Here is a 57,671-nt window from a genome sequence, read left to right as displayed (position 1 = left end):
TTCAGAGAAAGATTGTATTTTTTGCAAAATTATTAAGGGAGACATTCCAAGTGCAAAAGTGTATGAGGATGAACATGTGCTCGCTTTTTTAGATATTAGTCAGGTTACAAAAGGGCACACGCTCGTCATTCCGAAAGTACATAAACAAGATGTTTTTGCGTTAACATCAGACATTTCTGAAAACGTATTCAAAGCTGTACCAAAAATTGCAAATGCTCTTAAAGCACAATACGAACCGGTTGGTTTAAATGTGCTTAACAATAACGGTGAAAAAGCTGGCCAAAGTGTGTTTCACTTCCATATTCATTTAATTCCAAGATATGAAAACGACAATAGCTTTGGTCTTACTTGGAAAACGCATTATGAAACCTACACACCTGAAAAACTGAAAAATATGGCAGATTCCATCGCAAGTCATCTTTAAAGTCACGTTGTTATAGTATGTATATATAAGGAGGTAGAATCATGTCAAATTATAAAGCATTTCTAACTGGGCTTCTTTGCGGGGGAGCTGTTGCTGCTGTTACTGTTTTGCTTGCAGCACCATCATCAGGAAAAGACTTGCGTTATTCCATAAAGCGGAAAAGCGATGACTTAATAAATTCTCTAGATGAAATTAAATCTGACTCTATTCAGCTTAAAGATCAAATTATTCAAACAGCCGAAGAAAGTAAAGATGTTTTTATTGAACTTAAAAATGATATTCAAAAAACATTTTCTTCTTGGAAGCAGGAAACAGAACCAAATAAAGAGAATATTCAGAAAGAAATACTAGAAATTCAACAATCGCTTGATTCCTTGCAAAAAAATATCATACAAAAAAATTAAGTACATGAATAACGGGCCAGAACTGGAAAGTTCTGGCTTATACAAAATTTTTTTACAATTCTTACAAAAGTACTTTATTAATTTTTATTTTACTGGCATAATAGATGCTATAGTAGATAAACAAAAAAGTAGGTGAGTCAATGAGTAATGGGGAAAAAAACTATTCCGTTAAAGAAGCTCTTATATTCAGCCAACGTATTGCTCAGCTTTCCAAAGCATTATGGAAAAGTGTAGAAAAAGATTGGCAGCAATGGATTAAGCCATATGATCTAAATATAAATGAACATCATATCCTTTCGATTGCGTATCATTTAAAGGGAGCTTCTATTTCTGAAATTGCAAAGTTTGGTGTAATGCATGTGTCTACTGCATTCAACTTTTCAAAAAAGCTAGAAGAACGAGGACTTCTTGTGTTTTCTAAGAAGGAAGACGACAAACGCAATACGTACATTGAAATAACAGAAAAGGGCGAGGAACTAATTCTAAAACTCATGGAAGAATACGTACCCGAGCAAAACTCTATCTTCAATGGTGCACTTGCTCTACGTGATTTCTATGGTAAATTTCCAGAAAATATTGAATTAATGGCCATTTTACGAAATATATATGGGCAAGAGTTTATCGATATCTTTGAAAAATCATTAGAGAACATTGAAGAAAATTTCATTGAGAAGGACAAAAAGCTAATAAAGAAATAATCTTTACTCTTTATTTTTAAGCTTTCTCTATCCTTCTTATCTTTTTTTGGAAGCGCTCTATTTGCATAATTGATTGATAACGTACCATTCACCAATCTTTCCTTCGATTTCTTCATCTACGAATATTATATCCACCGCAATCCCACATACTAACGATGAAATATATTTCGAAATGAAAGCTTTCTAATGGTAACTTTCCATTATGTCCTAGTTAATAAAATCATCCGGTCAACAATTGCTGACCGGAATAGTTTTTAAACTTTACATTAGTTTCTTACAGCCAAGCTGCTCCAACGATAATTAAAAGAATAAACAAAACGACAATTAACGCAAAGCCACCAGAGTATCCGTATCCACCGCTCATTACTGACACCTCCTTTACGCTCTGTACCCTATACTATGCATCATGTGAAATAAAGGAGTAGGCTATAACCTATTTAAGGTGATTATTATAAGCATGCAACACTCCATATAGTAAGAAATTCTAGTCTTTCAAAAAAATTATCTATGTACAATTAAAAATATGTACAAGCTCATAATCTATCCTATTTTTAACGTACTGTTAAGAATCATCCATATTTAGGCTTGTCCATATGAAAACATTGGGAAGTATGTTATATTATTTGTTGTACTATTTGAACATACTGATACTAAAAAAATATGTAGGAGTGTTATAGAATGAAAAAAGTACTAATTGCGCTAGCAGCTACAAGCGTACTCGCACTTTCTGCCTGCGGTAGCTCTGATGTGGTAGTAAAATCAAATGCAGGGAACGTGACGAAAACTGAGTTTTACGACGCTATGAAACAACAAGCTGGAGCTAGCGTACTAAAACAACTCACAATCCAAAAAGTATTCTCAAAAAATTACAACGTAACTGATAAAGAAATTTCAACTGAATTTGATAAAGCAAAGCAACAATATGGAGATCAATTTGATACTCTTCTAAAACAAAGCGGTATGACACAAGCTTCATTCAAAGAGCAAATTCGCGCAAGCCTTGCACTTAAGAAAGCGGTTGGAGCTAGTATTACAGATCAAGAGTTAAAGGATCATTACAAGCCTGAAATTAAAGCAAGCCATATTCTTGTGGCTGATGAAGCAACTGCGAAAAAAGTAAAAGATTTATTAAATCAAGGTCAATCCTTCGAAGATTTAGCAAAACAATATTCAACAGATACAGGTTCAAAAGATAAAGGCGGCGATTTAGGCTACTTTACTTCTGGCAAGATGGTAGCTGAATTTGAAGCTGCTGCTTATAAATTGCAAAAGGATCAAGTTAGTGATCCAGTTAAAACACAATATGGTTATCACATCATTAAAGTGACTGACATTAAGCCATTACAACCATTTGATCAAGTAAAAGAAACTATTCGTTCCCAATTAGTTGATACAAAAATGCAAGATACTACATTTATGAACGATTTCGTTGATAAAGAATTTAAGAAAGTAAATGCAACTGTAGAAGATAAGGATTTAAAAGATGCTTTAAATCCTGCACCAGCACAATCGACTGGTCAAACTACTGGTCAAACAACTACTGGTCAATAATAGAACTGCAAAAAAGGAGTGATTTTAATCACTCCTTTTTTTTATGCTCCTGCTAAAGTATTCTGTGCATCGATAGGCACAACTGCATCTCGTAACGCTTGTTCTAATTCATCCGTATATTTCTTCTTCACGTTCGGACTCCAATGTAAACGTCTTGCCATATAATTAATAACATCATCCTTCCATGTATGAACCCAGTCAATTTTGAAGAATAATGCGCCTGTTCGACGAATAAAAAAGTCAATTGGCTTTGTAACCATTTCATAATCCATGCTATAAATAAGTGGTAAAAATACGTCTAAAGGCATACCCACGTCTTGCTTGCTATATTTTTTTGCCAATTTAAATAAAATATCGACATTCGAGCCATAAAAGCAGGCAAAATAATGCGCTTGTTCCTTTGTTAATCCGTAGTCTCTACCTTCTCTTTCCTTTTTCTTTATAAAGGATTCATATCCGCCTTCCATATTACCACCTGATATAGGTAAGTACTTCGTTTGACATGCAAGGTACGAATGATCCCCTTCCTTTTCTAAAAGGGATGTAACTACATCTACTACCATTTCTGCCATCTTTCGATATCCCGTTAATTTTCCACCAGCAATTGTAATAAGTCCACTGTCCGATTGCCAGATTTCATCCTTACGAGAAATTTCAGACGCATTTTTCCCTTCTTCGTAGATAAGCGGGCGAACCCCTGCCCAGCTAGATTCAATGTCCTGCTCGGTGATATTCACGGATGGGAACATATAATTAATAGCATCGATTACATATTTTCGATCAGCTATGGTCATTTTGGGGTTAATAGCATCCAAATCATAAAATGTATCGGTCGTGCCTACGTATGCTTTTCCATCTCTTGGAATAGCAAACACCATTCTTCCATCTGGCGTATCAAAATATATAGCTTGTTGTAAAGGGAACCGCTTTTGATCAATAACAATATGGATTCCTTTCGATAGCTGTAATCGTTTTCCTGTTCTTGAATGATCTTTTTCCCGTAAGTGATCTACCCATGGCCCTGTTGCATTTATAATTTTTTTGGCATACACTTCGTACGTGTTTTGATCAAGCTGATCCACAACACGTACCCCCACTACTTTTTTCCCTTCATACAGAAGTTCTTCTACCTTTGTATAGTTCACTGCCTTGGCACCAAGTGCGACTGCTTCCTTCAAGACTTCAATAGTCAACCTAGCATCATCGGTACGATATTCCACATAATAGCCGCCACCCTTCAGATTTTCTTTCTTGATTAGCGGCTCCCGTTTTATGGTTTGTTCCCGATTTAGCATGGAACGACGTTCACCACGTTTAACTCCCGCTAAAAAGTCATAGACACGCAGCCCAAGTGACGTACTAAATTTTCCAAATGTCCCTCCTTTATGAATAGGAAGAAGCATCCACTCTGGTGTAGTGACATGGGGTCCATTTTCATATACAATTGCGCGTTCCTTCCCTACCTCGGCCACCATTTTTACTTCATATTGTTTTAAATAACGTAATCCTCCATGAACAAGCTTCGTAGAACGACTGGATGTACCTGCAGCGAAATCCTGCATTTCAAATAGAACCGTAGACATCCCTCTTGTGGTCGCATCTAAAGCAATTCCTGAACCCGTAATTCCTCCGCCAATTATAATGACATCGACATGTAGCTGATTCACACTTGTAAGAATTTCTTTTCTTTGCATAGTTGAAAATAGCATGCTCATCCTGTTTCCCCCTTAAAAAAGAGAAAAGACCGCAAGTAACACTATAAAATATGCTTTCATAGTGCAATGCGGTCTCTCTCATTCTCCTGCCAATTTATTAACTTATGTTTAGTATACTACATCATTTTCTATTTGAAAACTTTCGTTGCTTCAATCGCCTTTTTCCAACCTGCATATAGCTTCGTGCTTTGCTCCTTCGGCATAGTCGGTGTAAACGCCTTGTCAATCTGCCACTGCCGTGCTATTTCCTCTTGACTAGCCCAATATCCAACCGCCAGACCAGCTAAATACGCTGCTCCAAGCGCAGTCGTTTCGTTTACTACAGGGCGTTCTACTGGCACACCTAGCATATCTGCTTGAAATTGCATTAGAAAATTATTTTTCACTGCTCCGCCGTCAACACGTAGCGCTTTTAAGGCAATTTCAGAATCCGCCTCCATTGCACCAAGCACATCCTTTGTTTGATAAGCCAATGACTCAAGCGTAGCACGAATAAAATGTTCCTTTGTTGTACCGCGTGTAATTCCAAACACTGCACCGCGTACATCACTATCCCAGTAAGGTGTACCCAATCCAACAAAAGCTGGAACCACGTATACCCCATCAGTTGAATCTACTCTTTGTGCGTATAATTCGCTTTCTTTTGCTTCCTTAATCATGCGCATTCCATCTCGAAGCCACTGAATTGCTGATCCTGCTATGAAAATACTTCCCTCCAACGCATAAACTACGTTTCCATTTAATCCCCATGCAATCGTTGTTAGCAATCCTCTTTTAGATGCAACTGCCTGTTTGCCTGTATTCATGAGCATAAAACAGCCCGTTCCGTATGTGTTTTTCGCCATACCTGCTGTAAAGCAAGCCTGTCCAAATAAAGCAGCCTGCTGATCTCCGGCAATACCTGCAATCGGTACTTGCTGTCCAAAGAAATGATAGGCTGCCGTATATCCATAGATTTCAGAAGACGGACGAACAGTCGGTAGCATATTTTTCGGAATCGTTAACATCGCAAGCAATTCCTCATCCCACTTTAAATCGTAAATATTGTACATCATCGTACGAGATGCATTGGAATAATCGGTTACATGAGTCGCTCCGCCTGTTAACTTCCAAGTAATCCACGTGTCAATTGTTCCAAATAACAATTCACCTCGTTCTGCTTTTTCATGCGCTCCCTCTACATGATCTAATATCCATTTCACCTTTGTTCCAGAGAAATATGCGTCAATGAGTAGGCCAGTTTTTTCTCGAACCATCGAGGAATACCCTTGTGATTTCAACTCTTCACAAATGGCTGCCGTTTGACGAGATTGCCAAACAATCGCATTATAAATCGGTTTGCCCGTATGCTTATCCCAAATAACGGTCGTTTCTCGTTGATTCGTTATACCAATCCCTGCCACTTGGGAAGGACGAACATCAGCTTCGCTCAAGCAGCTCGCAATAACAGCAAGCACGGATCCCCAAATTTCATTTGCATTATGCTCTACCCAGCCTGGCTTTGGAAAATGCTGCGTGAATTCCTTTTGTGCACTATGGATGATTTCCCCTTGCTTATTAAACAAGATGGCCCGTGAACTCGTAGTTCCTTGATCGAGTGATAACATATACGTTTGCATGAAGGATACCCCTCTCATCTATGTATTTTCAAATATAATAGGACGCTAATTTTCCATATATTCTTTCCATAGCTTCTCGTTTGAGGTGGTTACAGCGGTTGCTCCCGCATCAATTGCCTGCCGGGCGTCTTGTAACGAACGAATAAATCCACCAGCTAAAATGGGAATACCCGTATTCGCCTTAACCTCAGTAATAATATCAGTGAGCAAGCCTGGAAGTACCTCAATATAATCTGGCTTTGTCTTTTCTAGCAAGGCATAGCTTTTTGTAAGGGAACTAGAATCAATTAAAAAAATGCGTTGTATTGCTACAACCCCTTTTTGCTTTGCCTTTACAATTACATTTGCCTTTGTTGAAAGAATGCCATAGGGATGAAATTCTTGGCATACGTATTCAACTCCATAGGAATCACTTTGCAATCCATGAATTAAGTCTAAATGTAAAAAAACTTTTTTCCCATGCTTTTTTGCTAGTGTCATGACACTTTTCAACTGACCCACATGCAAATCTAGCAAGACTATAAATGTATACTTGCTAGTTACTAGTTTTTCTAAATCCTTAATATGACGAACAGCAGGCAAAATCTCATGAAATTCCATTAGTCTCTCCTTCATACACCTATGTTTTCTTACGTACATGTAATTTCATTGTATACAAAAAAGACGTACAGAAAAAGAAGCTTTCCTTTTTCTGCACGTAGCTATTTATAGCAAAACTGAATGATCGTCCTTTTCGTCCATACGTTTTTCTTGTTCCGCACGCATTCTTTCTATATATATTTCACCTTCACGTTCAATAAACTCACGATCAAGATTCTCTTCTTTTTTAGACGTATACAAAGTCATAAATCCACTTATAACAATTCCAATAATTACAACATACACCCATAAAGGCATCTCAATGCTCTCCCTTCATTCGTAGACAAGCTTTATACTACACTGTATGAACGGAGGACTGGATGTATACCTTATTCGTGAAATTTTGGTTTATAGAAGGAGCGATTGTCTAGCGCAAATACACGATCGGAGAATTCGCCTGGTTTCACACGGCTGAGCGCACGATCCATCATGTTCATTTTCGCATCTAGATTATCGATATAATGAAGAATTTCTGCTTCGCGAATCATCGGCGGCTTCGGACTGCCCCATTCCCCTTTACCATGGTGACTTAGAACAATATGTTGTAAAATTACCACTTCTTCTCCTTCAATGGAAAGTTCATCGGCAGCTTTTGATATTTCACTAACCATGATGGAAATATGACCTAATAAATTTCCTTCCACCGTATATGTTGTTGAAATCGGACCTGATAGTTCAATAACTTTACCAAGATCATGTAAAATAACACCTGCATATAACAAGTCTTTATCTAGTGATGGATATAATCCAGCTATCGCTTTCGCTAAATTTAACATAGATACAACATGGTAGGCCAAGCCAGATACGAATTCATGATGATTTTTTGTAGCAGCTGGATATTCTAAAAATCGATCCTGGTATTTCTTCAACAGATGTCTTGTAATTCTTTGAAGCATTGGATTGCGCATTTCAAACACATATTGAGTAATCGTATCTTGCATCGTTTGTTTTGGAATAGGAGCGCGTTCCACAAATTCTGATATTTCCGGTGCTTCTTCTGGCTGAAGTACGCGAATTTGCTTTAGCTTTAGTTGAATGCGTCCTTTATAATTTAATATATCACCTGCTACCTTTACGATCTTCTCAGATGCATAGCGCTGTTCATCATCCTTTGAAATGTCCCATACCTTTGCTTCAATTTCTCCACTTTGATCTTGAAGCATAAGTGTTAAAAAGGGTTTTCCATTACTGGCAATTCCCCGTACCGATGATTTAATGAGCAATAATACATCTACCTGTTCTCCGACGTCATATTGCATAATCTTTTTTTTCATGTGTAGTCCTCCAAAATGTCCAATTATCAATAGTATATCATACAAAAAACTTCCATATCACAATATCAGACGACATTTCTCTTCTCTTGCAAGCGTATCGTCTCATCCTCTGAAAAGTAAGAAAGAAACCCTTCATGACATGTGAAAAATAGAATTTGTCTTGTTCTAGAAAGATCTCGCAATAAGGATAAAGTCTGCTTTACTCGTAAATTGTCAAAATGCACAAAGCTATCATCAATTATTAATGGAATATTTCCATCAAACGTATCCGCTAATGCAAATCGCAAACATAAGTATAGCTGTTCTGCCGTTGCTTGGCTAAGCTCATAGGCAGCAAAACGCATCCCGTCGTATCTCTCTACAAGAAAAGACTGCTCTTGATTTGGCGCAAATAGCTTCACATACTGACCACTTGTTACATGGCTAAAATATTTCTCGGCTCTTTCTAGCATGCGTGGTAATTTCACCTGCTGATAGCGTTCCTTTGTTTTCATCAGTACATGTTTAGCAGTTGCATAAGCTGCCCATTGCTTCATTTGCTCTCGAATAATCGATTTTTTTGCTTCCCATTCATGTAGCAAATCGGAATAGGTGCTTCCTTCTTCCAGTCCTGTAATTTCCGCCTGATAGTGTGCTAAATTACGCTGTAGCGTTTGTTCTTCCATAAGCAATGTATCCAAATGACTGCGCTGTTTCTGTAGCAGATCATGATAATCCTCTATCCATATTCGATGATCTGATATATTAAGTTCCGTTACTCGTTCTTGTAACAACTGTATTTGTGTCGTGAGAAACGATACTTGCTTTAGAGTTGCTTGCTTTTCCTCGTCCTGTTTTCCCCGTGCGTAAAATTCCTCTTCGTTATGAGAAGATGCTGCGTTCCAAAGTACATCTCGCTCGTTTTGCAGTATCTTATTGTTATGAAGCAGCTCCTGTTGTTCCTCTTCCCATTCTGTAATTTTTTCAAGAAGCTGCTTGTTTTCCAACTTCTGTTGCTGCTCTTTCTTTACAATTTCCCTCATCTGATAGAGACTGTCGCTCGCTCGTTCTTCCTCTATTTGAAAAAAGTTTTGCAGCTCATCTAGTTTACTTTGAAATTGCTGAATTTCTCTTTGTAATGAATTCTTTTTCTGCGAAGCCTTTTCATATTCTCGATAAAGATTTTTAATTTTTTCAACTCGCTCCAATACAGTCAGAAGCTGTCTATAAGAAAAGGCATCAGCTAATCCATACTGTCTTTTCCATGTTTTTAAGTTTTTCTCTATACTAAAGGAAGACTGTTCCCACTCTTCATACTGTTTTAGAATTCGTTCATAGTTTTTCTCTGCCTGCTGCAATTTAAATTCTTCTCGGTCCATGACTTGCCTTAGTTCCATATCCTGAACATTGGAAGGTTTTCGGTAGTATACAAAGAAAGCGACAATAGTAAGTAAAAAAATAATCGTTCCGTACATAATCTGATTCGTAAGAAAGGCAACTAGACTACCAGCTAGAATTGCAAGTATAAAATATAGAATTGGTACATTCTTTTGCTTCACAGAGGAAGATCTCTTATTCGAATTTTTCATACGTTCCTTTATATCACGCAGATGCTGCTCTTGTTCATCTAACTCATCCTTCGCATGCAAAAATCGTTCATCCAACTGCTGCTTTTGCTCCTCTAAGCGCTGCGCTTGCTGCAACATACTAGTCAAATTCTCCTTTGCAGCCAAGCTCGTATCAAGTTGCAAAAAGAAAGCCTTCTCTTGCAGCAAGCCTATACTACGCTGCAATCCTTCTATTTCTTCCTTCATTTGCTCCATTCTAGTTTCATTAACCGTTTGTTCTTTCATTGCTTGTTCGTAGGAGAGTTGCTTAAGACGACATTCTTCAATCTCTACTTCCTTTTGCAGGAGCTCCTCGTTAACCGAACACATCCGTGCTTCTTTCTTTCCTTCTTCTATTTTATCTGCTAATATTTGCAGACGAAGCTGCACAGGTCTCCACTTTGCAAGCAATTGTTCATAGCGCAGAACACCTTGTGCTGGAAATGACGTTTCGAGTATTGTAGCAAGAAAATCCTCATGCTTTTGTTTTTCTAGCAATAGCGGTGCAAGAGTAATCATCGTTTCATTGTCTTTTATCAAACGATTTCGTCTTTGCTTTTCCTGTTGCATCTTCTCTAATTGTAGTTCGCCCTCTTTTTTCAATTGCTGCCATTTTTCATACTGTCCAATTTTCTTTTGCCACGCTTGAAAGGATTCTTTCAATTTATGTAAATTTGACAAACCAACGTTAATAGCTGGCTTTCTTCCATTTGGTTTAAACAATACTTCCATTTCACGATCAAGTTTTTTCTCCATATGTAGCAGCGTATCTGTTCCAACAGCGCCTGCAGAAAACAGATAGCTTCCGAGTTCTTCCTTTTTCACTTGATGGATGTTTTGGAGTCCGTGCATATCAAAACAAAACACCGATTCAAATAAGGAGCTATCTAGTCCTTGTAGCAGTTGCTTTAGCTCTAATTCTCCTCCCTTAGAGCCATCTTCAAAATAAACCGTGACCTCTCCGCTTGCTGTTTTAGGAATTCGTTCCACACGAATGTGCCCATATTGCTCACTCTGTATCGTAATGGCCCCGCCGTACGCACCGCCTTCTTTCGGTTCATAGCGAAGTTGTCCACGCGTAGGAAATCCAAATAAAATACTTTTAATAAACGAACGAATTGTCGATTTTCCTGCTTCATTTTCTCCGTACAAGATTGTAACGGAAGAGAGAGACAGCTGTACATCTTGTAACTTTCCGTATCCGTATATATGGAGTTTTTCAAGCTTCACCTTACATCCCCTCTTCCTGCTACTAATTCACGTAACATAATACGTTTTGCTTCTTGCAGTATTTCCTCTTTTTCTTCCTCGTTAAATACATCGATTGCTTTTGCTGCCCCGCTTTGCCAAAGTGGTTTTATAATCGACTCCAAATAGGTGCACGATTCTACTTCCTGCAGCAGTTCTCCAATAAAATGACTTTCTTGTTTCATTACTTCCATCGCATCATTAGAAAGAGTATGATTGTAGCACTTTACTACATAAACAAACTGCCTATCCTCTTGCCTTTGCAAAAGCTGAACGATTTCTTCAAGCTGTTTTGGATCTTGCAAATAAATCGATAGCTCCCCATATCCTGTAAAGGTTAAAATAACAAGCGTTCCTTCATTTTTTCTGCGCATCTGTTTTACCATGGAGTAGCATTTCTCTAGCAATTCATCTATGTACAGCAACCCTTCTATGGAAATAGAAGCTTCCTCCCAAATAACATCTGCAGTCGGTACGAACGTATAAGAAACGCTAGACCCAAGGGTAACAAGATAGCAGCCTTTCTCTCCTGTTTCCTTACGATGTCTTCCTTGAATGTTTCCAGGATAAATAATAGGCGGCTGCTCATATAGTACATTTCGCTTATGAATATGTCCGAGTGCCCAATAATCAAATTGTTTATCGAGTAATTCCCGCACTAAAAACGGAGCATATCGGCTATGATCGCTCGCTTCCTCCACACTTCCATGAAGCATCCCGATGTGGAAGGGAGCTTGCTCGGTCTTTTCATATTGGGATGTCATATTTTCAAGTACTGCTTGTTGTAGATAACTAAAACCATATATGTATGCAGACAACTGATTATTTTTATAAAAAGGCTTATACTCCACCGTATCTTTTTCAAACACAGTTACGTTAGAGGGAAACTCTATTTCTGCAAAGCTTCCACCCAGATGATCATGATTTCCGTGAATGATAAATACGGAAATGTTAAAATCATCTAATCGCTGTAATTCATTGCGGAGAAAAAGTTGAGCCCGAATACTACGCGCATCTGCATCATACAAATCTCCTGCTAGCAAAACAAAATCTACCTTCTCTTCAATAGCTACTTGCACAATTCGTGAGAAGGAAGAAAACGTACTTTCCTTCATTCTAGCAAAAAGCTCCTGTGGCAATTCCACTTCCATTCCTTTAAACGGACTATCTAAATGTAAATCCGCTGCATGAATAAATCGTAACGGTTCCACCTACACAACTCCTCTACCATTTCGCTGTATCTTATTGTAGCACTTTATTATAGGAATTTCTTTTTGCACAAAATACATAAATATGTAAAAATAGTATAAAGATTCAATTAACTTTACAAAGGAGGAAATCTATTAAAATGGAAACGTATACAGTAACTGCATTTGATAAAGGCGGGAATGTCGTATTAGACCAACATTTTACAGCTACTACTGATAACGAGGCAAAGAAAAAAGGGGAAAAACTCCTCATAGAAAACAATGTGCTAGAACAAACACATCGATGCATTAACTCCCGTGGAAAACTATTATTGTTTCATTCTTAAATAAAGAGCCGGCGCAGTATAGGCCGGCTTGTTATTATCTTCCTATAAAAGCTGGTGGACGTTTTTCTAAGAAAGCTTGAATTCCCTCGGCGTGATCTTCCGTCTTTCTCATTTGTATTTGTCCTGCTTTTTCAAGTGCTAATGTATGCTTCAACGTAGCTTTGTTCAATTCTGTGAAAATATTCTTTGTTTGCAGCATAGCCCGAACCGGCTTTTTGAGCCATTCCTCGGCTTTTTTCTTTACGGTTTCTTGAAAATCTTGCTGCGTGATTTCATCGATAATTCCCAGTTTTAATGCTTCGGGAGCTGTCATTCGCTTTCCTTCCCAAATGAGCTGCTTGGCCACAACTTCTCCAACCCGCTGATTGAGAAAGAAATGTCCTCCTCCATCTGGAATTAATCCAATTCCGATGAAATTCATCGCAATGAGTGATGAGGCATCTGCAATCACATAATCAGCCGCTAATGCTAAGCTAAGACCAAGTCCAGCAGTTGGTCCGTGAATAGCTGCAATGACAAGCTTTGGCATGGTATAGAGTGTTACAACTAGCTCTGAAATTTGATTCATAATTGGCTCAAACTTACTTTCATCCATGTCAGTGAGCATCGATTTAATATCTCCGCCTGCAGAAAATCCTCGGCCCATGCCACAAAGAATGACAACATCCACATCACTAGCTGCAACTACTTGACACGCACGCAAAAGCTCCGCTATGGTCGGTACATCTAACGCATTTAGTACATTCGGACGATTTAGCATTATAGTTGCAATTCTGCCCTCGTATTTAATAATTACATTTTCCGCTGTACTTGAAACATTCATTTTCTCATCTCCCTCAAATTGTTAATCCTTTATACAATTTGAGGAAGAAATGAAAAATCCTTCTTTTTATATGTCTGTTTATTTTTTAGACTACCTTTCTTGATGCAAGATACACATTTTACAATAGCTTTTCATGGCATGTTATTTGCTCCTTCTACCCCTATTGCTTCACACGCTCTTGTATTTGTCTTACGAGTGACGTTACCATTTTGCGTGGTAAAAAGCGAACGATATTCGCTAATAATTGACTTTAAAAATCCTGGAATAACAACGGATTCGATTGTCTTTTTATAGATTAATATTATGCATGAATAAGCCCTGTTCTTTTAAAAAGAGCAGGGCTTCAATATCTAACGGACATATTTAAAAGTATCCTTTTTTCAATTACAGTTCATGTCATCTTACACAATAAGATAATTTTGAAACATCTTTACCAAAAATCGGAACTGTTAATTTCATTCTGTTGTTTGTTCATATAACGCCCCGTCCTTAATCATTACGATGCGGTCACATAAATCCAAAACACGCTCATCGTGGGTAACCATAACTGCTGCTTTTCCTTTTGTTTTTACTTCATGTACAAGCATTTCGGCAACCTCTCTGCCGCGTTTAGAATCTAGACTAGCTGTAGGTTCATCTGCAAGAATTACTTCTGGTTCATTCATGAAGGCACGTGCAATGGCAACACGTTGCCGTTCTCCACCAGAAAGCTTATCTTGATAATGATACATTCGGTGTCCTAGGTCTAGATGCTCTAGTAATTCTTTCGCTCTCCCTTCGGCTTTCTTGCTTAATTTTCCAGCTAATCTTGGTACGAGTAACAATTGGTCTAATACATTCAAATACGGTACGAGGTTAGAGGATTGAAATACAAACCCAATATTATTAATACGTACATCATTCAATTCTTTTGTTGAAAGATTTGAAATATCGTGGTTATTAATTAAAATTTTTCCGTTTGTAGGAGTAAGTAAAGCACCAGCGATGGATAAAAACGTACTTTTTCCGGAACCAGAAGGACCTACAACCGCTACAAACTCTCCTTCTTTAACACGTAATGATGCATGATGCAATGCGGTAACTGCTGTTTCTCCTGTTCCATAGACTTTGTTAATGTTTTCAAGCACTAATTTATCAGTCATTAGTCAACCCTCCCAATTGCAGTAACTGCGTCTATTTTTGCAATTTGTTGTAAAGATAAAAGTGCTCCGATTACTGCAACAACAATTAATAGTACAGAATATTTCAACATCACATCTATCCCTAAATCAAATGGCATTCCTGCTGGAAATAATGCACTAACGCCAAATGTGAGAGCTATACTAATTCCAATAGCTGTAATAGCTAAGATTAGTACCTGACCAATTAAGTTTTTCGCTAAATAAGATGTTTTTGCACCAATTGCTTTTAATACACCAAATTGGTTTGTTTTTTGTAATGTAATGACGTAGAAGAATACAGCTTGCACAAATGCAGCAATTACAATTAAGAATGTAATCATCATGGTAAGCGAACCTTGTTCTTCTTTATATCCAGGAATGCCTTGCACTGCTTGATCTTTTGTCAAAACATCTATATGAGAGATATTTTTTTCTATTGTTTTTTGTACATCTTTATTTCCTTTTACAACGATTGCATTGTAGGATAGTTTTTGTTGTCTTCCTGTTGATTTCATCATATTATTCCAACTATCTGTATCTGTAAACAACACCGGCATATGACTAAAAGTTTGCCCTTTTGCAAATCCAACAACCGTAACACTTACACTTGTATCTTTATTTTCTAAAGTATCACCTATTACAATTCCATTTTTTTCTTTCAAGGAAGCATCTACAACTACTTCGTTTTTACCTGTATTTTCTATTCCTCTACCTTCTGAAATATTTGGCATAATCATACTTTTTGAATCTATGCCAAAGATTGTAACATCTACTTTTTTATCTTTTCCGGTTTGAGTGAAAGACGTAGTAGTTTGAGCTAATGGTGTGGCCTCCTTCACTCCATCCTGTTTACGAATTTCATCTAATGTATCCTTAGGGATTGAAGAGCGAGCTAGTTTTTGGTCTGCATTGTCTTGTAGGACGAAGTAATCACCATTCATATTTTTCAAAGCCGATGCATTATCCAATGCAAGTCCATTTGCTAATCCTGACACAATAAATGTTAACCATGCGACAAGAAGCATAATAAATCCAATTAACAAGTAACGAAACTTGGCGTGTTTAAATTCACGTAATGCAAGAAACATTTTTGTCAACTCCATTCTTTCTTTTTCTTTCTCAATGAGAAGTAACTATTTCCTAGCCACAAGCAAATAATAAAGAAAGAAAATGAATAGAATGTGAACAAACCGTTACGGTTTAAAATTGAACATTTAACATAAATTCACATCTATCCTTGTTCAAAATTAGAAAAGAAGCAAAAAGATGGCGATTAGGCCATCTTTTTCGTGTTTTTTTACATTTGAGGGAGAATAACTTCAAAGCGCGTCCCTTTTCCTATAGTACTGTGTACCGTAATGGTTCCCTTATGAAGGTCAATAATTTTCTTGACAATGGAAAGCCCGAGCCCGCTCCCGCTTTCTTCTCGTTTTCGAGATTTATCTCCTTTATAATATCTATCAAATACGTAAGGCAAATCTTCTTCGGGAATCCCTTTTCCTGTATCTTCGACAATAACATGAACTGCTTCGCAATTATCCATTTGCGCTGATACAAAAATCGTTCCCCCTTTCTCGGTGAACTTAATGCTGTTATAAATCAAATTCATCCATACTTGATGTAACAATCGTTTGTCTCCGCTAATCGATAGAGAGGGAAGATCTATATCAATTGCTATTTCTTTTTCTTGCCAATACCATCTAGTTGTAAGGAAAATTTGTTTGATTTGTTCTGATACATCAAATGTAGTTAACTCCAATATATTTTGCTCTTTATCCAAAGAAGCCAGTGTTAATAGCTGCTTGCTCATTGCAGATAATCTTCTGCTTTCTTCTTCAATAATAGATAAATATTGTTGACGCTGCCCCTCAGTTATTTGTTCTGTACGTAACGCTTGTGAAAATCCTTGAATCGATGTAAGCGGAGACTGAATTTCATGCGAAACATTGGAAACAAACTCCTGTCTCATCTCTTCTAAATGCTTTAAGCTTGCAGTCATACGCGTGAACGACTGTGCTAGTGTTCCAATTTCATCTTTACGATTGACTTCAAGTTGTATGTTATATTGTCCTTCTGCAATCTTCTTCGTAGCCATCGTCAATTTGCGAATCGGCTTCACGATATATCGTGTACTAATAAAAATAAATAAAACTGTTAAACCAACACCAAATAATAATAATTGTGCAAAGAAAATTCTCATTTCCCCAAACTGTAATTCAATATCGGGGCGTAAAAACAATGCATATCGTTTCCCGTCAGACTGAAAAGGAATTCCAACCGTATTCCTCAATTCATTATCAAAGAAGCCAGTAATGAATAGCTTTTTTGGAAAATTAGCAATCCCGTGATAGATCTGTCTATTTAATACAGAGGACACAACATTATTATCGATATTTTGTTTTCTAAAAGAACTACCAAAGTATGTTTTTCCACCCTGTTCATCAACTAGATATATTTGATAGCCCATTTTTGCTAAAGTATCCATATATTTAGGAATATCCTTATTCGGCATGGATGCAGCAAATCCAGCTGTATCCTCGCCCATTTTTGTCATCTTTTGATCATTGATTGGTTTTAAATGGATTTGATAATAAGCATTTGCCATAAAAAAAGCGAGAAGACTACTTATCATAATAATAACAGTAGTCGTCATAACATAATGTACATATAATGTTTTCATGCCTCTTTCACCTCAAGCTTATAGCCGACACCACGAACTGTTGAAATGATAAAATCATCTGTTCGCTTTGAAAAACGCTCACGTAATCTTTTAATATGAACATCAACTGTTCTAATATCTCCGTCAAAATCAATTCCCCAAATAAGCTCGATTAGCTGCTCACGCGTAAACGTACGCCCTGGATAACTAGCGAGCTGCACTAATAGCTCAAATTCCTTTAGCGGAAGCATAATTGTACTTCCGTTGCATTTGATTTCATAGCTTTTTCGATCAATTATTATATTTTTTAGCACAATATTTTCTGTGCTTGCAATTTGGTAGCGCCGAAGAAGTGCCTTCAACCGAAACAACAATTCCTTCGGCTCAAACGGTTTTACTAAATAATCATCCGTTCCAACTGAAAAGGCTCGTTCTTTATCCATAATTTGATCTTTTGCTGACAAAATAAGAACCGGTATGTCGTAACATTCTCGAATTTCTTCACATAAATCATAGCCATTTTTATTCGGCATCATAATATCGACAATAGCTAAATGAATTCGCTCTTTTTCTAAAATACGTGATGCTACCTCACCATCTTCTCCTTCAAATATCATATATCCTTCTTGCAATAAATAATGACGTAAAAGCTTACGAATATGAACATCATCGTCTGCTACTAATATATGTATCATTATCGTCTTCCTTCCTTTAAAAACAAGTCCCTATAAGAATCCCCATGCTCTCAGGGCATTTTTGAAGATTATCCCGTTCAATAGTATCACGAACAGCTACTGTTTTGAATTTTTCCACGTCTATATGATATTAAAGACATAAAAAATAACCTTGATTTTTCCCTTAGCTTCGGAAAATCAAGGTTTTCTATTCCCAAAAATGTTGTCGGAGGGACCCTTAAAAGAAACTGGTGACTTATATCCTAAGCAAAATATCCCGCTTATTTCACCGATTTCGCAAACATTTGCCGCAATACAAACTTCTGCATTTTCCCGCTCGCATTTCGCGGTAATTCATCTAGAAAAACGTAGTGACGAGGACGCTTATAATCAGCTAATGCATCGCTATATTTGCAATAAGCGTCTAGCTCTTCTGCCGTTATACGTGGGTCCTTCTTAACGACAACTGCAGTGACTCGTTCTCCCCAAAGTTCGTCAGGCTCACCAAGTACAGCTACATCCAGAATCCCTTCATGACTATGCAAAAAGTCTTCAATTTCCCGCGGATAAATGTTCACTCCTCCGCTAATTACCATGTCATCAACGCGATCAGCTACATACAAATATCCATCCTGATCCATATAACCAAGATCACCGGAGTGATACCATCCATTGTACAATGATTTTTCCGTAGCCTCTTCTCGGTTATGATAACATGCCATCATTGTTGGACCTCGCATAATAATTTCTCCTACTTCATAAGGAGGAAGAATATCTTCAGGATCCGATGGATGATCTTCCTGCGCCTTCACAATTCGAATTTCATGGTTAAAACATGGTGTACCGGCTGAACCAGCTTTTGTTAGCTGATCTTCTTCTACTAGAAACGCAACCACCGGTCCCATCTCTGTCATACCATAAATTTGAACTAAGTCGATGTTTAATCGTTCCTTGCATTCCTTCACGAGCGACGGAGCCATAGCTGCACCGCCATAAACACCTAGTTTCATAGAAGTTAAATTGTATTCACTTAGATTCTCTTGCAAAAGCATATTCCACATCGTTGGCGCTGCAAAGAAGGTCGTAATGCTTTCTATTTCAATCGTGTGCAATACTTCCTTTGCTTCAAATTGATGTAAGATTACATTTTTTGCACCTGCATGGACACGTGATAATAGCCCTGCATGAAGCTCACCGCAATGATAAAGAGGTGCTACAATAAGACCTACGCTATCTCGCGTATATTTTTCATAGTACATACAAATGAGACTGTGCTCCGCCATTTCACGGTGGCGATGAAGCACCCCTTTCGGCCGTCCTGTCGTACCGCTCGTATACATAACCGAGCAATAATCGGTTTCAACTACTTCGATTGGCGGAAGTATAGAAGAAGCCTGCGAAACGGTATCATGATAAGAGACAGCATAGTCTGGTGCGTTATTTTCAATATACCAAAATGAGACAGATGGAAACTCCTCTTCAATACTAGCAATTACAGGTTCAACCGCTTTCTCAAATATAACAACTTTAGGACTCGCATCAGATAGAATATACGCTACTTCTTTCGGTTTTAACCGATAATTAATTGGGTTAAAGATTGCGCCTACTTTCATACAAGCAAAGTAAACGGTTACAAACTCACTTGAATTATAAAGAAAGACAGATACGGTATCTCCCTTTGTAACTCCGGCTTCCAATAGTGCTGTTCCCACTTTATTTACTTGCTCATCCCATTGTGTATACGTATAGCGGATTCCTTTTGCTGTTTCTACGAGGGCTTCCTTATTTGGATAGTTTCGCACAGCTAAATCGAAAATTCTGCCTACAGTCATGTACACGATAAACTTCCACCTCCTACATAATTTTACATTTATATACATTCTATTTGTAGGAGGATGCTTCCTTCTCTTGTCTTCATTTAATTTTTTTCTTGTAATCGGTATATTTTTTGAACCCTTCATTATAAATTTGAATCCTTCGGGTTTGCAAAGTGCGCAATGACTCCTGTTTTCGGATGAATAATTTACTAGCACCACCACAGCCGAGTCCAATGAATGTTTGTACTTCTTCCATAATGACAATGTTTTAGATGCTCCCTTGATCCAAAATAGAATAACTAACGTTTTCTATATTGCCTAGAATATTCTTTTGCCGATATTAATATACGGTCAGTAGCCGTCTTCACTTGTCCAGTCCTCTGCCAATAAACAAGTGAATTCACGCAAAAAAACTCCTCAAAAATTGAGGAGTTTTGATTAAAGTTTTTTACTATTTGTATATCCCTGTAAGAATGTAAGTGGAAATTGCTTACGAAAGTGTTCCTTAATCATATAAGTTACCCCATTTTCATTATTAGATCGTGTAATCCAGTCTGCTGCATGTTTGACAGAAAGAGGTGCATTTCCCATTGCTACTCCTAATCCAACATGCTCTAGCACCTCAATGTCATCTATACTATCGCCAATTGCTACCATCTCATGCAGCTCGATATTCAAATGCTCTCCAAGAAGCTGAAGGCCGTGAAGTTTTGAAGCGCCAAGAGGCAGAATTTCAATGCGATAATCGGAACATTCACTTACGCTAACATCGTCAAATTCCTCTCGAATTGTCTGAAGTGTACGATCCTTTTCTTCCTTATTGGAAAAGAAGACATCAATTTTCGGCGCAGAAACCGGCTCATCTCGAAGAGTGTCTCCTAACGATTCCACAAATTGAATCGGATAAAAGACGGGATCTGCATTCGAAAGAACGGCACGTGCAATAACATTTGAGGATAGCTTTCGGCGGTTTCCTAATGAAAATCGTTCATGTGTAATACGTATGTTACAATCAAAGTGTTCCAAAACCTGCACAAGGTTAAATGTTTTTTCCTCTGATAATCGATTTTGAATAAAGGGAGTGTCGAGGGAAGAGGATAGAAACGAACCGCTATGTGTAATAAGAATGGACTCTAGCTTTAATGCTTTTGCTATCCGCTCTGCCGATTGAAAATTACGGCTAGTGTATAACGTAACGTATACTTCCTTGTCACGAACAAAGTCGATCGCTTCCTTCGTTCCCTTTTGTAATCTACCATTCGAGCGAAGCAGCGTTCCGTCTATATTAATAGCCAACAGACGATAAATCATAACACGCCTCCTTTTCTGTCATACCCTATACTTACCTTATGAATTGGAAGCCTATATTAGAACGATACGTTATCGTTATAAGAAGGAGGTCATACGATGAAGCTACCAGAATCCACTTATGAAGGAAATACACTTGAGGTTGCACAGGGCTTGCTTGGGCATAAACTTGTACATATTGTAAATGGAATTAAGCGTAGTGGGTATATTGTAGAAGTAGAAGCGTATCAAGGAACAGAGGATAAAGCAGCACATAGCTACGGAGGACAACCCACGAAACGGACAGAAGTAATGTATGGACCGTCAGCCCATGCATATGTCTATTTCGTTTATGGTATGCACTATTGCTTTAACATCGTCACCGCACCAATAGGAGTCCCGCATGCTATCCTCATTCGTGCTCTTATGCCCGCCGAAGGAATGGAACATATGCTACAATCGCGCTATGGAACAGTGGATGTAACAAAGCAGCAACTGCGTAATATAACAAACGGTCCCGGAAAACTTGCAAAGGCAATGGAAATTACAACCGACCAAAATGGGCAATCGCTTATGAGCGATACGTTATATATCGAAAAAGTAGCTCCGCAAGACCATTTATCCCAGCAATACAAAATTGGATGTGGCCCACGCATCAATATTAACTATGCAGAAGAAGCCATTCACTATCCGTGGCGCTTTTATTTCATCGGACATCCTCATGTTTCCAAATAAAATATTTCTAATCGAAAAACGTCTGCAGACGGCTGCAGACGTTTTTTACAAAGCTTAGCTTATGCCGGCATAATTGTGCCGTATAAATCTTCTAATGGCTTTAAAATAATTTTATTTAAGTCAGTAATAAGTAAATTCATACGTTGTTCCGCTTCCATTAGCTGTGAAATTTTCACATTTTGCTGAACCTGTGCCACAATTTGTTGTGCACTCGCGTTATCTGCTTCTGAAAGCTGCTGTCCTTGCATCATTTTTTGTTGTAGCTCCATTTGTACTTCACGAAATTGTTCAAAAAGCTGCTTAGCCTGAGCATCAGCTTGTACAGCTTGATATTTTTGTTGTAACGTTTGAAAATCAGAATTTTCGATGATCGCCTTCTGTAATGCATACGCTTCATCGTACATATTTGCTGCCATCTTTTTTCCTCCCTTTACATTAATAATCACTTTAACTATACCAGACTATGTAACATATGTATAATTCTTTCGGATTATTCCAGTAGAGATATATTCGTGTTCACCAGCCCTTATTCCCCATCATACTATACTTTATAATCTTGAAGAGAATGAGGGAATGTAATGTTTGCATCATCATCATTGAAAATCGTCAGTCATAACGAACTGGAATATGACAATATTCTTCTATCTCGCCGCCTTGCAAAACAATGGAAGATCAGAAAAGGTGATACCATCACTATTTTTTTTGGTCTAACGAGCGTATTAGTGAATATTACTTCAATAGACGAGAAAGAAAATACTCTCTTTGCTTCTCCTTCTCTTCTTTCTTACCTTACTCTATACAATGTGCAGCAAATTCGCTACCATTATCTTTCTTCGGAGCAGCAGTTATTTCTCGGCCCCATAATTGCCATCGTAACAGACATACAAAGTCTAGACCCCCTTTCATTCGGTTCTATATCCGACTTTTGTGAGGAGGTTGCCGTATTAAGTGAACAAAGCAGCTGTTTCCTCTATGTTACCTCTCTATCTCTTTGGGACAAAGAGCACATAATCGGCTATTACTTTCAAGAGGGACAATGGAGAAAGGAGAAAATGCCGTTTCCTTCAATCGTGTACAACCGGATCCATTCTCGGAAAGTAGAACAAAGTAACACCTTTCAAAAATGGCTAGACGTACTGCAAGATTACGGTATTCCTCATTTTAATGATCGTTTTTTAAATAAATGGGAAGTATATGAAACGCTTTTGACATTTCCGCATCTAAAGCCATTCCTTCCTACTAGTTACCTATTCACAGATTGCAAGGTACTAGAACAAGTTCTTGCTGAATTCCCATGTATATTTGTAAAGCCTATTTACGGTAGTAAAGGAAAACATATTTTTAAAATAACGGTATCACCGGAGAAATTTCTAGTAGACTATACTACGTTTCAAAGAGATATTTCCAAAGAGTATGCTACTCTTCCTGAACTATTTGCAATGTTAAAGCAGCATATCGGACGACGACCTTACATCGTGCAGCAAGGACTCTCTCTTTATACGTACTTTGATCGTTCCGTTGATTTTCGAATTCTCTGTCAAAAAAAAGACCATTATACGTGGAACGTAACCTCTGTAGTGGCAAGGGTTTCAAACAGAGGTGAATTCGTTTCTAATGTAGATAGAGGCGGAGAAATGTATAAAATGGATGAAATACTACAGTGGGGATTTGAAACGAATGAAGTCAAGCATGTGAAAAAACTAATCATGGAGCTCTCTCTTGAAATAGCAAAATGTCTAAGCCAAGCTTACGATGGCCTATATGCAGAATTTGGAATGGATATAGCGCTCGATCAGCTAGGAAATCCTTGGTTGCTTGAGGTAAATATAAAACCATCTAAAAACAAATTACCAGCTACCTCATCTGTAAGACCATCTGCTCGTGCTCTCCTGCTATATTGTACGATAGCAGCAAAACAACCGATAAGGAGGATGGAATCATGCTAGGTTTACTTTCCCTTCGCATACATCAGGAACATGAATATTTTACGGAAATTGCAAAGCACAGCAAGCGTTATCAGATTCCTGTCGTTCGTTTTACCCCTTCCCAAATTGATCCGAGTACAGAAATGGTGACAGGACTTCTATTTAATCATGAGACGCAGGATTGGAAAAAGGAAACGTTTCCTTTACCTTCCTATATTTACGACCGTTGCTTTTATAATCAATCGAATACTTCCAAAACAGCAAAGCCAATCGTTGAATGGATAAAGAAACGACCACAGACCGTTTTTCTAGGGCACGGATTACCCGATAAACTCCAATTATATTCAATTTTATCGAAAAATCCGATGATTTCTCCCTATTTACCAATCACGAAACAAGCTACTGTTGATCGCGTTTGGAATACGCTTCTCAAAACGCGTGAACTTGTACTAAAGCCCATGAATGGCTCTCAAGGAAATGGCTATTGCCAAATATCCCTCTTCCGCCATGAAATAAGCATAAAAATGCAGCAAAAGGAAATACAAAGGTATACATTTTCATCCAAAGATGCGTTCTTAACATGGTTATCGAACCTTCTACAAGAAAAACCTTATGTACAACAACCATTTCTTACTATTCAAGAAAACAATCAACCATTTGATATTCGCATATTATTACAAAAAAACGCGAAAGGATTATGGACTGAAGCTGGTCGCGGGGTTCGAATTGGCGAAGCACACTCCCTTGTTTCAAACCTTGCGGCTGGGAGTCAAACCATTTCTTATGATGAATGGAAACGAACATTGGCAAAGCATACAGAAAGCATGCTAGAGGAAGCCATTGTAACCCTTACAAAAGCAGTGCCTGAAACATTGGAAAAAGAACTTCCACCATTATTTGAACTCGGACTAGATCTTTCATTGGACCGCGGTCACGCAGTTTGGCTCTTAGATATAAACTCAAAGCCAGGACGAAAAGTACTGATAGCATCCAATCCATCCTGCAAGGAACAATTATACCGAGCCCCACTTGCCTACTGCCGCTTTTTAGCACGCCAGTCTAAAGGGGCGGATGTACGATGAAAAAAACAGTATTTTCCATTCAAATAAGTAAACACAATCCACATGCAGTGTATCTTCCTTATGTATTTCCATCCACTGTGAATCTAAAAGAGATTTCGTTTGGTACACGTATCCTACCATGTGATGTCATTACAGATTATTTATCAGATAACACAGTTACGATTGGTAGTGAAATTTATAATGAGTTAGGGCTTCCTTTTTCATCTGATGTTCATATTTTTCTTCATGGAGAAAGCATTCACATTGGACCGTTAATCGGCATTTTCACGGCTGGATTTACGGAATCTGCTTTACGACCAGTAGGAGAACGTTCCTTATTTTTTGCAAATTTACTTTCTTCGGTAGAGGGCGCTTACATCTTTGTATTTGGCTCCCATCAAATTAACTGGAAGGAAGGTTGTATTTCCGGCTACTTTTACAATGAAAAACGCTGGATACAATATGATATTCCGTTTCCACATGTTGTCTATGACAGATTGCCAAATCGGAAAACGGAACATCATCGTGCAATTGCTCGCGTTAAGCAACGCCTACAAAGCGAGTACTTAATCCCCTGGTTTAATCCAGGATTTTTTAACAAATGGGATGTATATCAATTACTTAAAGAAGATCTCAATGCTTCGTTATACTTACCAGAAACACAGCTATTTGAATCTTTTGAACAAGTCGAATTCCTTCTTTCAAAATATAAACATGTCTATATGAAACCGATGAATGGTAGCTTAGGCACGAGTATTTATCAAATTCGCTACTCCACCTTGCAAAACGAGTACTATTGCCGCTTTCGAGATGAGAAAGGAAACAAACTGCGGAAGTATCAGTCTCTTGAAGTACTCATCAATCATTTACTATCTAATCATGATTTACATACATTTATTGTCCAGCAAGGAATTTCCCTCCTACGTGTGAATGGGCATCCTGTTGATTTTCGCATTCATACCAATAAAAATAGAAACGGGGAATGGAAGATGAGTGCATTAGCGGCTAAGATTGCTGGGCAAGGTAGTATGACCACACATGTAAATAACGGCGGCGACATTAAAAGTCTGGAAGAAATTTTTCCAGATGAGGAAATGCGAACACCCATCCTCTTTGCTATGCAACAGGCAACCCTTCTACTAAGTGAAAAAATTGATGAAAAGATGGAGGGGTATATCGGAGAAATCGGCTTTGATATCGGAATGGACCATGAGCACCGCATTTGGTTATTTGAAGCAAATTCTAAGCCCGGTCGCTCCATTTTTGATCATCCAAAGCTAAAAACAAGTGATCAATTAACGAAGGAACTGTTTCTTCAATACGCTATTCACCTAACAGAAAAATCACTTTTGTTTCCGGAGGAAATGTTTCCATGACCGTAATCGCGTATAACAAGATAACAAGAAATTGGACACATCCTGCATATAACTTTCATTTTGGACGTGGAACAATTATGGTAGCGTCTTCTGGTCCTTCCATCTCATTCGCTATGCAACAACAGGGCGGGCGGGTTGGACCTCTTGTCGGGATTCTAACGAGCCGCTCATCTACCGGAAAAATATGCGGGGATTGGAAAAGGTTTGTAATGCTGCAGAAGGAGCTCCGCTTACGGGGTGGGATTAGTTTTGTTTTCACACCTGAAGATATGCATGACTCGAATATTACCGGTTACGTTCTTCTAGAAAACGATACATGGAGAGCCTGTTCATTTCCTTATCCAGATGTTGTCTATAACCGCATTCCGTACCGATCGCATGAAAAAAGAGAGAGTTGTCAGCATGCACTCTCTCTTTTTTCTTCTATGGGAATCTCCGTAGTTAATCCTTACTTTTTCTCAAAATGGGATGTTCATAAGACACTATTTCAAAATGAGAAAGTAAGACCCTTTTTACTCCCAACCTTTCTGCTCGATAGCGAACGACTCACGACCATGCTGCAATCACATAAATCCTTGTATGTGAAGCAATGTGAATCGTCAAAAGGAAAAAATTTATATTTCATGAGGTACGCCAAAGGAGAAGTAGCTATTACATCAGCAAAGGGTATCACAGTGCACAGCAAACTTTCTGGAGCTTGGGATTTGATTGCTGGAGACGCATTGTACCTAGCTCAGCCAGCACTCGATTATGATACGTATCACAATCGGAAATATGATTTACGTGTCCTTGCCCATTCTCTTTCCGGTTCGTTTACCGTTACTGGCGTTGGCATTCGCGTTGCAGCTATCGACCAAATTACAACACATGTTCATAACGGAGGAGAGCGTATACACGAAACCGAATTACCTCGTCCAATCCGCCATGATATTCTAGAAGAGTTAGTCCAACAATGTGGAAACAGTCTATGCCGTCATTTTGGAAACGTTAGAGAATTTTCTATGGATATTGGTGTTGATAAGCAAGGAAATTATTTTATCTATGAGTGTAATGCAAAACCAATGATATTTGATGAACAAGACATTACGATGCGTGCCATCGAAAATATCGTCACAATATTCGAGGAAGAAGCTTTTGCCTCTTGATTCTATTTTCTCCCTAAGAATATGGTAGAATATCGATAACTCAGGTTGCAAGGAGATGCAAAAATGATTGAAAAACTGCTTCAATATTATGACGATGTTGTGATTGACGACATTCCGAAGCAATATAAGGAATACGAATGGTATACCGATGAAGAAAATCGAATCATTGGCATTGGGAAAAAACAGCTAACAATAAAAGATAAAGAAATGCTGTCTCTGTTTTTAACTTCTATTTCAGCAGACGAATTCTTCATCACACCTGCCAAGCGTATGTGGAAGGAGCTATTATTTCAAGAAGGAAAAATAATTCCTACGTTGCAGCACGAATTTCAATACGTGCGATTCCTTCATTTTTCCATGAAGCAACCCTTTTTTGAAAAAAAAACATGGGAAGAGGCATTACAAGGACTATTGTCCACTTCCTTCGTAGTCCTGTGGAAAGACCATCGGCATGGAATCATAATTGAAACCTATCCATTCGAAGCTTCAACCGAATCAATTGATCATGAAATGATTGCCACGTTAACAAGTGATTTTTTCATATCCCTTCGGATACTTGCTGGAAAAAGACAAATAATAGATGAGTCCCTTCCTTCAGCTTTTATGTGGGAAGAACAAATTTTCGAACAAGCCCTACCATTTATGACAAAACAAAACATGTATCAATTAGAGGATGTACTCCCTTATGCACTCATGAGTAATCCACAATTAGCAAAACCGCTATTGACACGGGTAAACCAGGATACCGAACTACTCCGTACTATCCGTACTTATTTAGAATGCAATATGAACCTGACGCTTACAGCGAGAAAACAGTACTTGCATCGAAACAGTGTACAGTATCGTGTGGATAAATTTATAGAAAAAACAGGAATCGATATTAAAACATTCACAGGGGCTGTAACTGTGTACATTGCCCTCCTGTTAAATGAAATGTCATAACTTATTTGTACAACTTGCACAAATACAGGCCGTCTTTTTATTCAGTCTGCCCATATACGCTTGTCGGTCATAAACGTTACACTACAAATACGAGAATGATTACATGACTAGGTAGGAGGAAGTACCATGGCAGAATTAAAATTAGAACATATTTATAAAACTTATGAGAATAATGTAACAGCTGTTTCAGACTTTAACCTTACTATTGCAGATAAAGAATTCATCGTATTTGTAGGCCCGTCTGGTTGCGGGAAGTCTACTACACTTCGCATGATTGCAGGATTAGAGGAAATTTCCAAAGGTGATTTTTATATCGATGACAAACGTGTAAATGACGTTGCCCCTAAAGACCGTGATATCGCGATGGTATTTCAAAACTATGCCTTGTATCCACATATGAGTGTATATGAGAACATGGCATTTGGCTTAAAACTTCGGAAATTCTCAAAAGATGAAATAGACAAACGTGTAAGAGAAGCTGCCCATATTCTAGGTTTAGAGCAATATTTAGATCGAAAACCGAAGGCTCTTTCTGGTGGACAACGGCAACGCGTTGCATTGGGACGTGCTATTGTTCGTGATGCAAAAGTATTCTTAATGGATGAACCGTTATCTAACTTAGATGCAAAGCTGCGTGTTAGCATGCGTGCAGAAATCTCCAAGCTCCATCATCGCCTTGGAACGACAACAATTTACGTAACCCATGACCAAACAGAGGCAATGACGATGGCAACACGTCTTGTTGTAATGAAAGATGGTTTGGTTCAACAGGTAGGTTCTCCAAAAGAAGTATATGAAAAACCAGCAAACGTATTTGTCGGTGGATTTATCGGCTCTCCTGCAATGAATTTCTTTAAAGGAACCATACAAGATAATCTATTCGTAAAAGGAAAGCTTGCGTTAAAAATACCAGAAGAAAAGCTGACATACTTACGTGCACAAGGATACATAGGAAAAGAAGTAATAATGGGAATTCGTCCAGAAAACATTCATGATGAATCTGTTTTGGAAGCTACTGAAGGTACAAAAGTAGACGCTACCATTGAGGTTGCTGAATTACTTGGTGCAGAGTCAATGCTATACTCTCATATTGACGGTCAAGATTTCGTTGCTCGTGTTGATGCTCAATCCGAATATAATCCAGGTCAAAAGGTAGTACTAGGTTTTGATATGAATAAAGTTCACTTCTTTGATACGGATACAGAAGCACGCATTCATAATGGAAATAAATAATTTGTAAACCGGGACAATGATCAGAATATAGATCATTGTCCTTTTTTGTTATAAAGTAAGTAACGTAACTTCAAATTCTTGTAAACAAAATTGGCAATATAATGTATGTATACATTGTAGATTCTTATCCTCTTTCCTATCTATTTCTTCATACGGACTATACGAATCGACATAATCGATTGTTTTCCCATAATCAAGCAGTTCATTCCCGCATACAGAGCACAGTAATTTAACTGCCTCCAGTCCATTACAATAGGGACAAATTTTCATACTTCGTTCCTCCAAAAAGGGGCGGATAAATTCCGCCCCTATAGCCATACTATTAACGTTGTGGATAACCAGTAAATTGTTGTTGTGCCATTGTAACTAAGCGTTTTGTAATCTCGCCACCAACGGATCCATTAGCACGAGATGTAGCATCAGGTCCAAGTGTTACGCCAAATTCTTGTGCAATTTCATATTTCATTTGGTCGATCGCAGACTGTGATCCAGGTACTACAAGGTTATTTGTGTTTGCCATATCTATCACCTCCTTAGATGATGTAATTCTATTATGTGAAAAAGAAACTGTTCTATGTATGATAAACAGGTGTTAGTTTTTGGAATATATATTTGTAAAATTTACATACTTATTTTCTGTATGTAGGAATTTGTTTCATCCATACTATGAGTGTAAGAGCTTAGCTTTTACGCTTGATGAAAAATCAAAGGAGGAACGAGCATGCCAAATAAACAATCTTCTAATCAGCTCGTCGTACCAGGCTCACAACCTGCGCTTGATTCGATGAAAAACGAAATTGCACAAGAATTTGGAGTCACATTAGGCCCAGATGCAACGTCTCGTGCAAACGGTTCTGTCGGTGGGGAAATTACAAAACGCTTAGTTACAATGGCTCAGCAACAACTGGGCGGTTATTCAAAATAAAAAAAGATGACTCAATGTGAGTTGAGTCATCCTATGAAATAGGCCTTGCTGCATCTTTGCACAGGCCTATTTTTTACATGTAATTTAGGAACCAGCAGCTTGCGTTTCATACATTTGATAGTACCGACCTTTTTTCTCCATAAGTTCATCATGTGAGCCACGTTCAACGATTTGTCCTCGTTCTAGCAAAAGAATTTGATCTGCTTGTTTAATCGTTGATAATCTGTGAGCAATTATAAAAGTTGTTCTTCCTTTTTTTAGTACATCTAATGCTCGCTGAATTATAGCCTCAGTTTCTGTATCCACACTTGCAGTTGCTTCATCCAAAATTAAGATAGCTGGATTAAATGCGAGTGCCCGTGCAAATGAAATAAGTTGTCGTTCTCCTGTGGAAAGTGTACTTCCCTTCTCAATCACCCGCTCATTTATCCCGTTTGGTAACTGTGAAACAAATCGATCCGCACCTACCGTACTGAGCGCATGTTGCACCATATCATTCGTTATCTTTTCGTTTTCTAAACTGACATTTGTAGCAATCGTTCCTGTAAATAGAAAGGGATCTTGTAAAACAATCCCCATGTGAGAACGAAGTGCCTGCTTTGACATTTCATTTATATTACGATCATCAATCCGAATCTGTCCCTTTTGAAATTCATAAAATCTAAACAAAACATTCATAATACTACTTTTCCCTGATCCGGTATGCCCAACAAGAGCAATCGTCTCCCCTTGCTTTGCTTTAAATGAAATATCCTTTAAAACATAATCATCCCCATTATAAGCAAAGGAAACATTCTTAAATTCAACATTTCCTATAGGACGAGGGGCTCTGTCGCTGCTTACCTCTATTCCCTCTTCATCAAGCAACTGGAACACACGCTCAGCTGATACTCTTGCTTGTTCCAAATTGGCAAGCTGATTAACCATTCCCGTAATCGGCGTGAATAACCGTGTTACATAGTCAACAAATGCATATAACACACCTAAGGAAATGACGCCATTTGCACTAAGAGAAGCACCTCCAAAGTACCAAATTACCAAAACAAACGCTACATTTCGCAATATGTTTACTAAATTGTGTGAAGTAGCTGAATTTAAGCGAAGAAGCTTTGTCTGGTACTGATAATAATCCTGATTCAACTTTGCAAACTCCCGTTTCACTTGTCTCTCTTGTCGAAAGACTTGAATGATTGACATTCCTTGAATGCTTTCATTAATCATTCCATTAATGTCAGATAGTTTTGAACGAACAAGATGATTATAGTGCGATGCAACCTTCCGATACAATACAATCCAAGCATATAAAATAGGTAGAATAATCAATGCTACACTAGCTAGTTTCACATCCAGAAAAAAGAGTGCAATGAAAATACCTACTATATACATGGTGCTCTGGAAAAAGGTCGCTACAACCGTCACATACAACTCACGAATAGCTTCCGTATCATTGGTTACTCTCGATACAATTTTACCTGCTGGAAGATGATCGAAATAGGAAATGGGTAACTTTTGAACATGACTGAACACATCTTCTCTCATTTTCTGTATGACGCGATTTGCAGCTTTTTGCATATACAACTTTTGACCATAGGCAAATAGAGAAGCAACAAGAATAAGGCCTACATAACCTCCACCAAGCATAAGGATGTTAGATATTTCTGGCTTATAGAAGGAATACAACTCATCTCCTGTCAATTTTTGAGCAACGTATGTTTGAACAATATTTCCTTTATGAACACTAATTTGTTGGTCAGTGGCCGTACGAGTTCCCTCAAATAAAAGTTGCCCATTAATCAAATAAAAATCTCGTTTCACTTGTACTAGCTGAATTTCTTTCCCCTTTGTCTCATTTTGCGCGAACCTATCACCTCGCTTATAGAAGCTTCCATTCATATATACAGCATCTTTCGCATTCTCTGTTTGAAAAAATGGTTGTTCAATCGATACAATATGCTGATCGATAATCTGCTTCGCAATAAAGGGACCTGTAAGCTCTGCTGCTACAGATATACTAAGCATTAAGAGTGCAGCTAACACAATTCCTTTAAAGGTCATCGTATATTGAATCAGTCGTTTTCCTGTATTCATACACTTACCTCACTATCATGTCCATGTAGTTGTTGCCGTTCATACTGCTGTTTGTACCATCCATGTCCCTCTACTAATGTTGCATGAGTTCCTTTCTCTACAATATGTCCTTCGTCCATGACAAGTATTAAATCAGCATGACGCACTGCTGAAAGTCTATGTGTTGTAATAATGGTTGTTTTTCCCTTGCGTTCCGTGCGAATCCCCTCTAAAATCGTAGCTTCTGTACGGGAATCAACTGCCGAAAGTGAGTCATCTAGAATTAAAATTTCTGGATTTCCAATCATCGCCCGCGCAATGGAAATTCTTTGTTTTTGACCACCAGATAAGGAAACACCCTTTTCCCCAACAATCGTCTCCAATCCCTGCGGTAAAAACTCGATATCCTTTTCAAATGCAGCTAACTTAATTGCATGAGCAAAATCTGCTTCCGTTACATCCTGTATACCGAATAAAATATTTTCCTTTACTGTCTTTGAGAATAATATGTGTTCTTGAGGTACATACCCAATCCAGCTTAAGACATCCTGTATTTTAATTTTTTCAAGTGGAACACCAGAAATAAAAATAGTACCGGCCCCCAACGGATATTGCCGCAATAGTTGGCGAATTAGCGTTGTCTTTCCGCTTCCCGTTTTACCTACAATTCCTAATGTTTGCCCCCTTTTCAAAGAAAAACTAACATCCTCTAAACTATTAGAATGAGAAGAAGGATACGAAAAGGATACTTTCTCAAATGTTAGCATTGTCGGTTCAGCTACATGGATCGCTTCCTTCTCCTCTACCACATCTGGCTTATACGAGAGCGTATCATTTACACGATCAATGGAAGCATTTCCGCGTTGCATTACATTGATCAGCTCGCCAATAGCAAACATTGGCCATATCATCATCCCGAGATATACATTAAAGGAGACGAGTTCTCCCAATGTAACTTCATTTTGAAATACTAGAAACGCACCATAGACAAGCCCAATTAAGTAACTTATCCCGACAAGCATCTTAACCGTTGGCTCGAACAATGCATCAATTTTCGCTACTTCCATGTTTTTCGCATAGATGTCTTCAGTTAATGCATGAAATCGTCTCTCTTCTGCCGTTTCTTGCACATAGGCACGAATGGTGCGTACACCTGCAATCGACTCTAATACTTTATCATTCATATCTCCAAATGCATCCTGAGCAATTGTAAAGCGCTTATGAAGTTTGTTTCCATATTTGTTCATCGCATAGGCCATTAGAGGAAGCGGTAAAATGGCTGCAAACGTAAGCTTCCAACTAATCGTAACTCCCATCATAAACAAAATCGTTAGCATATACATGCTAGAATCCACTAATGTTAAAATTCCGAACCCTGCTGTATTGGAGATTGCTTTTAAATCATTTGTTGCCCGCGCCATTAAATCGCCCGTTCGGTTCCTCTGATAAAATGTCGGCGTCATCTTTATAAGATGATTGGTTAATTTTCCGCGCATCGTTTTTTCTAACAAAAATGCTCCGCCAAATAAGTAATATTGCCAATAATATGTGGCAATATAGCCGACTATCATCACAAATAATAAGATTTCTAAGTAGGTCGCAATTCCTCCCGATGTTAAAACATCTGTTTTTATATCATCTATTGCCAATCCAATCACCTTTGGTGGAATGATTTCAACTATATTTACAAGAAGCAATAAGCCTACCGCTAGTGTATACCGCTTCCAATTTTCTTTAAAAAACCAAGATAACTTTTGTAACATTGATAGCATACTTCAAATCCCCTCCTGTACATCTTTATCTACCCGCTATAACAAATTGGCTTCTTTTTATTTAACAGCAACAATTCGCACAAAACAAAAAAGGCGTACCACAACATTGTGCGGTATGCCAAAATATGCATAAAAAAAGCGCACGTTTCATTACGCGAAACGCATGCTTTCTATCATAACTAATTAAGAAGACTATTTAATCATGCGAAAAGTGGTTACGCGTTGCATATGATGTTTTATAAGCAAAGTTTTTTTCTTTCTAACAACTGCACGGTCCATAGCACGCAACCTCCTTTTCACTATTTTTTTACATTTTAAATTGTATAACTGTATAAACTTTCCTGTCAATAGTGTTTTTTACAATTCGTTTGTTTACTCCAAAATAATATCCACTATTTTGTATCGTTTTGACACGGGTTGTTCACATTAGTATGCAAAATTTGTGCCAATTTATCAACATGTGGATAAAACATTTGAATTTTTTTGCACAGACTACTACAATCACTTTATATTCACTTCATACAACTAGGAGGAATTATATGAAAATGTATAAGTTTTATATAAATGGACAATGGCGCGAAAGCGAGTCAGGTCAGACGATAGACATCAGATCACCATATCTCCACAAGATAATTGGACAAGTGCAAGCCATTACTAAACAAGAAGTTGATGAAGCCATTCAATCTGCAAAACTCGCACAAAAAAAATGGGCAGAAACTTCCCTGCAAGAACGAGCAAGTGTTTTATACAAATGGGCAGATGAATTAGTTAATATGCAAGATGAAATTGCAACGATTATAATGCAAGAAGTCGGTAAAGGCTATAATGATGCAAAAAAAGAAGCAGTTCGTACTGCTGACTTCATTCGATATACTGTAGGAGAAGCACTTCATATGAACGGTGAAAGTATGATGGGCGATAGCTTCCCTGGTGGATCTCAATCGAAGCTTGCTGTCGTACAACGAGTTCCACTTGGCGTTATACTTGCTATTTCTCCTTTTAATTACCCCGTAAATCTCGCAGCTGCCAAACTCGCACCTGCACTTATGGCCGGGAATGCTGTTATTTTCAAACCAGCCACTCAAGGATCAATTAGTGGGATTAAAATGATAGAAGCGTTGGATAAAGCAGGTTTTCCAGATGGACTTCTTAGTTTAGTTACTGGCCGTGGTTCTGTCATTGGTGACTACTTAGTGGAACACAGTGGTGTGGATATGGTATCGTTCACAGGTGGTACAGAGACAGGACAGCATATTGCAAAAACGGTTAAAATGGTGCCACTCGTTCTCGAACTAGGTGGCAAGGATCCTGGAATCGTACGTGAAGATGCGGACTTACAAGCTGCTGCGCAGCACATTAGCAGCGGAGCATTTTCATACTCTGGTCAACGCTGTACGGCTATTAAGCGCGTATTGGTTCATGAAACTGTTGCAGATACACTCGTTTCCCTTTTACATGAAGAAATCAGTAAACTTTCTGTTGGTTCTCCAGAAGAAAACAGCGTGATTGTACCGCTCATTGATGATAAATCAGCCGACTTTGTGCAAGGGCTAATTGACGATGCCGTTGCAAAGGGTGCCACCATCGTTATGGGAAATAAACGAGAAGGTAATTTAATCTATCCTACCCTTATCGATCATGTTACGAAAGATATGAGCATAGCATGGGAAGAACCGTTTGGACCTGTACTACCTATTATTCGCGTGTCTTCAGACGAAGAAGCCATTCGTATTGCAAATGAATCAGAATTTGGATTACAAGCAAGTGTATTTACAAAAGATATTAACCGTGCATTTTCTATTGCAAATAAAATAGAGGCAGGTTCCGTTCAAATTAACGGTCGTACCGAAAGAGGTCCAGATCACTTCCCATTTTTAGGAGTAAAATCATCGGGTATGGGTGTACAAGGCATTCAAAAAAGCATTCTTTCCATGACACGTGAAAAAGTTACTGTTGTGAATATTACCGAGTAAATGAGAACAAAACGAAGCGTTTGCTGCGCTTCGTTTTTTGTTGTAGTCTACAGCGATTGCTGCTTACCAACATGGCTAACTTCCTTACTCTTATTTTTTTTCCAAATACCTAGAGCAACCACTCCAGCTACAATGACAGCTTCAAATCCATATTTCACAAAGGAATTACTAAAATATGTGGAAAGTAACGGCTCACCTACAATCATTTTCGAAGCAGTCCAGGCGAGTACACCAGCTCCTATGGTAATAATAATTGGAAAGCGATCGACAAACTTTAAGATAATCGTACTCCCCCAAACTACAATTGGGACAGAAATAAGTAGACCAAGAATCACTAATAATGGTTTACCTTCAGAAGCGCCTGCAACAGCTAGTACATTATCGAGCCCCATAAGCGCATCTGCAATAATAATCATACGAATGGCCTCCCAAATACTTACCCCTGACTTTACCTCATGCTTTTTTTCATCCACGAGTAGTTTATAGGAAATCCATAAAAGTAACACTCCGCCCACAAGAAGGAGACCCGGTATTTTCAGTAACCATACAACTGCCAATGTAGCAATTGCCCGAATGACGATAGCACCAAACGACCCCCAAAAAATGACTTTCTTCTGATCCTGTTTTGGTAAAGTTCTAGCAGCCAATCCAATGACAATTGCATTATCTCCAGCTAATACTAAGTCAATAATTACAATAGACAATAATGCAGTGATCATCTCTGATTGAAATAAATCCATGTCATTCCCTCCCATTATTTTTATTTCATATCTACTAATCCTTTTTGAAACGAATAGATTCTCAGTTCCTAACTAGGAAAGCAATTGATACTTTTCTTGTAAATGTATCGGTGCCATTTTAACAATTCCTTGTAAGATAAATAGAAAAATGGTCACATCATCAAGTAAACCAAATCCCATCAAAAAGTCAGGAATAAGATCAAATGGAATGAGAAAATATCCTATCATACCTATAGCAGAAAGCAATTTTCTTCCATTTGGTACTTCAGTTGATAGATAAAAATCTTTCAAAAATGGAAGAAATCTTCGAACATTCCATACAAACTGAATACGTTTCCAAGCATTATACACGTTTATCACCTCTACTTATGTTATTTATCAAAACGTAAAAAGACCTAAGCCTGGATGGCCTAGGTCTTATAAAACGAAAAGACCTCTACCATCCTAACTAGAAGGTAAAGGTCTTGCTAACAACAAAATCGTTGCCAACAAAGCCGAGGGATGCATCCCTGAACTGACGACTTTGCTGCTAAAGCTACTCCCCTTTATATGGGTATACGATTAACTATTATATTATTGAAAATTCCAGATTGCGTCAATGCTTTTATTTCATAAAACTAGGATGTTTTACATCATCTTCGCACCCTACTTATATATATTTTCGATTTGTCATCTTTCCATCAAAAGTAAATAATACAGCCTTATTTTCAATCATTGTTTCTAAATGAACCGAACGACCCCATAGCTGATAGGTGTATGGCAGAACCTTCTCTAAATACTTCACATCTAACTCAATTCCTTCAAAATGATGCTTTAAATAAAGTTCACCATTTTTTACATAGTCACCCTCATACACCGTTATATATGGAAACCCACCATTCACTCGCATATTGACAAGCTGGTCCCGTACATGCGTCCAATCTTTATCAATTACCTTATAATCTTTACCTTGCTTTTGAAACAAGTACAAGTCTTCGCGATACACCAATTCTTTATTTAAATAATTGCGAATAAAAGAAGTATCAGACTCAATTTCACGAACTTCAAATATTTTTTCACGTCCCGTATTAGGTAAAACACCCTCTCTTTTCATTTCTTCCGTGGGGTCATTGTATCGTTCTTCGATGTTTTCAAAAATTTTCAAGCCTAAATAATAAGGATTAATACTTGTTTTTGATGGCTGTACAACACCCGCGTTTAGCTTTGCAAATTCAATAGCTTCTTCACTTGATAAATCCATTTCACGAATAATACGTTGATGCCAATAGGAAGCCCAGCCTTCGTTCATAATTTTCGTTTCCAGCTGCGGCCAAAAATATAACATTTCTTCCCGCATCATTGTTAATATGTCTCGTTGCCAAGGCTCTAGCTCACGACTATACTCCTCAATAAAGAGAAGTAGATCCTTTTCAGGCTGCGGCGGAAACTTCTTTTTTGGACGCACTGGATGAGTCTTGTTATTTCTGTCATCTAAGTTCCATAAATCATCATAAGGAGAAGCAGGTTTTGAAGGAGGATATTCTTCCTTCTCATCATCCATCGTCCATGCTAATTTAGGCCGCATTAGAGACGGGTCTATATGCTCTTGTAGTGCTAACACTGCATCCAAAAATGTTTCGACTTCCTTCTTACCGAATTTATGTTCATATTGCTTAATACGATCGGCAGTTGCTGCCATACTCTCAACCATATCTCGCTTTGTATTCATAAACCGAACGTTATTCTTAAAAAAATCGCAATGCGCCAGTACATGGGCAACTATTAATTTATTTTGAATAAGCGAATTTGTTTCAAGTAAAAAAGCATAACAAGGATCGGAATTAATGACGAGCTCATAAATTTTACTTAATCCTAAATCGTAGTGAATTTTCATTTTGTAAAATTGCTTGCCAAAGCTCCAATGTGAAAAACGCGTTGGCATCCCGTAGGCTCCGAATGTATAAATAATATCAGCCGGACAAATTTCATAACGCATCGGATAAAAATCTAGTCCAAATCCTTTGGCGATTTCCGTAATTTCATCAATTGCGTATTCCAATACCTTATAATCATCACTCTTCAACAAAGTCCCTCCCTTCACTCTCTTATGACAATTGTATGAGAGGAAAGGACATTTCATGAAAGTTGTTCTTATTACACTTTAGTTTGTTCAAAAAACGGAGATTACAATAAATATTATAGTATTCCTAACAAATTCTTTCAGGCCTACTTTTCAATCCATTAACGCACACTAATACCAACCCCCTAAAGTAAGGAGGGATAAAATGTTCTCAGAGTCTGACTATGACAAAGCATTGTATTATACCTACAATTGCGAATGGGATGAGCTACTCGTTCTAATGGTAAGAACGAAGGATGAGCTTTTTTCTAAAAGGATTGAGCATTTTCTCCACGCCTTTAAATATGCAAAAGATTTAAGCATAGTTGATCAACATCTACAGCTTATGTTCCAATATATTGATCATGCTTCCCAAAAATTATATGCGGAACAAATTGAACAGCATGTATAGTTTTCCTATACAGCAAAAAGGCATTCACATTTTTTGTGAATGCCTTTTTCTCAACAGTTAATTAAGCCTTTTTTAACAATGCATTATTTACCTTATCCATGAATGCTGTGGATACTTCTTGTAATTTTGCTTCGCTATTTTCTAGACTTGTTCCTTTTACACCAAAGTAAAATTTTACTTTTGGTTCCGTTCCAGATGGACGTAGGCAGACCCATGTACCGTCTTCTAAAATATATTTTAATACGTTAGACTTTGGTAAGTGAATTATTTCGGTCGTTCCATTATCCAATGTTCGAACACTTGTTTTATAATCTTCTACCGTTTTTACACGTATACCAGCAAATTCGCTTGGTGCTTCTTGACGGAAAGTTGCAAGAAGGTTACCTATTTGCTCTGCTCCATCTTTCCCTTTTAAAGTAAGTGATTTTAATCCTTCACGATAAAAACCATACTTCGCAAAGATTTCAAGCAAACCGTCATACAGCGTCATACCGCGTTTCTTATAATAAGCAGCAACTTCAATAGCGAAAATTGTAGCTTGGACAGCATCTTTATCCCGAACAAAGTCCCCTATTAAGTAGCCATAACTTTCTTCATAGCCAAACTGGAATGTATATTCTCCCGTTTGTTCGAATTGTTTAATTTTTTCACCGATAAATTTAAAGCCAGTTAATGTATCAATTGTTTCAAGTCCGTAAGCCTTTGCAATGGCACGACCAATTTCAGAGGTAACAATTGTTTTTAATACAATTCCGTTTTCAGGAAGAATACCCTTTTCCTTCTTCTGTGATAACAAATAATCCAATAGAATTGCGCCCGTTTGGTTACCTGTTAGTACAGTATATTCTCCGTTGCTATTTTTTACTGCCACGCCAAGTCTATCTGCATCAGGATCGGTCGCTACAAGTACATCAGCATTAATTTTCGTACCATATCCAATTGCAAGTTCAAATGCCGCATGTTCTTCAGGATTTGGGGATTTAACAGTTGAGAAATTTCCATCCGGGAGCTCTTGTTCTTTTACGATTGTGACATTTGTATAGCCTAGTGCATCTAATGCTTTGCGAACTGGTTTATTAGATGTACCATGTAGCGGTGTAAATACAATTTTAAGGTCCTTACCAATTTCTTCTGCTAGCTCAGGATGAACAGATATTGTTTTGAGTTTTGAAACATATGTTTCATCCATTTCTTCACCGATAATTTTAATAAGCCCTTTTTCTTTTAAGGATTCTTCAGATTCTACATATATTTCCAATTCATTTTCAATTTCATTTACTTTATCAATAACGATGTCTGCTTCTTTTGGTGGAAGCTGACCGCCATCTTCACCATATACTTTATATCCATTATATTCAGGAGGATTGTGACTCGCTGTTACAACTATTCCTGAAAAAGCATGCAATTCACGAACTGCAAAAGATAGCTCTGGAGTTGGTCGAAGCTCCGCAAAAACATACGATTGAATGCTGTGTGTTGCCAGTGTTTTTGCTGCTTCCATTGCAAATTCTGGTGACATATGACGAGAATCGAAGGCAATGACAACACCACGTTTTTTCGCTTCTTCACCAAACGACTCAATAAAACGCGCTAACCCTTCAGATGCCTTTCGCACCGTATATATGTTCATTCGGTTTGTACCAGGTCCAATTTCTCCTCGCATTCCACCTGTACCGAATTCTAAGTTCTTATAGAAGCATTCTTCTAACCCTTTTTCGTTGTTTTTCATATTTTCAAGTGCTGTTTTCATTTCTTCATCTAATGCTGGTGATTGAATCCAACGTTCGTATGCTTGCTTCCAACTCATCCTAATATCCTCTCCTGTTTGAAAAATTTCTAGTTTCACTACAAAATTTGTCATTCTTCTACAGTAATTCTGTAAATCACATACATTTCCTGCAAGAAAAATGGCAATATGTTCTTTCTGTTCGTTAAGAATATGTAAAAAAGGAACTGTAAGTAATTTTATCATATCATTAATTTTAAATAGCTAGAAGATGGTAAAAGTTTGTTTCTTTTTTCTAATTATTCGTGAATTCACTTCTATTTCCCCATATTTCAGCTTGTAGATAATATCCATACATGAACTTCGTACATCCGGCTCACACTATTACCAAGAGGTTTCCCTCCTCTTGTCTACAATGGTTAACCATAAAAAATCCCATAAATGAGGTGAATTGTATGCCTGATATACGTTGCGCCGTTTCCAATTGTTCGTTTTGGGGCCAGAATAATTATTGTCAAGCAAATTCAATTATTGTAAAACCTGAATCACAATCGTATACATCTGGACAAGAGTTGTTTGAAAATTCAATTCTAGATGGAATGATGATAGAAAGTACTGTAACTACCAGCTCGGAAACTTGCTGTCAGACTTTTCGCCCAAATATTTAATCCAAAAATAAAATAATCAAGATTACGCGAAATAGATCGGTAAACAGATTTTTCTGTTACGGTCTATTTCGCATTTTTAATTTAATGTTTTATGTTTCGTTTGTACTGATTTACGAGAATATAATCTGGTATTTGTTCATACGATACAGATTGTGTTGAATCCCTAATATAGGTGCGATTTCCTACGTTAAACATACCTTTATAAAGCCGTGAAAACACCGGAAACTTTTGATTTGCTTTCATTTCTCTTATTGGAATAAAGTGTCCATGGAAATCCTGCCAATATAGTATGGTTGTATCTAAAGTACGAATTTGTCCAATTTGCTTCGGATGAACCTGTTCCTTATTCCAACTGATTACTTGATAACCAAATTTATGGGCAGCTTTCTCCACTGGTTCATTGAATTTGGCAATGACTACACTCGTTCGTAGTGGAGTACGTTCGTATAGCCACTGTATATTGCGATCATTCATTCGTATACATCCATTAGACTCGCGGCTGCCAATTGAATATTCTTTATTCGTTCCATGAATCCCATATTGCTTATAGTTTAATCCCATCCATCTTGTACCTAATGGATTATTGGGTGCACCGCCCTCAATCTGCTTCCGATGGTAGTCTTTATTTTTATATTTGTCTTTAATGTAAAAGCGTCCCTCTGGTGTAGGGGTTTCTGATGTTCCTGTTGACACAGGAAAGCTTCTCACATACACCCCATTTTCAAAATAGGATAATTGATTATTTGCAAGATTAATTACTATAAACCGATCATCCTGGTCAGCTCCTTGCACATTCGAAACCATTATAGTAAGTATATACAACGATAAAAGTGGTATTCGCACATCTACTCCTTCGAGATGACCATTTCCTGATTTTACCCATTAACCACTACACCTCCATTCACATGTAACATCTGTCCGGTTACATACGTTGCATCCTGCGAAGCAAGATATACATAAGCACCTGCTACCTCCCATGGCTGACCTGGTCGCCCCATTGGAACATCTCCTCCAAATTGACTTACCTTCTCTGCATCGAAGCTTGATGGGATAAGTGGTGTCCATATTGGCCCAGGTGCCACCCCATTCACACGAATTCCCAACTTAACGAGAGATTTAGATAACGAACGGGTAAAGGATACAATCGCTCCCTTACTAGATGCATAATCAAGTAACGATTCATGTCCTTCGTATGCTGTAATCGAAGCAGTGTTAATAATGCAATCGCCCTTCTTCAAATAGGGAAGTGCTGCCTTTGTTATATAAAAATACGAAAACAAATTTATCCGAAAAGTTTGTTCGAGTTGACTTGCCGTAATATCTAATAAACTATTTTGTGGATATTGTACAGCTAAATTATTCACAATAACATGTAGATTACCCAGTTTTTCAGTCGTGCTTTTTACAGTTTCTATACAATGCCTTTCTTCACTTAAATCACCAGCAACTAGAACACACTTGACTCCATATGATTCAACAAGCTGTTTTGTCATTTTTGCATCTTCATGCTCATCGAAATAGGCAATGCTTATATTAGCGCCTTCCTTTGCAAAGGCAATTGCAACTGCCTTACCAATCCCGCTATCTCCACCCGTTATAAGGGCGCATTTACCTTGTAGCTTTCCTGATCCCTTGTACAGAGAATTGTCAAATACGGGTTTCGGATTCATTAGGGATTCCAGCCCTGGCTGTTTCTCTTGATGTTGCGGGGGTTGTAGTTGTTTCGTTTGTATTTGTTTCATATGGTAGCCTCCTTACCAAATTGTCATAATTAGCATGACCACAAAGGCTCCATTGTAGTAATTGTAAAATAAAAAAAATATAAGATTTTCCAGTTTTTTTGTCCTGAAAATCCAACTATGATTTCACAGAAGTATTTCTTGCAATTCATTAAAATAACGAATAATATATATTACTGTTGTCATTATTATTCGTAAAAGAAAGGATTTTACTATGTTTAACCTCTCAAACCATAACACAAATATAAAAACAGAAATTATTGCTGGTATTACAACATTTCTAACAATGGCATACATTGTCGTTGTCAATCCCGTTATTCTTTCCGATGCAGGCGTCCCATTCCAACAAGGATTTACAGCAACGATTATCGCCGCTTTTGTTGGAACATTATGTATGGCATTGTTTGCAAATATGCCTATTGCCATCGCTCCTGGAATGGGATTAAATGCTTATTTTGCCTACTCTGTCGTGAAAGCTCATACTGGTGTTACATTTGCAATAGCATTTTCAGCAGTATTTGTAACAGGTCTCATTTTTCTTGTTCTATCCTTAACAAGCTTCCGAACCAAACTAATGGAAGTTATTCCTGAAAATATTAAGCACGCTATTACTGCCGGAATCGGTTTATTTATAGCATTTATTGGATTGCGACTAACAGGGATTATTACAAAAAACCCTACTAATTTAGTTGGGCTAGGTGATTTTCATTCTCCTTCCGTATTACTTGCTTTAGCTGGCCTAGCCATTTCCCTTATCCTACTTGTTCGAAATGTTAAGGGTGCCTTATTTGTAGGAATGCTTCTTACATCCATTCTTTCACTAGTAACCGGACAACTCTCGTTTCATAAAGGAATTGTTTCCCTGCCTTCTCTTCCGAGTGGTGTAATTGTGGTAAATCCTATAACAGCAATTGGAGATGTTATTCATTACGGTTTATACGGCGTGGTTTTTTCATTTTTACTCGTTACCTTATTTGATACAACTGGCACATTACTTGGTGTATCCGAGCAAGCAGGGTTGATAAAACATGGAAAGCTACCTCATGCAGGACGCGCCCTTCTTTCTGATAGTATCTCTACAACAATCGGCGCCATGTTCGGTACCAGTCCAACAACTGCTTACATCGAATCTTCTGCAGGCGTAGGGGCTGGAGGCCGTACTGGTCTAACGGCTCTCGTCATTGCTGTCTTATTTGCTATAGCAGCCTTCTTTAGCCCGCTCATAGATGCTGTTTCTAGTGTAAATGCGATTACATCGCCTTCTCTTATTATTGTTGGCAGTTTGATGATGGGCTCTGTGCGTAATATTCATTGGGACGAATTTGATGAAGCATTTCCCGCTTTTCTCGTCATTTTAAGTATGCCGCTTACATCAAGTATTTCAACGGGTATATCCCTTGGATTCATTACTTATCCGCTTATGAAGATAGCTAAGGGAAAATTTCGTGATGTACACCCACTCGTATATTTATTTGCCGTATTATTTTTGTATCAACTTGTATGGTTGTCTCGGTAAATAAAGTCAGCGATTGTCCTCTTTAAGTAAATGGAAAAAGCATCAGCAATTAGCTGATGCTTTTTCTCCTAAATATTTGTTTAATTTCTCTGCTTGACGCTGTGCATCACGATATCCTTGCTCATACAACTGCTCCAATTTTTGTGCATCCTTTTCCATACGTCCGACTTGAAGTGGCTCAACCGGACGTATAATAAACACTTTTCCTTCTTGCTCTAACTGTTCCACATACTGCAATGTTTCATTATAGATTTGATAACGTGTTAACATCCGTTCTACTAATTTTGGGTATTTCCGGTACGCGCGCTTAGCAATCCAACTAAATTTCGAGGGTTTCTTTTCATATCCTTCATTTCGTGTTAAAACAAGCACTACTTTTTCAGCACCGTCCTGCAATGCCTTACGAATCGGAATTGGATCTGCTATACCACCGTCCATCAGCTTTTTATCACGAAACTCTACGACAGGGGCAATAAAAGGCAAGGAGCTAGAAGCACGCAACATTGTTAGTGCATCTTCTTGCGTGCCATCCTTTTCAAAATACACAGGATTACCTGTTTCTACGTCTGTCGCTCCGATTACAAAATGTTCATTCGCTGCAAAATACGTATCAAAATCAAATGGTACATGTTCTGTTGGAATTTCCTGAAAAATGAAATCCATATCAAACAGCTGCCCTTTTCGGAATAGATTTCGATACGATAAATAGTTTGGATGATTAATATAACCGATATTTACTTCTTTGTTTCGTCCATTTTGGCGTGATAGATAGGAAGCTGCATTACATGCTCCTGCTGATACTCCAATTACATAAGGAAAGAACATATTTTGTTCCATAAAAAATTCGAGTACTCCAGCAGTGTACACGCCGCGCATCCCACCGCCTTCTAGCACCAATCCCGCATTCTCTTGCATACGTTCATCTCCTTAACTTCATTAACATTACATTAAGTATAACAACATGTAACGTATTTCGGAAAGAACTTGTTTGCATAAGCTTTACCCGAAGTAACGATGATAGATGCTTTTAGCCTCTAATAAATCCTTTGTACCATGAACCATTACACGTCCGTCGCGGAACATAACAAGACGTTTCTCTTCTGTAGAAAACGCTAACACATATTCATTGCATAATAGATCGTGTACTTTGCCTTGTAACGTCTTCTTGTATACTTGCAAATCCACATTATTTCTATGTGGGTTACGGATTTGTACCGTATCTCGTCCACACAAGACAGTCATTTTTGATTCATTTTCCTTTTTCAAATAAGGGTAGCTTGCTTGTACGCCGCACGATGGACAATCAGCCTTTTTTAAGCGCTGCACATCTAAAGAAGCATGTTCATTACTCCAAAGATCAAATGATACGAGATTACGTCTTAGTGCCTTATGATCTCCTATGAGCAGCTTTAATGTTTCCGTCACTTGATATGAGACAACTTGTGATACAGCCGAGGCAATAATCCCATTCGTATCACAGGTTGCTCCGCCAAGGGGGATAGATTGTAATAAGCAATGTAAGCACGGTGTTTCTCCTGGCACAATGGTATACGATAATCCATAGCTCCCTACACATGCACCATATACCCATGGAATTCGATGTTTTTGCGAAACATCATTAATCAGAAAACGAATTTCAAAATTATCTGTTGCATCAACGATTACATCAACATCACGACTAAAATCTTCTAAACTCTCTGCTGTTACATCCGTTACAACCGCATCTATTTCAACTTCATGATTAATTCGTTCAAGTCGATTTTTTGCTGCAATTGCTTTTGGCAAATGATCGATTGCATCTTGTTCCGCATACAGCTGTTGGCGCTGTAGATTACTCCAATCTATATAATCACGATCGACAATTGTAAGCTTACCAACACCTGCCCGTGCTAACATTTCTGCATTTCCACTACCGAGTGCTCCGGCTCCAATAATCAGTACATGTTTCTCGCGCAGTAGCTCTTGTCCCTTTTCGCCAATCGGAGAAAATAAAATTTGGCGAGAATATCGGCTATTCAAGGACGCTTATTCCTTCAATTGGACTGCTTGCTGTTGCATAGCGCTTGCGAGAAATTCTTCCTGCTTCAAAACCAAGTCGTCCTGCACGTATTGCTAGTTTCATAGCTTCAGCCATTTTTACTGGGTCCGTTGCTCCTGAAACAGCACTATTGAGAAGCACCCCATCGGCACCAAGTTCCATTGCAAAGGCTGCATCTGCTGGGCTTCCAATACCTGCATCCACAATAACTGGAACAGTTGCCTGTTCAATAATGAATTTGATATTAAGTGGATTCACGATTCCTAGACCTGAACCGATTGGTGATGCACCAGGCATAATTGCATGAACGCCAAGCTCTTGTAATCGTTTTGCTAATACAACATCATCTGATACATAAGGAAGAACTGTGAAACCTTCTGCTAACAAGGCTTCACTTGCTTTTAATGTTTCAAACGGATCCGGTAAAAGGGTTTTATCATCACCAATCACTTCCACCTTCACCATATGGCAAAGACCAGATGCTTTTGCAAGTTTTGCAATACGCACTGCTTCTTCTGCTGTTTTTGCTCCTGCCGTATTTGGTAAAAGTGTATACTTTGTAACATCAATTTTTTCTAATAGATTTGGTTGTGAGCCATCATAAATATCCATACGACGAACTGCAAACGTTAAAATTTCCGCTTCAGAAACTTCAATTGCTTTGCTTTGTTCATCATAATCCTTAAATTTTCCTGTTCCTAATAGTAATCTAGATTCAAATGAAAATGAACCAATGTTTAACATATCAACCGCCTCCTACGAAAGTCACAATCTCTATTTGGTCTCCATCAAATAATCCTTCGCCTGCATGTTGTTCTTTTTCTAAAATAAAATGGTTTCTTTCCACCACAACAATTTTATTGGATAACCCTAAATGCTCTAATAAAAACTCTACTGTCGTAACCGTATCTGGAATTGTAATTTCCTTTGCATTAACGTTAAGCTTCACTTGCTTCCCTCCCCAATAAAGGAATGGAGTAAATCATTTTGTTGCTTTCCTTCTACTAAATCTGCCATATAAATTCCTGAAATTGCACTTAACAAAATTCCATTACGAAAATGACCTGTACACGTATACAATCCTGGAATATCAGGATGCTTTCCGATATACGGCATTCCATGATTCGATTGTGGTCTTAGACCAGCCCATGCTGTTTCCCACTCGGCATTCTTTAGTTCAGGTAAAATGTGTAGTGCTCTCTCCATTGAATATTGGATGCTTTCTACGCTAACAGCTTTGTTATACGTATGAGGTTTAACAGTTGCCCCAATAATGTAACGTCCATTACGTTTAGGTGCAATGTAAAATCCATCTTCAAATACCGGGATAGATAATAATGGTTTAAAGCTTTTGACAGCAATGATTTCACCCTTTACTGGATACGTACCCCAGCTTGGATCAAAGTGACGAAGCAGCTTTGTACTCCATGAACCAGACGCAATAATGACAGAATCGCTTAACATTACTCCTTCTGATGTAACGACTCCCGTTGCACGATTGTTCTCTACTTTAATATCAAATACCTCTGTCTGCTCAAAAATATCAGCGCCAGATATCGCAGCAGAATGGGCAAATGCTTTTGCTAACTCTGGTGCGATGACATGGCCATCATTCGGATGATATACAGCTGCAACTACCGCATCAGAAAGGTTAGGCTCTCTTTCCCTCAATTCTTCCCCCGATAGGAAATGTGATTCTTCTCCTGTTTGCTTTTGCCATTTCATGATTTCCATAAGCTTTGCAGCTGCTTCATCGCTTTGCGCAATACGGTAAATTCCTTTTTCCTCGTAGCCAATATCTATCCCTGTTTTTTCTCGCAATTGTTTTGACAAAGGTGCAAACATAGCTCTGCTTTTCCGAGCAAGATCAAATAAAGGATCATATTCATCCCATTCTGCTTGTACCCCGAGTAAGCCAGCTGCAGCTCTAGAAGCTTCAGACGCTATTTTACCTTTTTCCACAATAGCAACCTTGTAGCCTCTTTCAGAAAGAAAATGTGCAATAGAATTACCAATAATACCGCCGCCCACAATGATGCTATCATATGTTTTCTTCATCTTGCTTCTCCCACTTTCGGATAGAATTTCTATATGCATTTGCTTTTTCTACCGGATTTTTTGCCTCTATAATTCCAGACATAACAGCAAACCCTTTTACTCCAGTATTCAACACAGTTGCTACGTTTTCTGGTGCGATGCCGCCTATCCCATATGTAGGAATTATCAGTCTTTGTGCAATATTTGTAATTTCATCTAATCCTCTAGCTGGCATACCTGCCTTAGATCGAGTTTGAAAAAGATGACCATATAAAACGGAATCGGCCCCTTTTTGCTCTACTTGGAGCGCTTCTGATAGAGAATGTACAGAACATCCTACATGAAGATGAGGAAATGCATTCTTTAACACACTAACATCCACGCTCGTATAACCAACTTGTACACGCGAGATACCAAGAAGCAGAGCTATATCAACGCGATCATTCACAACTACTTTTTCAGCTGGGATTCCTTTATCAAGAAGAAGCTTCACACCTTCAAATAATTCTCTCGACGTTTTTTCTCGCTCTCGAATATGAAAAAAATCAACTGCACCTTGAATTTGACTTGCTAAATCTGCAAATTCCGCAAAAGATAATGTTCCATTTGAAATGACGTGAAGTTCCCTTTTCATACCGTTCTCCTACTTTAATACATTTTCAAATAATTCATTAGCAGGTACAACTTGTTTTGTCATTCCTTTATCTTTTAACCATTTATTTTGCTCGGTCCACGATGCTGCAGTTTGAGATAAAAATGGGCCATCACTTGTTTCCATTTTTGGCAATAAAATATTCATACTTTCTTTTTCTACTTGTGAATCTAAAGGATAGTTTTGTTTTTCTTGATTGTTTAACAAGATTTGTAATGCTTCATCTGGATTTTTCTTTGTAAATTCATATCCTTTTTTTGCACCGCGTAAAAATGCTTCCACTGCATCACGGTCTTTACTTAATGTTTGATCACCTGCAACAAATACAAGTTCATTATAATTTGGTACACCATAATCAGAAGGATTAAAGGTTGTTGTTTGAAAACCTTGTTTATTTAATAATGGTACTTCATGATTAATATAGGCACCTGTAATTGCATCAACCTTTTTCGTCGTTAATGCAGAGATTAAATCAAATCCAACATCAACAAGCTTTACCTTATCAGGATTTCCTCCATCCTGTTTTACCATTGTTTTTACATATTCTTCACTAAGCTGTGTACCTGGATATCCAACTGTTTTTCCTTCTAAATCTTTTGGTGACTTAAAACCAGCATCTTTTAAGGAAACAACGCGGGTTAGCGGTGATCTTACTATAGCCCCTACTGACTTTACGGGAATTCCTTCATTCGATCTTGCTATCACAACATCTGGTTGATAGTAAATTCCTAACGTAACCTTTCCTGCAGCTGCCAATGTTAATGGATCTGTAGGGTTTGCAGGGAATTTCACATTAACCTTCACGCCTTCTTCTTTAAAGTATCCTTTCTCGATAGCTGCATAAATAAAACTATGCACAGCATTTGGATACCAATCTAACATGACTGTAACTTCTTTCTCTTTCTTTGCAGTACCACCATTTGAACAACCAATAAGTGAAACCATTAATAACAAACTAATAGCAATAATAATAAATCGTTTCATGAATCTTTCCTCCAGCTTACAAATTTTTTCTCAAGCAATGAAACAATAAATACAAAAATAATGGCTACTAATGACAAAATGAAAATAGGAGCAAACACACCAGCGCCATCAAGCTGTGTCATCATTCGCTTACTAAAATAGCCAAGTCCTTCTTCTGCTCCTAACCATTCTCCAATCGCAGCTCCTATAACACTAAAGGGAACAGCTACCTTTAAGGCTGAAAAGAAGAACGGCAGAGATGCTGGTAATTTTAGCTTAAAGAAGATATCTATGTTTGAAGCCCCAAACGTAGTAAGAAGCTCCTCCCATTCTCGTTTTGTGCTTCGAAACCCATCATACGTGTTCACCGCTATAGGAAAAAAGGCAATGAGCACGGTTACAACTACCTTACTCCAAATCGAATAACCAAACCAAAGCACGAATAACGGAGCCAACGCTGTAACAGGAATCGTTTGCGAAGCAACGAGAAGCGGATAACATGCACGCTCCACTGCAGGATGTAAGCTCATAGCAACTGCTAGTCCAACTCCTAGCACGATGGAAATGGCTAACCCAATCCCAACCACAGTTAACGTTGCAGGAAGATGAACTGTTAATAAAATGGAATGTAGTACCCATATTTTTTGAAAAATGGCGCTAGGCGGTGGCAAAATATACATCGCATCTACAATTCTAGCTCCAATTTCCCATACAATTAAAAAAATAATTACAACAAGAATAGAAGGAACGTAATAATTTAGCTTTTTCATTGTTTCACCTTGCCTTGTAGCATACCAAGTAATGTTTCTTTCAATTGTAGTATTTCTGGTCGATTAATATCTTGTCTGCACCGTTCTTTTGGTAAAGGAACATTGAATACCTGCATGGTTGAAATTGGCTTCTCTGTTACAACAAATATTCGCTGTGATAGGAACAATGCTTCTTCCACATCATGTGTAATAAATAAAATAGTTTTATTCCATTTCAACCATTGCTCATATAACCATTCTTGCAAACTTAGCTTCGTAATAGCATCTAATGCACTAAAAGGTTCATCAAGTAAAAGAAGATCGCTCCCTGTTAAAAAGGTACGAAGAAACGAGACACGCTGACGCATACCACCTGATAAATCTTTTGGATACTTCTGCTCATAACCACGCAGCCCGAATTTTTCCAAATATTCCATTGCCCTGTTTTGAGCTTGCTTTTTTTTCATTCCTTGGCACTCTAAAGAAAGAGCTGCATTTTCTAAAATCGTACGCCATGGCAATAACAAATCTGATTGTGGCATATAGCCAACCGCACTGCTTCCGCCTGTGACGTTTTGTATCGTAATTTCCCCTGCAGTAGCTTTCTCAAGACCTGTTAACAACCGAAAAATAGTACTTTTTCCACAGCCACTTGGTCCAATAATGCTAATAAATTGTCCGGGCTCTACGTCAAAATGGAGATTTTGTAAAATGGACTGTTTTTCTCCCTCATAAGCAAATGAAACATTATGAAATTGTACGATGCTCTGCAAATCCCCACATCTCCTTACGGTACGCCATATCCCAGAACAAATATTCAAAACGACTTGTATTCATAAATATTTCTTCTAAATGAAGTAGCTCTTGTTTACTTTTCTCTTCCGCAATTTCATTTAGCAAATCAATCATCCAAATGCAAAGTTCACCGTATTCACTTGAGCTGTAGCCGCGAATCCACTCTCCATAAAATGGATGATCCACACTACCAGCAATTACACTTAAGCGCTTTCCTATTTCCCAATAGCTCCACATACAAGGAAGTAATGATGCAATTAACTCTGCAAGCGTCCCGCTTTGAGATACGGAAAGCATATAATGGGAATACGCTAAGTTCATTGATGCAGACTTCGCCTCATCTAACTCCTGTAGATTGATTCCAAGACGCTGTGCATATTGCCTATGCAAGTTCATCTCACCATTTAAAATAGCGTCAATTTGCTTTGCAAATTTCCCCATAACAGCAGGGTCTGTTGCTTTTACAACGCCTAGAGCATATACCTTCGCATAATCTAGTAAGTACAAATAATCCTGGATGATATAAAATTGGAATTTACTATGGTCAAGTGTTCCATCACCAATACCTGTTACAAACGGGTGTTCATAAATCATCTTCCATACTGGCTCTGACCTCTCATATAGTTCATCACAAAATTTCATGAAAAATCCCTCTTTCTATTTAATAACTCTGTATGGCATACAAAAAGCCGCTTTCTCATAAAGAAGCGGCTGCAAACAATGGATATCATTCATTGTCATACATCACTTCCCTTCGCTAGCATTACCTAGATCAGGTTCATAAGGGTTAAGGCAAATCACCTCTCTCAGCTCAGTTAGCACCCCTAGTGGAAAAGATATAAACAAATAAAAAAAGCCCCATTATTCACGACTGGAAAGTGGGCTTTAGTTTCATCGTCCGTTTGCTTTCCTCCGCTAGAATTATCTAGATCAGGTAAAAGGGTCATGGACTTTCGGTCTCCTCTCAGCCGGCAACACCAGCTCCCCTAGCAATCTCATTAAATTGTGAACTTATTGTAACATTACGTTGTAATTCCCGCAACTTTTTTACCTTACATAGGAACTATAGCTTGGCAAAATAAAGGTATTTTCTTCGCAATCTTCTTAAATTATCTAGTTTTTATGTCTAAATCCAGGATTTGTTCTTGATCACGAACTGTCAATTGGGTTATGTTACATTTTTATGATATTTTTTTGTTATTTTTATAAACAATGACAGAATAATGTTAAAAATAACAAAAACTATTATAAATATATTGAAAAATAATTAAATTAATAGAATAATATATATAGAGATGATACATATTAAATTTATTACTATCGTTTTTATATATAATCTTTTATTCAATTATTAGTATAATAGGAGGAATTGCTATGAAAGCTAGAACTCTTTTCGTTTCTTCCGTCGCACTAGCGGCTTTACCTTTCGTTGTAGATTCTGTGCAAGCAAGCAGTAATACTGTTGGAACTGTAAATGCAACCTATTTAAATGTTCGAACTGGTCCTAGTACAAATGATAGCGTAATTGGTGCCTTACCAAATCAAAGCAACGTTACCATTTTAGGCGAAAGCGGTAATTGGTACAAAATTCAATATAACAATCAAGAAGCCTATGTAAGCAAAGATTATGTTACAGTTTCTTCTTCTAAGTACAAAGTAACAGCAGATGCACTACGTGTTCGTAGCGATGCAAGTACTAGTTCCTCTATTATAGGAATGTTAAGTAATGGCGATGAAGTTACAGTTGAATCTGAAAACAATGGCTGGTGCAAAATTACATATAACAACCAGGCTGCCTATGTAAGTAAAGCTTTTCTTACTTCTTCTAATTCTTCTACTTCCACTTCATCTTCTGTTCAATCAACATCTACATTTTATGTAAATGCAGATAGTTTACGTTTCAGAACAGGACCTGGCACAAACTATAACATTATTGATGTCTTATCAAGTGGTCAAAAAGTAGAAGTAACGGGGCAATCAGGAAATTGGTACAAAGTTCGTTACAATGGAAATGATGGATATGTTTCTAAAGATTATCTTTCTACTTCGCAGAATGTAACTACTTCTAGTTCTAGTCCAACTTCCACATCACAGACTTCTTCTATCTTACATTGGCCTGCTTCTGGTGGAATTGTTACGAGTGATTTCGGTCCAAGATGGGGTAGTATGCACTATGGTGTCGATATTGCAGCGCCAGGAAATATCCAAATTCTTGCTGCAGCTTCTGGTACGGTCAGCCGTTCCTACTATTCTACAAGCTACGGAAATGTAGTATTTCTTACTCATCATATTAACGGTCAGTTATATACAACCGTGTATGCTCATATGAAAAACCGTTATGTAAGCGAAGGAGATACCGTTAGCCAAGGACAAGTTCTTGGGTATATGGGAAGCACGGGAGAAGCAACGGGACAGCATTTACACTTTGAACTCCACAAAGGAGAATGGAATTTCGCAAAATCAAATGCCATAAATCCCCTTCCTTATTTACAACATTAAAATAGGATTTTTACAAACCTTCTTGGAGGTTAGATTCAATGAAAGATTTACCTATATTATTAGAATTATTATCATTATTTGGACTGATTTGCTGTTTGTTTATCTTTAATGCAAGTCTCGCTTTCTTAATCATCCTAGTTTCGTTTGTTTTATGTGAAATCTTCATGGAATGGTTACAGCTAAAGCTTACATCTTTGTTATCCATTATATATAAATTATCATATATTATTGCAGTCGGCGTAGTATCCATAATAGAAAATGGAATGCACATGTCCTCTATGTTTGCCGTCTTCTTCATCGCCATATTACTTATCATTCCCAGTCAGTCACCTGTTTGGGAAACGAGCAGAGGATAAAACATTCGTCGATTGCATTAAACTAGTTTAAATCCATATCTTATTTATAAAAACTCATCTTTAGCAGATGAGTTTTTACTTTTAGTGTGAAATTATTTTGTTCGTGTGATAAGTAATTTGAAGCAAACTTCTTTGCTCGTCCGTGCACCAATAACTAATAATTTCTTCAACGATGCTTTGACAGTTATTATAGTAAAAGGTGTTTAAAAAGCCGTTTGTTTTATCCATTACTTGTGAAAATACATATTCACGAAGTAACTCCTCCTTATAAGGGATCCCTCTGCTCATATTTAATATTTCCTGAAAATAATCTATTTGTTGTGGTACCTGAATCAATTGATAAAATGGAAGATAGGATAGTAGTGTTCCTATAAACTCTTTATATTTTTCATATAATGAAGAATTTAAATGAGCCATCATATCTCTCATAACTTCCACATAATCATCCATAATAAATTGATAGGGTTCATAAAAAAATTCTGCTAACTGAGCTAGTATCGCGTAGTGACAAGCTATAATCATCCGATTTTCTATATGGTTTTCTAAATAACTTATACATCGTTTATAAGTTTCGACGAGATTGTATGTATATAAATTTGAAATTGTAGAATTACAATAAATAGCAAGCTCCATTAATAATTCTTCAAACTTATTTATATCCATGTCACGTGCTTCCCGACATAAAAAAAGTAACTTACATTCTATTATTTCTTTTTCTGATGCTAAGTAGGGATAGGAAGGAATCCAACTTAAATCATATTTTATTTTTTCCCATATCGCATGATCACATTCTTCTAGACTGAGAGCTTTCTGTTTTACAATTATATAATTCCATGCAGCCGCTTTCGTAAAGTCATCCCAAATCTCTATTTCTAATGAATTAAAAATAAAAGGAAGCATTTGTTGTTCCTTTAATAAGTTATAAGCTTGTTCATACCATCTTGCTTCTTGACATAAACGAACAATTCGAAGTATTGTAGGCATTTCATCTTTGCTGAATTTCGGAAGTTCCTTCATTGTCTCCAATCCAAACTGAATAAATGGAAGAATCGTATCTTTTTTGTAGAACTCCTTTTCTTTCCACGATAAAACATGACTATCGTATCCGCTTTTTTCAGTACGATTAGGAATAAGTAAATAAAGTAAATCCGAAAACGTTGTAGGTGATGTAAAGTTTTCTGTAACTAACATCCAGTTCGGCTCATTTTCTACCATAATCATTTTAGCCCCCTATTTCATCCTTCTTCCATGAATATTTCTACACAAATATGCAATATATTTTTTTAATAATATATGTAATTGGGGTAAAACACTTTTGTTCTTGTAATCTTAAATACCTAAATAATACTAATATAAACTAAGGTTTTCTAGATATATACATGGATTAGCATTATCATATCATATTTATTTTTTTAATTTCTGAATTCACTAAAAAAAATAACCAAAAAGATACATATCTTTTTGGTTATTTTTTAAGTACTGATTATATCTTAGATCGTTTCATGATGATCTTCAGAAATTTGACTAAGGGCAAATTGCGCTTGATCATCTGCAAATCCTTCAACAGCTAAATCTCCAAGTGATACCATACCAACTAACTTATCATGCTCAACAACTGGAAGGCGTCTGACTTGATAACGTGCCATCAATTCTGTTGCTCTCTCTACTGGCTCATCTGGCGATACACTTATTACGTTCGTACTCATCACTTCTGTAATACTCTCAGACCCAGGATGCTTTTCAGCTAGACCCCGTAAGATTATATCTCGGTCAGTTACAAGCCCTATTAAACGATTATTATCTACAACCGGAATAATCCCAACATCCTCTTGTTTCATTTTGGTTGCTGCTTCAAATACATTGTCTACTGAAGTACAATACGCTATATTCGTACTCATTACATCTCTAATGGCTGTCATGAAATATCCCTCCTTGCATTTAGTAGTATAACCGGAAGAATATATTTCATTTCGTTTTTTGATAAATGATATGAGTTAAATTATGGAAATTTATAATCCGTTGGATTTTTTATGATTTATTTTTTAATTTATCTATGTCTAATAATTTATTTATACATATTAAAAAAATCAGTGCTGTTTTCTGCACTGATTTTCTAAAATGACCCGTACGGGAATCGAACCCGTGATACCGCCGTGAAAGGGCGGTGTCTTAACCGCTTGACCAACGGGCCATGGCTCCGCAGGTAGGACTCGAACCTACGACCGATCGGTTAACAGCCGATTGCTCTACCACTGAGCTACTGCGGAATAATGAAGTTGTATAATAAAAGGTGGCTCGGGACGGAATCGAACCGCCGACACGAGGATTTTCAGTCCTCTGCTCTACCGACTGAGCTACCGAGCCAAATGGCGGTCCGGACGGGACTCGAACCCGCGACCTCCTGCGTGACAGGCAGG

At 37.7% G+C, this 57,671-nt stretch carries 57 protein-coding genes, 3 tRNA genes, 1 pseudogene and 2 riboswitches (1 of these 63 running past the window's edge); of the genes and pseudogenes, 19 read left to right on the top strand and 42 right to left on the bottom strand.

The window, feature by feature from the left end:
- The 3 genes from AC11ZT_RS02450 to AC11ZT_RS02440 form a co-directional block, all read left to right on the top strand.
- Positions 1-424 carry the 3' portion of an HIT family protein gene (locus AC11ZT_RS02450; RefSeq protein ID WP_484058082.1) on the top strand. Its footprint begins 8 nt before the window's first position, so the window shows 424 of its 432 coding nt (coding positions 9-432); the start codon falls outside the window, past its left edge; its stop codon occupies positions 422-424.
- A 41-nt stretch (positions 425-465) separates the two neighbouring features.
- Positions 466-828, top strand: coding sequence for a YtxH domain-containing protein (locus tag AC11ZT_RS02445; RefSeq protein ID WP_484058081.1), 363 nt, complete (start codon positions 466-468; stop codon positions 826-828).
- A gap of 140 nt (positions 829-968) precedes the next feature.
- Positions 969-1,526, top strand: a complete 558-nt coding sequence (locus tag AC11ZT_RS02440; protein ID WP_379970082.1) for an HTH-type transcriptional regulator Hpr — start codon at positions 969-971, stop codon at positions 1,524-1,526.
- Between the two features lie 274 nt (positions 1,527-1,800).
- Here AC11ZT_RS02440 and AC11ZT_RS02435 read toward each other — a convergent pair whose 3' ends face one another.
- A complete protein-coding gene (locus tag AC11ZT_RS02435) occupies positions 1,801-1,890 on the bottom strand; it encodes a YjcZ family sporulation protein (protein ID WP_379970084.1) in 90 nt (29 codons plus the stop codon).
- 314 nt (positions 1,891-2,204) lie between these two features.
- Here AC11ZT_RS02435 and prsA point away from each other — a divergent pair, with 314 nt between their 5' ends.
- The gene (gene prsA, locus AC11ZT_RS02430; protein ID WP_484058080.1) at positions 2,205-3,077 is read left to right on the top strand and encodes a peptidylprolyl isomerase PrsA; all 873 of its coding nucleotides are present in this window, start codon (positions 2,205-2,207) and stop codon (positions 3,075-3,077) included.
- A gap of 41 nt (positions 3,078-3,118) precedes the next feature.
- On the opposite strand, the gene AC11ZT_RS02425 is transcribed toward prsA, so the two are convergent.
- The 7 genes from AC11ZT_RS02425 to AC11ZT_RS02395 all read right to left on the bottom strand — a co-directional run bounded on the left by AC11ZT_RS02425 (position 3,119) and on the right by AC11ZT_RS02395 (position 12,369).
- The gene (locus AC11ZT_RS02425; protein WP_484058086.1) at positions 3,119-4,786 is read right to left on the bottom strand and encodes a glycerol-3-phosphate dehydrogenase/oxidase; all 1,668 of its coding nucleotides are present in this window, start codon (positions 4,784-4,786) and stop codon (positions 3,119-3,121) included.
- 134 nt (positions 4,787-4,920) lie between these two features.
- Positions 4,921-6,411, bottom strand: a complete 1,491-nt coding sequence (glpK, locus tag AC11ZT_RS02420) for a glycerol kinase GlpK (RefSeq protein WP_484058079.1) — start codon at positions 6,409-6,411, stop codon at positions 4,921-4,923.
- Between the two features lie 45 nt (positions 6,412-6,456).
- Entirely contained in the window at positions 6,457-7,011 is a 555-nt protein-coding gene (locus tag AC11ZT_RS02415; RefSeq protein WP_484058078.1) for a glycerol-3-phosphate responsive antiterminator, read from the bottom strand.
- A gap of 105 nt (positions 7,012-7,116) precedes the next feature.
- Positions 7,117-7,308, bottom strand: coding sequence for a sporulation YhaL family protein (locus AC11ZT_RS02410; protein ID WP_379970092.1), 192 nt, complete (start codon positions 7,306-7,308; stop codon positions 7,117-7,119).
- 71 nt (positions 7,309-7,379) lie between these two features.
- Positions 7,380-8,324 (bottom strand): 3'-5' exoribonuclease YhaM, encoded by a 945-nt coding sequence (gene yhaM, locus AC11ZT_RS02405; protein WP_484058077.1) that lies wholly within the window; start codon positions 8,322-8,324, stop codon positions 7,380-7,382.
- Between the two features lie 65 nt (positions 8,325-8,389).
- Entirely contained in the window at positions 8,390-11,140 is a 2,751-nt protein-coding gene (locus AC11ZT_RS02400; protein ID WP_484058076.1) for an ATP-binding protein, read from the bottom strand.
- Positions 11,137-12,369, bottom strand: a complete 1,233-nt coding sequence (locus AC11ZT_RS02395) for a metallophosphoesterase family protein (RefSeq protein ID WP_484058075.1) — start codon at positions 12,367-12,369, stop codon at positions 11,137-11,139. Before AC11ZT_RS02395 ends, AC11ZT_RS02400 begins: the two co-directional genes overlap by 4 nt.
- Before the next feature lie 137 nt (positions 12,370-12,506).
- On the opposite strand from AC11ZT_RS02395, the gene AC11ZT_RS02390 reads away from it, so the two are divergent.
- The gene (locus AC11ZT_RS02390) at positions 12,507-12,692 is read left to right on the top strand and encodes a YhzD family protein (protein WP_484058074.1); all 186 of its coding nucleotides are present in this window, start codon (positions 12,507-12,509) and stop codon (positions 12,690-12,692) included.
- 34 nt (positions 12,693-12,726) lie between these two features.
- Here AC11ZT_RS02390 and AC11ZT_RS02385 read toward each other — a convergent pair whose 3' ends face one another.
- From AC11ZT_RS02385 to AC11ZT_RS02350, 8 genes and pseudogenes are all read right to left on the bottom strand, one after another.
- Complete coding sequence (locus AC11ZT_RS02385) at positions 12,727-13,515, bottom strand: enoyl-CoA hydratase (RefSeq protein ID WP_484058073.1); 789 nt, start codon at positions 13,513-13,515, stop codon at positions 12,727-12,729.
- Positions 13,516-13,970: 455 nt separating this feature from the next.
- Positions 13,971-14,657 carry an ABC transporter ATP-binding protein gene (locus tag AC11ZT_RS02380; protein WP_484058072.1) on the bottom strand — a complete coding sequence of 229 codons (687 nt, stop codon included), beginning with the start codon at positions 14,655-14,657 and terminating at the stop codon, positions 13,971-13,973.
- Positions 14,657-15,763 carry an ABC transporter permease gene (locus tag AC11ZT_RS02375; protein WP_484058071.1) on the bottom strand — a complete coding sequence of 369 codons (1,107 nt, stop codon included), beginning with the start codon at positions 15,761-15,763 and terminating at the stop codon, positions 14,657-14,659. Before AC11ZT_RS02375 ends, AC11ZT_RS02380 begins: the two co-directional genes overlap by 1 nt.
- 209 nt (positions 15,764-15,972) lie before the next feature.
- Positions 15,973-17,355: a sensor histidine kinase gene (locus AC11ZT_RS02370; RefSeq protein WP_484058070.1), complete on the bottom strand. Its 1,383-nt coding sequence runs from the start codon at positions 17,353-17,355 to the stop codon at positions 15,973-15,975.
- Entirely contained in the window at positions 17,352-18,029 is a 678-nt protein-coding gene (locus AC11ZT_RS02365) for a response regulator transcription factor (protein ID WP_484058069.1), read from the bottom strand. The genes AC11ZT_RS02370 and AC11ZT_RS02365 overlap by 4 nt, the downstream gene beginning before the upstream one ends.
- Positions 18,030-18,289: 260 nt before the next feature.
- Positions 18,290-19,846, bottom strand: coding sequence for a fatty acid--CoA ligase (locus AC11ZT_RS02360; protein ID WP_484058068.1), 1,557 nt, complete (start codon positions 19,844-19,846; stop codon positions 18,290-18,292).
- A gap of 76 nt (positions 19,847-19,922) precedes the next feature.
- A pseudogene (locus AC11ZT_RS02355) lies at positions 19,923-20,227 on the bottom strand (coproporphyrinogen III oxidase); the annotation flags it as partial.
- Between the two features lie 36 nt (positions 20,228-20,263).
- A complete protein-coding gene (locus AC11ZT_RS02350; RefSeq protein WP_484058067.1) occupies positions 20,264-21,136 on the bottom strand; it encodes a Cof-type HAD-IIB family hydrolase in 873 nt (290 codons plus the stop codon).
- Positions 21,137-21,232: 96 nt separating this feature from the next.
- Here AC11ZT_RS02350 and AC11ZT_RS02345 point away from each other — a divergent pair, with 96 nt between their 5' ends.
- Positions 21,233-21,847 (top strand): DNA-3-methyladenine glycosylase, encoded by a 615-nt coding sequence (locus AC11ZT_RS02345; RefSeq protein WP_484058066.1) that lies wholly within the window; start codon positions 21,233-21,235, stop codon positions 21,845-21,847.
- 59 nt (positions 21,848-21,906) lie between these two features.
- On the opposite strand, the gene AC11ZT_RS02340 is transcribed toward AC11ZT_RS02345, so the two are convergent.
- Positions 21,907-22,263 carry a YlbF family regulator gene (locus AC11ZT_RS02340; RefSeq protein WP_484058065.1) on the bottom strand — a complete coding sequence of 119 codons (357 nt, stop codon included), beginning with the start codon at positions 22,261-22,263 and terminating at the stop codon, positions 21,907-21,909.
- Positions 22,264-22,425: 162 nt separating this feature from the next.
- Between AC11ZT_RS02340 and AC11ZT_RS02335 the strand changes: the two genes are divergently transcribed.
- From AC11ZT_RS02335 to AC11ZT_RS02310, 6 genes are all read left to right on the top strand, one after another.
- Complete coding sequence (locus AC11ZT_RS02335; protein ID WP_484058064.1) at positions 22,426-23,793, top strand: YheC/YheD family endospore coat-associated protein; 1,368 nt, start codon at positions 22,426-22,428, stop codon at positions 23,791-23,793.
- Positions 23,787-24,854 carry a YheC/YheD family endospore coat-associated protein gene (locus AC11ZT_RS02330; RefSeq protein WP_484058063.1) on the top strand — a complete coding sequence of 356 codons (1,068 nt, stop codon included), beginning with the start codon at positions 23,787-23,789 and terminating at the stop codon, positions 24,852-24,854. Before AC11ZT_RS02335 ends, AC11ZT_RS02330 begins: the two co-directional genes overlap by 7 nt.
- Positions 24,851-26,209, top strand: coding sequence for a YheC/YheD family endospore coat-associated protein (locus AC11ZT_RS02325; protein ID WP_484058062.1), 1,359 nt, complete (start codon positions 24,851-24,853; stop codon positions 26,207-26,209). The genes AC11ZT_RS02330 and AC11ZT_RS02325 overlap by 4 nt, the downstream gene beginning before the upstream one ends.
- Entirely contained in the window at positions 26,206-27,354 is a 1,149-nt protein-coding gene (locus AC11ZT_RS02320; RefSeq protein WP_484058061.1) for a YheC/YheD family endospore coat-associated protein, read from the top strand. Before AC11ZT_RS02325 ends, AC11ZT_RS02320 begins: the two co-directional genes overlap by 4 nt.
- 63 nt (positions 27,355-27,417) lie before the next feature.
- A complete protein-coding gene (locus AC11ZT_RS02315) occupies positions 27,418-28,296 on the top strand; it encodes a PucR family transcriptional regulator (protein WP_484058060.1) in 879 nt (292 codons plus the stop codon).
- A gap of 126 nt (positions 28,297-28,422) precedes the next feature.
- Positions 28,423-29,529 carry an ABC transporter ATP-binding protein gene (locus AC11ZT_RS02310; RefSeq protein WP_484058059.1) on the top strand — a complete coding sequence of 369 codons (1,107 nt, stop codon included), beginning with the start codon at positions 28,423-28,425 and terminating at the stop codon, positions 29,527-29,529.
- A 48-nt stretch (positions 29,530-29,577) separates the two neighbouring features.
- Here the strand turns inward: AC11ZT_RS02310 and AC11ZT_RS02305 are convergent, their stop codons facing one another.
- Positions 29,578-29,799 (bottom strand): hypothetical protein, encoded by a 222-nt coding sequence (locus tag AC11ZT_RS02305; protein ID WP_484058058.1) that lies wholly within the window; start codon positions 29,797-29,799, stop codon positions 29,578-29,580.
- Positions 29,800-29,851: 52 nt separating this feature from the next.
- Complete coding sequence (locus tag AC11ZT_RS02300; protein WP_379970126.1) at positions 29,852-30,049, bottom strand: alpha/beta-type small acid-soluble spore protein; 198 nt, start codon at positions 30,047-30,049, stop codon at positions 29,852-29,854.
- A gap of 201 nt (positions 30,050-30,250) precedes the next feature.
- Between AC11ZT_RS02300 and AC11ZT_RS02295 the strand changes: the two genes are divergently transcribed.
- Complete coding sequence (locus AC11ZT_RS02295) at positions 30,251-30,454, top strand: alpha/beta-type small acid-soluble spore protein (RefSeq protein ID WP_484058057.1); 204 nt, start codon at positions 30,251-30,253, stop codon at positions 30,452-30,454.
- An 84-nt stretch (positions 30,455-30,538) separates the two neighbouring features.
- Here AC11ZT_RS02295 and AC11ZT_RS02290 read toward each other — a convergent pair whose 3' ends face one another.
- Both AC11ZT_RS02290 and AC11ZT_RS02285 read right to left on the bottom strand, forming a co-directional pair.
- Positions 30,539-32,542, bottom strand: a complete 2,004-nt coding sequence (locus AC11ZT_RS02290) for an ABC transporter ATP-binding protein (RefSeq protein WP_484058056.1) — start codon at positions 32,540-32,542, stop codon at positions 30,539-30,541.
- Complete coding sequence (locus AC11ZT_RS02285; protein WP_484058055.1) at positions 32,539-34,293, bottom strand: ABC transporter ATP-binding protein; 1,755 nt, start codon at positions 34,291-34,293, stop codon at positions 32,539-32,541. The genes AC11ZT_RS02290 and AC11ZT_RS02285 overlap by 4 nt, the downstream gene beginning before the upstream one ends.
- Positions 34,294-34,832: 539 nt before the next feature.
- Between AC11ZT_RS02285 and AC11ZT_RS02280 the strand changes: the two genes are divergently transcribed.
- Complete coding sequence (locus tag AC11ZT_RS02280; RefSeq protein ID WP_484058054.1) at positions 34,833-36,266, top strand: NADP-dependent glyceraldehyde-3-phosphate dehydrogenase; 1,434 nt, start codon at positions 34,833-34,835, stop codon at positions 36,264-36,266.
- A gap of 47 nt (positions 36,267-36,313) precedes the next feature.
- Here the strand turns inward: AC11ZT_RS02280 and AC11ZT_RS02275 are convergent, their stop codons facing one another.
- The 3 genes from AC11ZT_RS02275 to AC11ZT_RS02265 all read right to left on the bottom strand — a co-directional run bounded on the left by AC11ZT_RS02275 (position 36,314) and on the right by AC11ZT_RS02265 (position 39,068).
- Positions 36,314-37,006, bottom strand: a complete 693-nt coding sequence (locus AC11ZT_RS02275) for a TerC family protein (RefSeq protein ID WP_484058053.1) — start codon at positions 37,004-37,006, stop codon at positions 36,314-36,316.
- A 72-nt stretch (positions 37,007-37,078) separates the two neighbouring features.
- On the bottom strand, positions 37,079-37,357 hold the full coding sequence (locus AC11ZT_RS02270; RefSeq protein ID WP_484058052.1) for a YkvA family protein: 279 nt from the start codon (positions 37,355-37,357) through the stop codon (positions 37,079-37,081).
- A 298-nt stretch (positions 37,358-37,655) separates the two neighbouring features.
- Entirely contained in the window at positions 37,656-39,068 is a 1,413-nt protein-coding gene (locus tag AC11ZT_RS02265) for a SpoVR family protein (RefSeq protein WP_484058051.1), read from the bottom strand.
- 202 nt (positions 39,069-39,270) lie between these two features.
- On the opposite strand from AC11ZT_RS02265, the gene AC11ZT_RS02260 reads away from it, so the two are divergent.
- Positions 39,271-39,516 carry a YhdB family protein gene (locus AC11ZT_RS02260; protein ID WP_484058050.1) on the top strand — a complete coding sequence of 82 codons (246 nt, stop codon included), beginning with the start codon at positions 39,271-39,273 and terminating at the stop codon, positions 39,514-39,516.
- Positions 39,517-39,577: 61 nt separating this feature from the next.
- Here AC11ZT_RS02260 and AC11ZT_RS02255 read toward each other — a convergent pair whose 3' ends face one another.
- On the bottom strand, positions 39,578-41,323 hold the full coding sequence (locus AC11ZT_RS02255; RefSeq protein ID WP_484058049.1) for a phospho-sugar mutase: 1,746 nt from the start codon (positions 41,321-41,323) through the stop codon (positions 39,578-39,580).
- A gap of 374 nt (positions 41,324-41,697) precedes the next feature.
- On the opposite strand from AC11ZT_RS02255, the gene AC11ZT_RS02250 reads away from it, so the two are divergent.
- Positions 41,698-41,910, top strand: coding sequence for a DUF1540 domain-containing protein (locus tag AC11ZT_RS02250; protein ID WP_484058048.1), 213 nt, complete (start codon positions 41,698-41,700; stop codon positions 41,908-41,910).
- A gap of 81 nt (positions 41,911-41,991) precedes the next feature.
- Here AC11ZT_RS02250 and AC11ZT_RS02245 read toward each other — a convergent pair whose 3' ends face one another.
- Together AC11ZT_RS02245 and AC11ZT_RS02240 are read right to left on the bottom strand one after the other, a co-directional pair.
- Positions 41,992-42,747: a L,D-transpeptidase gene (locus AC11ZT_RS02245; protein ID WP_484058085.1), complete on the bottom strand. Its 756-nt coding sequence runs from the start codon at positions 42,745-42,747 to the stop codon at positions 41,992-41,994.
- Positions 42,748-42,785: 38 nt separating this feature from the next.
- Positions 42,786-43,652 carry an SDR family oxidoreductase gene (locus AC11ZT_RS02240; RefSeq protein WP_484058047.1) on the bottom strand — a complete coding sequence of 289 codons (867 nt, stop codon included), beginning with the start codon at positions 43,650-43,652 and terminating at the stop codon, positions 42,786-42,788.
- Positions 43,653-43,863: 211 nt separating this feature from the next.
- On the opposite strand from AC11ZT_RS02240, the gene AC11ZT_RS02235 reads away from it, so the two are divergent.
- The gene (locus AC11ZT_RS02235; RefSeq protein ID WP_484058046.1) at positions 43,864-45,165 is read left to right on the top strand and encodes an NCS2 family permease; all 1,302 of its coding nucleotides are present in this window, start codon (positions 43,864-43,866) and stop codon (positions 45,163-45,165) included.
- 42 nt (positions 45,166-45,207) lie between these two features.
- On the opposite strand, the gene AC11ZT_RS02230 is transcribed toward AC11ZT_RS02235, so the two are convergent.
- The 10 genes from AC11ZT_RS02230 to tenA form a co-directional block, all read right to left on the bottom strand.
- The gene (locus AC11ZT_RS02230) at positions 45,208-46,080 is read right to left on the bottom strand and encodes a patatin-like phospholipase family protein (RefSeq protein WP_484058045.1); all 873 of its coding nucleotides are present in this window, start codon (positions 46,078-46,080) and stop codon (positions 45,208-45,210) included.
- Between the two features lie 84 nt (positions 46,081-46,164).
- A complete protein-coding gene (locus AC11ZT_RS02225) occupies positions 46,165-47,184 on the bottom strand; it encodes a thiazole biosynthesis adenylyltransferase ThiF (RefSeq protein ID WP_484058044.1) in 1,020 nt (339 codons plus the stop codon).
- Positions 47,177-47,947 (bottom strand): thiazole synthase, encoded by a 771-nt coding sequence (locus AC11ZT_RS02220; RefSeq protein ID WP_484058043.1) that lies wholly within the window; start codon positions 47,945-47,947, stop codon positions 47,177-47,179. The genes AC11ZT_RS02225 and AC11ZT_RS02220 overlap by 8 nt, the downstream gene beginning before the upstream one ends.
- A 1-nt stretch (position 47,948) precedes the next feature.
- Positions 47,949-48,152 (bottom strand): sulfur carrier protein ThiS, encoded by a 204-nt coding sequence (gene thiS / locus AC11ZT_RS02215; RefSeq protein WP_484058042.1) that lies wholly within the window; start codon positions 48,150-48,152, stop codon positions 47,949-47,951.
- The gene (gene thiO / locus AC11ZT_RS02210) at positions 48,149-49,261 is read right to left on the bottom strand and encodes a glycine oxidase ThiO (RefSeq protein WP_484058041.1); all 1,113 of its coding nucleotides are present in this window, start codon (positions 49,259-49,261) and stop codon (positions 48,149-48,151) included. The genes thiS and thiO overlap by 4 nt, the downstream gene beginning before the upstream one ends.
- Positions 49,245-49,874 carry a thiazole tautomerase TenI gene (tenI, locus tag AC11ZT_RS02205; RefSeq protein WP_484058040.1) on the bottom strand — a complete coding sequence of 210 codons (630 nt, stop codon included), beginning with the start codon at positions 49,872-49,874 and terminating at the stop codon, positions 49,245-49,247. The genes thiO and tenI overlap by 17 nt, the downstream gene beginning before the upstream one ends.
- A 9-nt stretch (positions 49,875-49,883) precedes the next feature.
- The gene (locus AC11ZT_RS02200; RefSeq protein ID WP_484058039.1) at positions 49,884-50,876 is read right to left on the bottom strand and encodes an ABC transporter substrate-binding protein; all 993 of its coding nucleotides are present in this window, start codon (positions 50,874-50,876) and stop codon (positions 49,884-49,886) included.
- Entirely contained in the window at positions 50,873-51,625 is a 753-nt protein-coding gene (locus tag AC11ZT_RS02195; RefSeq protein WP_484058038.1) for an ABC transporter permease, read from the bottom strand. The genes AC11ZT_RS02200 and AC11ZT_RS02195 overlap by 4 nt, the downstream gene beginning before the upstream one ends.
- Positions 51,622-52,377 carry an ABC transporter ATP-binding protein gene (locus tag AC11ZT_RS02190; protein WP_484058037.1) on the bottom strand — a complete coding sequence of 252 codons (756 nt, stop codon included), beginning with the start codon at positions 52,375-52,377 and terminating at the stop codon, positions 51,622-51,624. The genes AC11ZT_RS02195 and AC11ZT_RS02190 overlap by 4 nt, the downstream gene beginning before the upstream one ends.
- Positions 52,352-53,041 carry a thiaminase II gene (gene tenA / locus AC11ZT_RS02185; RefSeq protein ID WP_484058036.1) on the bottom strand — a complete coding sequence of 230 codons (690 nt, stop codon included), beginning with the start codon at positions 53,039-53,041 and terminating at the stop codon, positions 52,352-52,354. The genes AC11ZT_RS02190 and tenA overlap by 26 nt, the downstream gene beginning before the upstream one ends.
- 90 nt (positions 53,042-53,131) lie before the next feature.
- A riboswitch (TPP riboswitch) is annotated at positions 53,132-53,235 on the bottom strand.
- A gap of 54 nt (positions 53,236-53,289) precedes the next feature.
- A riboswitch (TPP riboswitch) is annotated at positions 53,290-53,397 on the bottom strand.
- A gap of 376 nt (positions 53,398-53,773) precedes the next feature.
- Here tenA and AC11ZT_RS02180 point away from each other — a divergent pair.
- Entirely contained in the window at positions 53,774-54,898 is a 1,125-nt protein-coding gene (locus AC11ZT_RS02180) for an SH3 domain-containing protein (protein ID WP_484058035.1), read from the top strand.
- Between the two features lie 38 nt (positions 54,899-54,936).
- Positions 54,937-55,254: a hypothetical protein gene (locus AC11ZT_RS02175; RefSeq protein ID WP_484058034.1), complete on the top strand. Its 318-nt coding sequence runs from the start codon at positions 54,937-54,939 to the stop codon at positions 55,252-55,254.
- Positions 55,255-55,335: 81 nt separating this feature from the next.
- On the opposite strand, the gene AC11ZT_RS02170 is transcribed toward AC11ZT_RS02175, so the two are convergent.
- From AC11ZT_RS02170 to AC11ZT_RS02150, 5 genes are all read right to left on the bottom strand, one after another.
- Positions 55,336-56,475 (bottom strand): DUF3965 domain-containing protein, encoded by a 1,140-nt coding sequence (locus tag AC11ZT_RS02170; RefSeq protein ID WP_484058033.1) that lies wholly within the window; start codon positions 56,473-56,475, stop codon positions 55,336-55,338.
- A 269-nt stretch (positions 56,476-56,744) separates the two neighbouring features.
- Entirely contained in the window at positions 56,745-57,173 is a 429-nt protein-coding gene (locus tag AC11ZT_RS02165; RefSeq protein WP_484058032.1) for a CBS domain-containing protein, read from the bottom strand.
- Between the two features lie 200 nt (positions 57,174-57,373).
- Positions 57,374-57,445: transfer RNA gene (locus AC11ZT_RS02160), tRNA-Glu, on the bottom strand.
- Position 57,446: 1 nt separating this feature from the next.
- Positions 57,447-57,521, bottom strand: a tRNA-Asn gene (locus AC11ZT_RS02155).
- 24 nt (positions 57,522-57,545) lie between these two features.
- Positions 57,546-57,618 (bottom strand) — tRNA-Phe (locus AC11ZT_RS02150).
- Positions 57,619-57,671 lie beyond the last annotated feature (53 nt).

The sequence above is a fragment of the Ectobacillus sp. genome, assembly GCF_056992975.1.
The sequence above is the reverse complement of the archived record's forward strand: the minus strand, read 5'-3'. Positions and strand labels throughout refer to the sequence as shown.

Coding starts and splice junctions, on each gene's coding strand:
- AC11ZT_RS02445 (WP_484058081.1), top strand. CDS start 466: ATGTCAAATTATAAAGCATTTCTAACTGGGCTTCTTTGCGGGGGAGCT.
- AC11ZT_RS02440 (WP_379970082.1), top strand. CDS start 969: ATGAGTAATGGGGAAAAAAACTATTCCGTTAAAGAAGCTCTTATATTC.
- AC11ZT_RS02435 (WP_379970084.1), bottom strand. CDS start 1,890: ATGAGCGGTGGATACGGATACTCTGGTGGCTTTGCGTTAATTGTCGTT.
- prsA (WP_484058080.1), top strand. CDS start 2,205: ATGAAAAAAGTACTAATTGCGCTAGCAGCTACAAGCGTACTCGCACTT.
- AC11ZT_RS02425 (WP_484058086.1), bottom strand. CDS start 4,786: ATGCTATTTTCAACTATGCAAAGAAAAGAAATTCTTACAAGTGTGAAT.
- glpK (WP_484058079.1), bottom strand. CDS start 6,411: ATGCAAACGTATATGTTATCACTCGATCAAGGAACTACGAGTTCACGG.
- AC11ZT_RS02415 (WP_484058078.1), bottom strand. CDS start 7,011: ATGGAATTTCATGAGATTTTGCCTGCTGTTCGTCATATTAAGGATTTA.
- AC11ZT_RS02410 (WP_379970092.1), bottom strand. CDS start 7,308: ATGCCTTTATGGGTGTATGTTGTAATTATTGGAATTGTTATAAGTGGA.
- yhaM (WP_484058077.1), bottom strand. CDS start 8,324: ATGAAAAAAAAGATTATGCAATATGACGTCGGAGAACAGGTAGATGTA.
- AC11ZT_RS02390 (WP_484058074.1), top strand. CDS start 12,507: ATGGAAACGTATACAGTAACTGCATTTGATAAAGGCGGGAATGTCGTA.
- AC11ZT_RS02385 (WP_484058073.1), bottom strand. CDS start 13,515: ATGAATGTTTCAAGTACAGCGGAAAATGTAATTATTAAATACGAGGGC.
- AC11ZT_RS02380 (WP_484058072.1), bottom strand. CDS start 14,657: ATGACTGATAAATTAGTGCTTGAAAACATTAACAAAGTCTATGGAACA.
- AC11ZT_RS02375 (WP_484058071.1), bottom strand. CDS start 15,763: ATGTTTCTTGCATTACGTGAATTTAAACACGCCAAGTTTCGTTACTTG.
- AC11ZT_RS02370 (WP_484058070.1), bottom strand. CDS start 17,355: ATGAAAACATTATATGTACATTATGTTATGACGACTACTGTTATTATT.
- AC11ZT_RS02365 (WP_484058069.1), bottom strand. CDS start 18,029: ATGATACATATATTAGTAGCAGACGATGATGTTCATATTCGTAAGCTT.
- AC11ZT_RS02350 (WP_484058067.1), bottom strand. CDS start 21,136: ATGATTTATCGTCTGTTGGCTATTAATATAGACGGAACGCTGCTTCGC.
- AC11ZT_RS02345 (WP_484058066.1), top strand. CDS start 21,233: ATGAAGCTACCAGAATCCACTTATGAAGGAAATACACTTGAGGTTGCA.
- AC11ZT_RS02340 (WP_484058065.1), bottom strand. CDS start 22,263: ATGGCAGCAAATATGTACGATGAAGCGTATGCATTACAGAAGGCGATC.
- AC11ZT_RS02335 (WP_484058064.1), top strand. CDS start 22,426: ATGTTTGCATCATCATCATTGAAAATCGTCAGTCATAACGAACTGGAA.
- AC11ZT_RS02330 (WP_484058063.1), top strand. CDS start 23,787: ATGCTAGGTTTACTTTCCCTTCGCATACATCAGGAACATGAATATTTT.
- AC11ZT_RS02325 (WP_484058062.1), top strand. CDS start 24,851: ATGAAAAAAACAGTATTTTCCATTCAAATAAGTAAACACAATCCACAT.
- AC11ZT_RS02320 (WP_484058061.1), top strand. CDS start 26,206: ATGACCGTAATCGCGTATAACAAGATAACAAGAAATTGGACACATCCT.
- AC11ZT_RS02315 (WP_484058060.1), top strand. CDS start 27,418: ATGATTGAAAAACTGCTTCAATATTATGACGATGTTGTGATTGACGAC.
- AC11ZT_RS02310 (WP_484058059.1), top strand. CDS start 28,423: ATGGCAGAATTAAAATTAGAACATATTTATAAAACTTATGAGAATAAT.
- AC11ZT_RS02305 (WP_484058058.1), bottom strand. CDS start 29,799: ATGAAAATTTGTCCCTATTGTAATGGACTGGAGGCAGTTAAATTACTG.
- AC11ZT_RS02300 (WP_379970126.1), bottom strand. CDS start 30,049: ATGGCAAACACAAATAACCTTGTAGTACCTGGATCACAGTCTGCGATC.
- AC11ZT_RS02295 (WP_484058057.1), top strand. CDS start 30,251: ATGCCAAATAAACAATCTTCTAATCAGCTCGTCGTACCAGGCTCACAA.
- AC11ZT_RS02290 (WP_484058056.1), bottom strand. CDS start 32,542: ATGAATACAGGAAAACGACTGATTCAATATACGATGACCTTTAAAGGA.
- AC11ZT_RS02285 (WP_484058055.1), bottom strand. CDS start 34,293: ATGCTATCAATGTTACAAAAGTTATCTTGGTTTTTTAAAGAAAATTGG.
- AC11ZT_RS02280 (WP_484058054.1), top strand. CDS start 34,833: ATGAAAATGTATAAGTTTTATATAAATGGACAATGGCGCGAAAGCGAG.
- AC11ZT_RS02275 (WP_484058053.1), bottom strand. CDS start 37,006: ATGGATTTATTTCAATCAGAGATGATCACTGCATTATTGTCTATTGTA.
- AC11ZT_RS02260 (WP_484058050.1), top strand. CDS start 39,271: ATGTTCTCAGAGTCTGACTATGACAAAGCATTGTATTATACCTACAAT.
- AC11ZT_RS02255 (WP_484058049.1), bottom strand. CDS start 41,323: ATGAGTTGGAAGCAAGCATACGAACGTTGGATTCAATCACCAGCATTA.
- AC11ZT_RS02250 (WP_484058048.1), top strand. CDS start 41,698: ATGCCTGATATACGTTGCGCCGTTTCCAATTGTTCGTTTTGGGGCCAG.
- AC11ZT_RS02240 (WP_484058047.1), bottom strand. CDS start 43,652: ATGAAACAAATACAAACGAAACAACTACAACCCCCGCAACATCAAGAG.
- AC11ZT_RS02235 (WP_484058046.1), top strand. CDS start 43,864: ATGTTTAACCTCTCAAACCATAACACAAATATAAAAACAGAAATTATT.
- AC11ZT_RS02230 (WP_484058045.1), bottom strand. CDS start 46,080: ATGCAAGAGAATGCGGGATTGGTGCTAGAAGGCGGTGGGATGCGCGGC.
- AC11ZT_RS02220 (WP_484058043.1), bottom strand. CDS start 47,947: ATGTTAAACATTGGTTCATTTTCATTTGAATCTAGATTACTATTAGGA.
- thiO (WP_484058041.1), bottom strand. CDS start 49,261: ATGAAGAAAACATATGATAGCATCATTGTGGGCGGCGGTATTATTGGT.
- tenI (WP_484058040.1), bottom strand. CDS start 49,874: ATGAAAAGGGAACTTCACGTCATTTCAAATGGAACATTATCTTTTGCG.
- AC11ZT_RS02200 (WP_484058039.1), bottom strand. CDS start 50,876: ATGAAACGATTTATTATTATTGCTATTAGTTTGTTATTAATGGTTTCA.
- AC11ZT_RS02195 (WP_484058038.1), bottom strand. CDS start 51,625: ATGAAAAAGCTAAATTATTACGTTCCTTCTATTCTTGTTGTAATTATT.
- tenA (WP_484058036.1), bottom strand. CDS start 53,041: ATGAAATTTTGTGATGAACTATATGAGAGGTCAGAGCCAGTATGGAAG.
- AC11ZT_RS02180 (WP_484058035.1), top strand. CDS start 53,774: ATGAAAGCTAGAACTCTTTTCGTTTCTTCCGTCGCACTAGCGGCTTTA.
- AC11ZT_RS02175 (WP_484058034.1), top strand. CDS start 54,937: ATGAAAGATTTACCTATATTATTAGAATTATTATCATTATTTGGACTG.
- AC11ZT_RS02170 (WP_484058033.1), bottom strand. CDS start 56,475: ATGATTATGGTAGAAAATGAGCCGAACTGGATGTTAGTTACAGAAAAC.
- AC11ZT_RS02165 (WP_484058032.1), bottom strand. CDS start 57,173: ATGACAGCCATTAGAGATGTAATGAGTACGAATATAGCGTATTGTACT.